The following is a 43,795-nucleotide window of genomic DNA, read 5'->3' on the forward strand; positions in this document are numbered from 1 at the left end:
CTTATTCCTGTTTTTTAACATAAGCTATTTACATAACTTTAACCCACTTTTAAAAAAAGTTATTTATAAAAAACAGAACTCTATGAGAAAAATTTACCGTTATGAAAAATTGTCATTCTCGGCTCCAGTCGATGAAGATATTAATTTTGAAATCAAATTTATATCCGACGGTAACATAGGGCATACCGTAATCAATATACCCGGAGATAATGATTCTGAAATTGCTAATTCTGGTAAATCTTCCTTAGGAAAAATACAAACGCTCACAGCCGAAAAAACAATTTGCGTTTCGGATATTGCCAATCCTATACCTCACGAAGACACAATTGCTATTGAATACTATATCAATAAAAAACTACTTGCAAAACATTCTAATCTAAAAAGCGATACTGATCGTCCTTATGTAATTTTAACCATCAAATTTTCAGTAAAATGAAAAACTGGATTATAATTAGCACGGTTTTTTATTTCGGAACAATTCAAGCCCAAAAAAAATTAGATATCCTTACAACACCTACTTCTCCTGCGGCAGCTGTTTTAGGTATGCAACCAAGTGCTATATTACAACCCAAATCTTATCGTGCTCTAGAAACTGCTCTTTATTCAAACTTTAGTGATGAAAATGGAAATAGTATAATCCCAAATGATTTTGGTCTCGAATTTATGCCGTATTGGGCAAACGATCATGGCATGAGTCTGGAGGAATATCTTTATCCAAAAGCCAACCTTGATCAGCTTTTGCGCAACTCATCATTTTCTTTGGCTTCTACTCAAAATTTCATGCTACAAGACAGCACAAATACAAGAAGTCTTTCTTTTGGCTACCGCACCTCTATCTATTTTGGAAATAAAAGAGATAAAGAAATCATCCAAAAACACATAGAAACTTTAAGCAATAACCAACGTATTGGTTCTAAAATCTTAGCTGAACTTAGTGAACTTGCAGAGAAATTTAAATTTAAAACAAAAAGAGAATACCTAACAGCCGTACGAGATAAACTTACCAATCGGATTTACGAAGTACTCGATAAAAAATCGATGAAAGAAGCCGAAGAAATAACCAACAATATTTACGACGCTACTGATGTACTCCCTTTTGATGAAAATGATGTCGATTCGTTTTTCATTTCATTTTCTGAATTAATAGAAGACAAAACAATGGGAAGTTATGACGAATTTAAATCTTATATTCTATCGCGTCAAGGATTAAGTATAGACTTGGCTTACGCATTAGCATTAAATTTTCCGACTAATGATTTTAAATACTCCAATGTACCCAGACAATCATTTTGGATTACTCCTTCTTATAAATTCTCAGATAAAATAAGTTTTCTAAAAGCTACCGGTGTATTACGATATGAATGGTACAATAAGGAGTATTTTGAGAATTATTTTCCTGACACCAAAGTATATAAAAACAATTTCGATTACGGATTAGCATTACAAAGTCAGTTCAAGAAATTTTCATTAGAATTTGAAGCTACCGGCCGACAGAGCAGTTCTCTTTTAGTTGCTGGCACAGATGCTTCGGGAAACACATTATACACCAAAGAAAACGCATCCGATTTTCAATACATAGGAACATTTAGTTATAGACTTACAGAACAAATTGCCCTATCCTATCAAATCGGAAGTGCTTTTAAACCCGTTTTTAACCACAACGGAACATTGATTTCGATGCTGTCATTAAACTTTGGTTTTGGCGGCCCCAATATAACAGATTTAACTTCAAAATAAACCTCAAAAATCATACTCAAACCTACATCCGATGATTTTAAATCATCATAAAAAATATGGCAACTAAAATAGGAATTTATATTACCGGACTCGGACAATCTATACACAACGAAACTGTAGAGAAATATACTGAAAGACTTAGAAACGAATTGAACTTTACCACAACAGGTTTTAATTATTTTATTAAAACAGAAAAAATTTCTTATCAACCCGAGAAAAATAGCACTGTTGTAAGTCTCTTTAAAAAAGACAAAAATGACATCGAAGAATTAATTTATAAAATATATGATTTTCAGTACCACAAAATCTTAACCGAAAAATTTGAACACTACAACATCTTCATAAAAAATCTAATCCTATTTAGCTTAATAATAAAAAAGACACCCCAAATTACTTTAAGGTTTTTCAGAAAAAAAGAATTTAGCAGCCCTTATCAAACAACTTATGCTTTTTCTATTCTTCTGATAATATCATTATGTGTTCTTTTTTTAATTCCGGCTTGTATCGATTTAATGACTAATGAAAGTATTATAAAAAATATCTCAAAACTACTTTACCACATCGGTTATGACATTGACGTAGAAAGGATACATAATTACGGGAAATACGTTCTTTCGATAACGACATTAATTTTAATTTTTGCGCCTCAATCTAAAACCATTATCACATCGCTTGCAACCGAATTTTCTTGTGTTGACAGTTATATAGCCAATGGGGAACAAAGCCAAATTGTATTAGGAAATCTTGATTCGCTTGTAGAGTATATCGCCGAGAATGAACCAGATCCTGAAATTCACTTTCATTGTTACAGTTTTGGAAGCATCTTAGCAGTTGACCTTCTTTTTCCGGTAGCAGAGATTCCACCATCAGATAACGTTCAGAAATTAACCAAACTTCTTATTACAACTGGAAATCCTTATGAATTTATAAATGCTTATTATCCTTCTTTTTACAAAAGAAGAAGTCCGATAATGGAAAACACTATAAAATGGATGAATGTTTATTCTGTTTCTGATGTTTTTGCTACAAATTACAGAAAAGATGATTCTCGTGGTGAAGCCGAGTTTGGAATAAAAAATATAGCGATTCTACCAGAAAACATTAACTATGAAATCACATCCGACAAATCTGGCATAATTGCCTTTTTCTCGTTAAATAGTATTAAAATGCATAAATGTTACTGGGATCCAGCTACTATAGGTCAGAGTTGTATGAAGGTATTACTACCAAAATTAACGAGCAAAGGTTTCATATAAAAATATGTATCTCAATTAATTACCAAAATAAGTATTAATTTAGATAACAAAAAACAGCCCCATGAAACCTATCATCTTTATCCCCGGAATTCAAGCTACGAGTCTTGTTAATAGTAATACCTTCGATTTTAATTATATCTGGAATGCCTACGACACATTGGGTTCATCTATTGGTTCATCAATTTTTGGAGCTTATATTAACGAAAACCTACAATTTAATCCTTTGTACGACCAAGGAATTGAAACGATAATAGAACGCAATCATATTGCTAAATTCCCATACGAGAATTCTATTTCTAAATTAAAAAACAAACTAAACGAGACCAGAGCATACAAAAATACTCCTGTATTTTTATTTGGTTACGATTGGCGAATGTCGAATATGGAAAGCGCCAAACGTTTAAAAATTTATATCGAATACCTCAAGCACAAACTTCAGGATCAAAACATCGAAGGATTCCGGTTTATTACTCATAGCATGGGAGGATTGGTTTTAAACTGCTACCTAAGTTTATTAAAAGATGATTTTTCCGGAATCGATAAAATAATCATGAATGCTCCTCCATTTTTAGGATCTCCATATGCATTGGTACATATGGTAAAAGGAGACGGTGGTTTAAGAAGTATCCTAAACTGGGTTATAGGAAGAAATGAGGATATGCGTAAAGTTATTCGAACTTATCCTGGGGTTTATGAGTTATTACCCATTTACAAAGACGCTTTAACCTATGCAGATAATAATGAACCACTGGATCTTTTGAAAAAAGAATATTGGCAAGACAACTTATATAGAGATATCGAACCACTTTTTGATTCTAGATTAGCACTTTTAAAAGAATTTCGTTCTCCTACGGGTTTAAAAAACTTATCCGATTTACCTCAGGCTCTAAAAGACAGAATGATAATTATTGTAGGTGAAGATGATAAAACATTTACAAAGGTAAAAGTCCTAAAAAAAGGAAATAACAACATTCAAAATTTAGTCGACTTAGGCTCTCTTAATGACGGAAGAGAATCTGGCGACGGAACTGTTCCTTTTAAAAGTTCTTCTATTTATGCAAAAGACATTAAAACATTTGCTGTAAAGAAAGAAAACTTCTTTGATGAAATAAGTAACAATCTTGATTTTCATGGTTTATTCTTAAATGATAGTCGAGTACAGAATATTATACAGCGCTATTTTTTAACCGAAAGCGCCAACCCAAAACTCAGTGGGCTTAAAAATTGGTGGGACACTCCTAACGGAAGTGTTAGAAAAGTGGATTGATTAAACTATTATGAATAATCTATAAATAAAACGATTTCGAGAGGTTTTCCGTAAAATCATCTATAGAAACAATCCTCTAAATACAATATCCAAATTAAATGCATTTTTTTAATTACTTACTAAAGCCTATCTTTGCAGGCTTTATTTTTAAAAACAAAAAGCAGTAAATTATATAAAATGACAAAAAATAACGTTTTAAAAGGAGTATTTCTAGTAGCATTTGGCGCAACAAGTTATGGTATGTTGGCCACTTTTGTAAAAATGGCATACGACGAAGGATTCACAACAGCAGAAGTAACTACTTCTCAATTTATATTAGGAATCATTGGAATCCTAATCATCAATGCTTTTCAAAAAGCAAAACATAAAAATACAGTTGTTAACGCAACACCAAAAAACATTGCTCAATTAATGACGGCTGGAACTTCATTAGGAATGACAAGTTTATTCTATTACCTGGCTGTAAAATACATTCCAGTTTCTATCGGAATCGTTTTATTGATGCAAACTGTATGGATGGGAGTTTTATTAGAAATGATTTTAGAGAAGAAACTTCCTTCTAAACAAAAAATAGTTGCTGTAATTATTGTTTTAGGAGGTACTGTATTAGCTACTAATATTACTCAAAACGAGATCCAATTAGATTGGCGTGGTCTAGCGTGGGGTTGCCTAGCAGCTGCATCATTTACTACAACAATGTTTACCGCAAACCGAGTTGCTACCGAAATTTCGTCAGCACAACGTAGTTTATATATGCTTTTAGGAGGAGCTGTTATTGTCTTTTCTTTTGCAATAGCTACACAAGTAACTCCGTTTAACTTCGAAATTTTCACAAAATGGGGTATCATACTTGCACTTTTTGGTACAATTATACCTCCTATGCTTATGAACGCAGGTTTCCCTCTTACAGGAATTGGACTAGGAAGTATCGTTTCGGCACTAGAACTTCCTGTATCTGTAATGATGGCTTACGTATTGTTAAATGAGCAAGTTATATTCTTACAATGGGTTGGAATAATTTTAATCATATTAGCTATCATTATCATGAACTTAAACTTCCAAAAGGAAAAATAAGCGTTAAAAAATACTTGTTAAAAAATAATTAAGATATTGTCCTAAAATCCCAATTATTTTTATAAATTCGTAATAAAATTACTATTATGAATTTACCTTGGCATCTTTACGTAATGGCTTTGCTCTACATTCTGGCTGGGATAAATCATTTTAGAACCCCAGGAATGTACCTAAAAATCATTCCTTCTTACTTTTCAAATCCAAAATTATTAAATATTTTAAGCGGTGTCGCTGAGATTATATTAGGGTCGCTCCTATTAATCTCAGCGACATCTCATTTTGCTGCATGGGGAATTATTGCGTTATTGGTCGCAGTTTTCCCAGCTAACGTATACATGTATCAAAACAAAAAAGCAAGTTTTGGGTTACCTCGATGGGTTTTAATATTACGCATGCCTCTTCAACTCGTTTTGATTTTGTGGGCATATCAATATACTTTTTAACATTTATACATTAATTAAACACTTTTATTATGAAAAAACTTTTTGCTGAATTTTTTGGAACGTACTGGCTTGTATTTGGAGGTTGTGGAAGTGCTATTTTCGCAGCAGGAATCCCAGAATTAGGAATTGGATTTGCTGGTGTAGCACTAGCTTTTGGTTTAACCGTTTTAACGATGGCTTATGCCGTAGGACATATATCAGGAGGTCACTTTAATCCCGCAGTTTCTTTTGGTCTTTGGGCTGGTGGAAGATTCCCTGCAAAAGACCTAGTACCATACATTATTGCACAATGTGTTGGAGCAATTGCTGCTGCCGGAACTTTATATACAATTGCATCTGGTAAAGCTGGATTTGTGATTGATAATACTAAAGCCGGAGCTTTTGCATCAAATGGGTTTGGAGCTTTTTCTCCAGAAGGATATTCCTTACAATCGGCTTTTATAGCTGAATTTGTACTGACTTTGTTTTTCTTATTAATCATCCTTGGAGCAACAGATAAATTTGCTAATGGAAGATTTGCTGGAATAGCAATTGGTTTAGGGTTAACATTAATTCACTTAATAAGTATTCCTATCACAAACACATCAGTAAACCCTGCGAGATCATTATCTCAAGCAGTATTTGTTGGTGGAGAACCATTATCTCAAGTTTGGTTGTTTTGGGTTGCACCAATTCTAGGAGCAATTGTAGCAGGTTTTATATATAAATCATTGTTGCAAAATCATGATGCTGCATAAATTATCATTTTCTAAAATCGATTATTAATCCTTAAAACTTTAAAATATGGAATTTTTATATTTCTTACTTATTGGCGCGATTTCTGGTTGGCTAGCAGGTCAAATATGGAAAGGTGCAGGTTTTGGAATCCTTGGCAACATCGTTGTTGGAATAATAGGTGGTCTTGTAGGCGGATGGATTGCTGGAAAACTAGGTATTGGCGGCGGCGGTTTGCTTTGGCAAATTATAATTGCTGTTGGTGGCGCCTGGGTACTTTTATTTATTATTAGCTTGATAAAAAAAGCATAACCACTCTTATACACTTGCTATAAATTAGACAAGCAATAATCATTTTATACTAAGAGAAGAAAGAAGTTTAATAACTTTATTTCTTCTCTTTTTTTTATTAAATAGTTACATCAAAACAACATTCAATCTAAAAATCAGCCCTTTAATAAAATCATATTACTAAAATTATTAAATTTGAGTAAATACTTCTGCCATGAATGAAATTATTTCTTACTTCGGTACCATTCCATCTTTACACAGAAGTCTGATTCTTGTAGGCGGAATAACCATCTTCTGGATGATAGAAAATACTTTTCCACTTTTTAAATTCAATTATAAAAAATGGAATCACGCTGGAATTAACTTCTTTCTGACATTCACCACCATTTTAATCAATTTTGTATTAGCATTTATCCTATTACAAACTGCAGATTGGACTATTAAAAACAATTTCGGTATCCTACAGTGGATTCCAGAAATCCCTTTATGGTTATACACAGTTATTGGATTATTGTTATTAGATTTAATTGGAGCCTATCTTGCCCATTTTACCGAACATAAAGTAAAATTTTTATGGCGTTTTCATCTTATTCACCATACCGACACTTGGATCGACACAACAAGTGGCAACCGTCATCATCCTGGAGAAAGTATAATCCGGTTTATTTTTACAACTTTCGGCGTTTTAATTGTAGGAAGTCCGATGTGGATGGTTTTCTTATACCAAACACTCTCCGTAATATCTACTCAATTTACCCATGCAAATATTTCGTTACCAGACAAAGTTGATTCTTTTTTAAGCTACTTTATTGTTTCTCCAAATATGCACAAAGTACATCATCATTATATATTACCTTATACAGATAGTAATTATGGAAATATTTTTTCAATCTGGGATCGTCTTTTTGGAACTTTTATGACACTACCAAAAGAAAAAATCATCTACGGCATAGATACTCACATGAACCCAAATGAACATAACAATTTGAAAAATTTACTGCAAATTCCGTTTCAAAAACATCGTTCACCAAAAAACCGTTAAAATCCACAAAAAAAAGCGACCATAAGCGACGAAGTAATTATTTTTTTTACTAATATTGATATGTAAATTGAATATCAATATATTATTAATCATTAACCCCTATTTGAATTAATTTTCACGTGATGAAAAAGAGTAACCGTAAAGAATTGAACTGGGAACAAACAGAAAAACTTGTTACATTAGCCCTAGAAGAAAAGAATCCTTTTGAAATTATCAAAAAAGAATTTGGATTGGCTGAAAAAGAGGTTTTAGAGATAATGAAAAAGAAAATGCCCGCTGAGAAATTTGAAATGTGGAAAAAGAAAGCTATTGCTAATAAGCCTAAGCCAAAACCTGTTAAGATAGATGATTTTGATGAAGATCTAGATGGAAAATATTACATAAAGAATAAATTAGACTAATCATAAAACTCCTGAAACAGGAGTTTTTTTTTACTCCAATAAATAAAACTGGAATGTTTTTGTAACTTTTTCAGCTTATAAAGACCAATAATAAAACTAACTCAATAGAATAATGAAAAAAATAATAGTTACACTAGCATTAGCAGCTGTTTTTTTGGGATGTAAAACAGGCAGCTCTACTACTGCATCTGCAAAACCAGAAGTTGCAGTTAACATCAATCTTAACGATGTAAAAGACGACAAAGTTCTCGTTACAGTTACTGCTCCAAAAATAAATACAGATGAAGTAACCTATAGCATTCCTAAAACTGTTCCTGGAACATACTCTGAGGACAACTACGGTAAGTATATCGATGATTTAAAAGCTTATGACTCTAAAGGAGCACTCCTTACCATAAAAAAGCTAGACGACAATACTTGGTCAATAGCAAATGCAAAAACACTAAAGACGATTACTTATTTAGTAAACGATACTTTTGATACCGAAAAAGGAACAGGTTTTGGCAATGACGATGTTTTCTCACCTGCAGGAACAAATATCGATGCCGGAGTTAATTTCATGATAAACACACATGGTTTTGTTGGTTATTTTCAAGACAAACTAGACATTCCTTATAAAGTTACAATTGCGCATCCTGCAACACTTTGGGGAGCAACATCTATGACTGATGAAGATGCAAGCAATACAAGCGATGTATTTACAACATCTCACTATGCAGTTTTGGTAGAAAACCCAATTATGTACTCTAAACCAGACTACACATCATTTGATGTAAACGGAATGGAAATACAAATAGCAGTATATTCTCCAACTGGAAAATTCACAGCCGAAAGTATCACGCCAGAAATGAAAACGATAATGACTGCTCAGAAAAACTTTTTGGGTAAAATAAATTCGACTAAAAAATATACTGTTCTATTATATTTATCATCTATGAAGCCAACCGATGCTCATGGATTTGGAGCATTAGAACATCCTACAGCAACAACTGTTGTTTTACCTGAAATGATGCCAAAAGAAGAATTGGTAAAATCAATGAAAGATGTAGTATCTCACGAATTCTTTCATATCGTAACTCCATTGACAATTCACTCGAAAGAAATTCAATACTTTGACTACAATGCACCAAAAATGTCTGAACATTTATGGATGTACGAAGGTGTTACCGAATATTTTGCAAACCTTTTCCAAATTAATCAAGGTTTAATCGATGAATCTGAATTCTACTCTCGTATTGCTGAGAAAATAGAACACGCAAAAGCATTGAATGATACAATGTCATTTACAAAAATGAGCGCCAATGTATTAGAACAACCATACAAAGACCAGTACTTAAACGTATACGAAAAAGGAGCGCTTATTGGTATGTGTATCGATATTATCATTAGAGAAAAAAGCAATGGCGAAAGAGGAATTCTGGATTTAATGCATAAATTATCAGATGAATATGGTGTTACAAAACCATTTAATGATAATGAGCTTTTCGCAAAAATCACTCAATTAACTTATCCAGAAGTTGGAGCTTTCCTAAACACTTATGTTGCAGGAACAACACCAATTCCTTATGATACTTATTTAGCAAAAGTTGGTGTAACAAACGCTGCCGAAAAAGTTCCCGGAACAATTTTCTTAAAAGGTCAAACTCCATATATCACTATAAATCCTGAGACTAAGCAAATCATGGTTATACCTGAAATGGAATTGAATACTTTTTTCAAAAGCCTAGACTTAAGAGGAGGTGATTACATCCTTTCTATAAATGAAAAACCATATTCATTGGTAAACATATACGAATTGATCACAGAAAGTCAGACATGGAAAGAAGATGCACCAATAACTGTTAAGATAAAACGCGATGGTAAAGAATTAACTTTAAAAGGCGCTGTTAAACTTCCATACGAAGAAAAGAATACTTTTAAAGCGACAGACAATTCTAAACAAGCACTTAGAAATGCTTGGTTAAAAGGATAATAAGAAATTAAAACAAGAAAATCCCAATTTAGAAATAGATTGGGATTTTTTTATAAATTAAAAGTTGAGCATCGTTTTTTTAAAACTATTTTCTTTATTTTGCAGCAAAATCTATAAACAATGAAAAAAACTATTATTGCATTCGTTACACTTGTTCTTTTAGCTTCATGTAACAAAAACGAATCAAAAACCAACTTGCATATTACCGGAAATATAAAAGGATTAAAAAACGGAACCTTATACATACAAAGAGTAGTCGATACTTCTCTAGTAGCTATAGATAGTATTAAAATCGATGGTAATTCTGCTTTTGAAGCTAACATCGAATTAAAATCGCCAGAGATGCTATATCTATCTGTAGATCGTGGCGTAACCAACTCTTTAGATAATAATATATTATTTTTTGCCGAACCAGGCAACATTAACATTGATACAAATCTAGACAATTACCTTTCTAGCGCTAAAATTACAGGATCGAAAAACCAAGAATTATACGAAGATTACCGCAAAATAAATTCTCGTTTTAATGATGAAAATCTTAGCCTAATCGAATTACGATTTAAAGCAATAAAAAACAATAACCAGAAAACATTAGACAGCATAGACGAAAAACAAGAGTCTAATATTAAGAGAAAATATCTATACGCTACAAACTTTGCCATCAACAACAAAGATTACGAAATAGCTCCTTACATCGCCTTATCAGAGATATACGATATCAATATTAAATATTTAGATACAATACAAAAATCGATGACTCCAAAAGTAGCACAATCCCTTTATGGTAAAAAACTTACTGAGTATATTGCCAAAATTAAAAAACAACAATAAATAAATATAAAATTCTAAAAATCAATATTTTACAATTTAAAACAACTTTTATTGCACCTATACTAATACCTGGACGGTTAAGGATGAATGTGGTAATACTTCGGACACTTTCACGCAAGTGATTACTATCGAAGATACTACGAAACCTACTTGGACTACTCTAGCTGGAAGTCTTAATATAACTATCCAATGTAGTGATGCTGCAGGTTTAACTACTGCGCAAGCTAGTGCTCCTGTAGCAACTGATAATTGTGATAGTGAGGTGACCATCGAAAAAACTAGTGGACAATTTGTAGCTTCTGAGTCTTGTGCAAATGCAGGAACTTATACAAACAGTTGGATAGCAAAAGACAATTGTGGTAATATCACTGATACTTTCACGCAAGTGATAACTATAGAAGATACTACTAAACCAACATTTAACGGTGAGCTTCCTACTGATATCACAGTATCATGTGATAAAGTTCCTGAAGCAGCAAATATAACTGCATCTGACAACTGTAATGTTGATGTGCCTGTAGTTTATACTGAAACAAAAACTGGTATCGAGAATGAATGTAGTACCAATTATATACTAACTCGTAAATGGATAACTAGCGATTGTTCAGGAAACACAACTTCGTTTACTCAAGTAATTACTGTTAAGGATACTACTGCTCCAACTGGAACTGTTCCTGCTGATATTACTTTGGAAAACATTGCAGCTATTCCTGTTGCAGATCCTAATGCTGTAATTAATCCTACCGATAATTGTAGCCAAACTGTAAATGTAACAGTAAGTGATTCTGATAACGGTGGTACTGGTTGTGGAGGTAGTCCATACATCTTAACCAGAACCTATACTTTATCTGATTGTGCTGGTAATAAAACCATATTGGTACAAACAATTACGGTTAAAAATGATGTTATACCAACTGCAACTTTTAATAGTGAAGCTTGTAATGCGGATTCATCTACGGTTAACTTATTTAATTTATTACCTAGAAGTACAACTGCGGTTGGTACCTGGATAGATACTGATAATTCTCATGCTATAAACGGTAACATTGTTACTTCTTTTGGACTTCCTGTTGGTAACTATTTATTTGAATACCAAATACAAGATGAAGTTTGTCCTAGAAGTTTATTTGTAAACCTTTCTATCAATGATGATTGTAAAGTATTAGCATGCGGAACAATACTGGTACATAATGCATTCTCTCCTAATGGTGATAGTTTCAATAATAAATTTGTCATCGACAATATAGAAGACACAGTATGTTATCCAGATAATACTGTCGAAATATACAACCGTTGGGGAGTACTAGTATTTGAAACTAGAAATTATAACAACACAACAAATGCTTTTGACGGTATTTCAAGAGGAAGAACAACCGTAAAACAATCAGACGGTCTTCCTTCAGGAACTTACTTTTATATTCTAAATTACACTTCTGTGGATGGAAACGGTGCAATTCAGACAAATAAAAAAGATGGATTCTTATATCTAACAAAATAACAAAGAACACAACTCACTGATAATATAACAGCTCTGTTATCAGTGAAGTGTTTTAATAAAAACAAGTCTTTTTTTGATGCACGAAGGTATTACTACTTTTTTATCATTAACAAAAAAGAACCAATGCAATAATAAAATAATAAATATCTACTATGAGAACAAAATTATTTTCTTTCGTTTTGATGTTTACAGCTATAGTAAGTTACGCACAACAAGATGCTCAATTTACACAATATATGTACAACACCATAAATATCAACCCCGCTTATGCAGGGTCACGAGGAGCTCTAAGTATTTTTGGTTTATACCGTACGCAATGGGTCGGACTTGATGGCGCCCCAGAAACTAGTAGTTTTTCGGTAAATACCCCAATAAATAACAGTAATCTAGGATTAGGAGTGTCATTGGTTAATGACAAAATTGGACCTACAAATGAAAATACTTTTTCTGTAGACCTTTCCTATACTATACCTACTTCACCAAACTATAAACTATCTTTTGGTATTAAAGCCACGGGTAATTTATTCAATTTAGATGTCAATAAATTAAATCCAGCTGATCAAGGCGATCCGCAATTTCAGAATTTAGATAATGTCTTTAAACCAAATATCGGAGCCGGAATATATCTTCATTCAGATAAAGCATACATAGGTTTATCTGTACCAAACTTCATCGAAACCAACCGTTATGATGATAATGATATTGTAATATACAAGGATAAGATAAATTATTATTTGATGGCAGGATACGTATTTGATTTGGATTATTACCAAGACATTAAGTTTAAACCTGCTTTATTGACTAAAATGGTAGAAGGTGCACCATTACAAGTAGATGTTTCGGCCAATTTTATGTTTGTCAACAAATTTGTAGTTGGAGTAGCTTACAGATGGAGCGCCTCATTAAGTGCGATGGTAGGTTTTCAGGTTAGCGATGGATTATATATAGGATATGGCTATGACCGTGAAACTACCAACTTAAACAATTATAATTCTGGCTCACATGAAATATTCTTACGCTATGAATTTATCAAAAACAATGGTAAAATGACAACCCCTCGTTTCTTCTAAAAATATTTATTATGAAATCGGCAATGATTCCAAAATAGCCAATAATAAAGAAGAATGGCGATACCATGTTCCTTTAAAAAACAAATAAATAGATCAACATGAAAAATTTTACAATCCTTTACATAACAATAGTAAGTGTTTTTTCTTTAAACAGTTATTCGCAACAGAGCAAGATTGCTTTTGGAGATAAAAAATATGACAACTATGCCTATATAGATGCCATTAAAACCTATGAACGTGTAGCCGAAAAAGGATACAAATCTGAAGATATGTTCAAGAAACTAGGTAACTCCTATTATTTCAACTCCGAATTTGATAAGGCGGCAAAATGGTATGGCGAATTATTTGCCATGAACACCGAGGTAGAACCTGAGTATTATTACCGATACGCACAATCATTAAAATCTACCGGAAATATTACCAAAGCCAATCAAATGCTTGATTTATTTAATCAGAAATCAAAAAAGGATACTCGTGGTAAACTCTATGAAAGTGACAAAAATTATCTTGAACAAATTAAAGCTAACTCTGGACGCTATAACATTGAGAATGCAGGAATAAATAGTAAATACTCTGATTACGGAACTACTTTTTATCAAAACAAAATTGTTTTTGCTTCAGCAAGAGATACGGGTAATTTTAATCAACGAATACACAAATGGACTGGTGAGCATTTCACCAATCTATATCAGTCAGATGTAGATCAGGATTTTAATCCCAATGCCCCTAAAAAATTCAAGTCTAAAATAAACTCAAAATTCCACGAATCAACTCCAGTTTTTACAAAAGACGGTAAGACTGTTTATTTTACAAGAAACAATTACATAGATGGCAAAAAGGGAAAAGATGAAAATAAAATAACCTTAATAAAAATATACAAGGCCACGCTAGAAAATGATAAATGGACTAATATAATGGAAGTCCCATTTAATAGTAATAATTATAGTACGGCACATCCTGCACTTAGTCCAGATGAAAAAACATTATATTTTGCATCGGATATGCCAGGAACATACGGACAATCGGATATTTATAAAGTAAACATTAATACCAATGGAGGATTTAGTTCTCCCGTAAATTTAGGCCCTGGAATAAATACAGAAGGAAAAGAAACATTCCCATTTATAACAGACGATAATGAAATTTATTTTGCCTCAGATGGGCATCCCGGACTTGGAGGATTAGATGTTTTTGTTGGAAAAATAGCTGACGATGGCACAATAAGCAATGTTCAAAATATTGGAGCAGATATTAATTCTCCCAAAGATGATTTTGCTTATATAATTGACACCAAATCCAGGAGAGGATTTTTTACATCTAACAAAGATGGCGGACTGGGATCTGATGATATCTATAAATTTTTAGAAACAAGAAAGTTATACTGCATTCAGGAATTATACGGAGTCATAACAGATAAAGAAACAGGGGAAGTTTTACCGAATACAAAACTGACCTTATATGACGACAAATACAAAATTATAGCTACTAGTTATTCTGATCAAAATGGTAATTATACTTTTCCCGTTGAGTGTGGTATGTCATATTTTGTACGTGCCGAAAAAAACAAATATACTACTAGAGAGTTAATGGTAAATATTTTAAAAGAAAACGGAAGAACCAATTTACCAATAACATTAGAAAAATCTGAATGTATGGTAACAATTGGTGATGATCTAGGTAAATGTTTTGGCATCAAAATGATATACTTCGATTTGGATAAATCTAATATCCGTACAGAAGCCGCATTCGATTTAGAAAAAATACTAGATGTATTGAATCAATATCCAAAAATGAAACTTGATATTCGTTCTCATACCGATAGTCGTGCCACACATAAATACAATGAAGCATTGTCTGACAGAAGAGCTAAATCAACCATACAATGGCTAGTTAAAAATGGTATTGATCCAAACAGATTAACTGGAAAAGGTTATGGAGAAACCCAACTTGTAAATGGTTGTTCTGATGGTGTAAAATGTACCGAAGCTGAACATCAAATGAACAGACGAAGCGAATTTATTATTTCGGCATTATGATAAATATTTGTGAAAAAACAATTTTAGGTTCGGTTTTTGTTTTTATCAGTGCATTATTAATTTAATAAAAAATTGAAACCATGAAATCTTTAAAACTTTTATTCATAAGTATATTTTTCATTACTGTAAGTTCTTTACACGCTCAAGTATCAGTTAATGTTAATATTGGAACTCCACCTGCATGGGGTCCTGTAGGCTATACAGATGTACGCTATTATTATCTGCCTGATCTTGAAATGTATTATGATATTAATGCATCTAGTTACATTTATATCAGTAATGGAAAATGGACAAGAGCAAGAAGCCTTCCTAGAAACTATAGAAATTATGATCTTTACAATGAATATAAAGTTGTTCTTACCAATTACAGAGGCGATTCTCCATATGATAACTATAAGACTCATAAAGTAAAATATGGCAAAGGCTACAAAGGTAAACCACAAAAAACTATTGGTTTAAAACCAGGTAAAGGGAACAATAAAGAGTATAAAAATAATGGAAATGGACATGGGAATGGGAATGGGAATGGAAAAGGACATGGAAAACATTAAATTGTAAAAATTAAAGGGGTACTTAGTAAGTACCCCTTAATTTTTATAAATAAGATATTTAATCATATCCTCTAAAATTTCTTGCTCGACACAAAAACCTATTCAATTAAAAAACAGGTTTAACATAATAGTTAAATAAAGAGTCTACTTATAAAAACTGCTTATCTTTTTTTCTGCTGACCAGGTGCATAATTTTTTGCACTCTTACTTCCAGATATTTTTTTTGCCTGCCCAGGAGGAATCTTCCCAGAATTTGAAGATGAATTATGAACAGTATGAACACTGCAACTTGTTATAAAAAGTGTTAAAGAAATAGTAATGAATACGTTTCTAAAAATTCTAGCGGTTTTCATAGTTGTTTTTTTTTCAAAGTTACACCTTTTGCAATTACTATAAAAAGATTTGCTTTTTCGAATTTAGCCTATTTATAATTCCTTTAATAAATTCAAGACCACTATTACTCCTTCCTTTTCATTATATCTTCAATATCAAAATAGTATAAATACAAAAAAAAAGAATCTTACTCAAAGTAAAAGAACATTCCTGCTTATTGTTTTATGCAGCATCTTATTTTTTAGATATAGAAAATAGCTGTGGATGATGTAGTTAATGCAACAGCACTATCCCGAAGGATTTTAGAAAAAAGATTTCAGTTAATTTTAAAACGAAGTATTCTAGACGAAATCAATACGTTGCGTATTAAACAAGCCAAGCAACTTCTAAACGAAACGAATTTATCCATCACAGAAATCTCAGATGTTTGCGGATATACCGATATCAAAAACCTTTCAAGATATTTTAGTCGATATGAAGGCGTTAATCCTTTAGAATTTAGAAAATTAAAACATTCCAAATACTAAAATTTTGATATTATCTAGTAATGGATGTTTTCGAAGTCATTATACATCGGAGATCAAGCCATGAATAAAATTATGCTTTAAGAACGTGGTTTAGACAAGTTCCTGTCGTACATAATAATAGTTCCTGCCACAGCCACGTTTAAGCTTTTCTCTGATTTAAATTTTACTAAATGATGACATTTATCCATTACTTTATGAGATAAGCCATGATCTTCTGCACCTAATAAATAAACACAACGTCTTGGATGTTCAAAAGTCTCTAAATCGACAGCTTTTTCATCTAATTCAACACCAACCAATCGCGCTCCTTTGGGTAAGTTTTCAAAAAAAGCTTCAAAAGTGTCATAATGAAAATAAGGAATTGCCTTTACCGCATCGTGAGTATCACAAGCTTGTTTAGCATATCGATTACCTATGGTAAATATAAAAGTAGCACCTAAGTTTTGAGCAGACCGCCACAAAACACCCAAATTTTCAGGCGTTTTACCATTTTGTATTCCTATCCCGAAATATTCATTTATAAAGTTATCATTCATAAAGGCAAAAGTACAAACTGTAAGTACATAAGTCAATTTTTTATTGGGCTGAAAAGAACTACTTATGACTTAGTAGGAACAAAGAAATACCTTAAATCAACTTAGATGCTCAAATTATTTAAATAAAGATATTTATTATATTAGCCTAAGGCAAATACTAATTTATAATATAAGAATAATTAATTTGACCTTATTGAAGCCTTTCTTTGGCTAGTATAAATAAGTTAGTAGCCAGAACATCAATGAATTAAATTATGCCAAAATGGTAAATAGAAGTTTTACACCTTTCCCAATTTTAACAACTGAAAGACTAACTCTTAGACAATTATCGGTGGAAGACGGGTCAGCTATTTTTACTTTGCGTTCTGACACCGAAATAAACAAATATCTTAGCAGACAAGCAAGTCGAACAATTGAAGATGCAATAACTTTTATCAACAATATTAATGATAACATTAAAAGAAATGACTCGATTTATTGGGCAATAACTTTAACAAAAAGCAAGATTTTTGTTGGGACAATTTGTCTTTTTGACTTTTCAAATGAAAAAAATAAATGCGAAATCGGTTATGAACTTTTGACAAATTTTCAAGGTCAAGGAATAATGCAAGAAGCGACTACAAAAGTTATTGACTTTGCCTTTCAGACAATGCGACTTAAAAAGATAGAAGCAATTACTCATAATGACAATCAGAGTTCGATCAAACTTTTGACAAAATTAGACTTTAAAAAATCAAAAGAAGCTGACAAAGAAAACCCCGAGCGCACTATTTTCATATTAACAAATTCACTTTAAGACATTTAAACTGTTTTAGTTTTCCGCGATTGGTTCTTTCTAAAACTGTTTTTCGGGTAAAAGTGAAGTTTAAATTGGGTTCCAGATAAAGGGCTATTGCCTCTTCTATTTTCTGAATTTGGTTTTTATCGAGTTCATTATCACTAACATATTCTATTTCAAAAGAATCTAATTGCGTTTGTTTGATTATAAACTCTTTTACATTTCCATCGTCTTCGATTATACTTTTGGTAACATAATAAAAGGTCAATCCAGGCGATTTTTTCCCGCTTGGCAATACCGCAATATCGTTGGTTCTGCCTGTTAACTGTTTTAAAATAGGCTTTTGTAATGTACTTTTTTCATCCAGAATCCCCATGTCGCCAATTTCATATCTTATAAACGGATGGGCTTTATTATACAATGATGTAATTACAACTTTGCCTTCAGTCCCGTTAGGAACTGGTTGATTATTCTCGTCCAAGATTTCAACAAAAAGAGTTTCGGCATTTATTTGCCATTCCCCCTCAGGGTTTTCAAAAGCAATTAAATCAAGTTCAGATGCTCCATATTCATTAACGATTGGAATCCCAAATTGCTTCTTCAAAAGAATTTTATCACTTTCAAAAAGCATTTCGGATGTTACGATACAAACTTTTAAACTAGGGCAAATATCCTTTAATATGATGTTTTTCTTTTCTAAAAACTTAGCAAATAAAACAATTGAACTTGTATACCCGTTGAGGTAATCAAATTTTTTGGCTTTGAATTTTTTTAGAAAGCTTTCTAAAACGGCATCAGATAAATTAAAAATCGGAAACCGATAACGGTTACTCAAAAAATCTTTAAAACGTTCTTTTCTGTTTCCAATAAAATCTATCGGAATCCCATAAAAACGAGCCTGATAGGAAGTATTAAAATTTATTCCGTGCCAACCAAAGCGCATAATATTCGAAGCCCAGGTTAAGGCATGACAATATTTATCTTTGGCAAAAACAAAAGGAGTTCCGCTTGATCCAGAGGTTTTGTTGAGGTAAACGTTTTTGATAGCATAACCTTTAGACAACCTCTCAGAAAGAGGTTTTTGCAAATTCTGTTTGTTCAAAACAGGTAAGTCATTCCAATTTTTGATATTTACAGCACCAACTATCGTTGTATAAAATGGATTGTTTTGCAAATGATAAGCAACGATTTCTTCTTTTTTATGTTGAATAAATAAAGCATGTTCCTCTTCAGAAAACTGAATAATGGTATCCAATTCGGTTTTAGCTTCCTTAATCGGAAATCCATTTATAAGAAGAGAAAGATCAAAAAGTCGAAGCATTTGGAGCATAAATTTCACCAAAAATAATATTTACCAACAACTAAAGTTCAACAACCAACAACTTTTTAAAAATTAATTCTGTTTTAAGGTTAAAAGCAATTATTTTTGCACCACAACTAAATACAACTATACAATGACAATTTTACTATTGGGTTCAGGAGGAAGAGAGCATGCATTTGCATGGAAAATGATTCAAAGTCCGCTATGCGAAAAACTATTTGTTGCACCAGGAAATGCCGGAACAGCTGGTATTGCCCATAATGTAAACATTAGTCCAACTGATTTTGAAGCTATAAAAACTTTAGTAATTCAGGAAAATATAGGTATGGTTGTCGTAGGTCCCGAAGATCCATTGGTAAAAGGGATTTACGATTATTTTAAAAATGACGAAAGTTTAAAACATATTCCGGTTATCGGACCATCAAAATTAGGTGCACAACTTGAAGGAAGTAAAGAGTTTGCCAAAGAATTCTTGATGAAACACAATATCCCAACAGCTGCTTACGATAGTTTTACTGCAGAAACGGTAGAAAATGGATGTAAGTTTCTAGAAACATTGCAACCTCCTTATGTTTTAAAAGCAGATGGTTTAGCAGCAGGAAAAGGAGTTTTGATTATTCAGGATCTTGAAGAGGCTAAAACCGAATTAAGAAACATGTTAGTTCATGAAAAATTTGGTGCAGCTAGTTCAAAAGTTGTTATCGAAGAGTTTCTTGATGGTATTGAACTAAGCTGTTTTGTATTAACAGATGGAAAAAGTTATAAAATCCTACCAACTGCCAAAGATTACAAACGTATTGGCGAAGGTGATACAGGATTAAATACAGGCGGAATGGGAGCAGTTTCTCCAGTTCCTTATGTCGATGCTGTTTTAATGGAAAAAATCGAAACACGCATCGTAAAACCAACAATAGAAGGTTTTCAAAAAGACGGAATCGAGTATAAAGGTTTTGTATTTATCGGATTGATAAATGTTAAGAATGAACCAATCGTTATAGAATACAACGTAAGAATGGGTGATCCGGAAACTGAAGTTGTAGTTCCTAGATTAAAAACTGATTTGGTAGAATTGTTCTTGGCTGTAGCCAATGAAAAACTAGATACAATTTCTTTAGAGGTAGATCCAAGAAGTGCTACGACAATCATGGTAGTTTCAGGCGGTTATCCAGAGGATTTTGAAAAAGGAAAAGTAATTTCTGGATTAGAAAATATTTCAGATTCTATTGTTTTCCATGCAGGAACAAAGTTGGATAACAACAATGTGGTAAGTAATGGAGGAAGAGTTTTGGCAGTGACTTCATATGGAGACAACTTCCAGGAGGCCATAAAAAAATCTTATCAAAACATAGACAAGCTAAATTTTGATAAGATGTATTTTAGAAAAGATATTGGCTTCGACTTACTTTAAAAAAGAGTGAGCCGTAGTATCTTGATTTTCTGTTCCGGCTGCATCAAAAATGCGTAATTGTTTAATCCAATATACCATTGCAGCTGCACAGATAATCATGAAAATCCAGTTAATTGTATTAGCACCAAACCATGATACAAGTTCTAATGAACGTAAAAAATCAAGTGGAGCAAATAAAATGTTTACGAATAAGTACTGTATTCCTTCAAAAAAAGTTGTCATAATTTATAAAATTATTTTGTTATTTATTGTTTTGTAACACATTGAAGTTATAAATCCCGATAATCAGAATCTTTATTTCAACTTGTTGGTTTCCTTTTTAAACAAGTATTATATTTACAGTCACAAAAGTATAAAATATCCTTATGATAACAAGTGTTTTTAAAAAATCTACACCATTAAATTATTCATTGGTCGTAATTTTAATGCTGGTTTTCTTTTTCATCTATCAATTTCAAGAAATTTCTTGGGTAAAATCGCTTATTTCAGTTTCAGAAAAAATAAGTTTATTGATAGTTGTATTAGGATCTATGTTGATAACCAACTTTGTTGTCAAGAAAAACGGACTTAGTAAAGACAATGGTTACACGATATTCTTTTATTTATTATTATCGTTGTTTTTTCCGTCGGCACTAAATAATCCAAATGTATTGCTTGCCAATTTTTTTGTGTTATTAGCGCTTCGTCGATTGTTATCATTACAATCTCTAAAATCATCTAAAGAAAAAATATTTGATGCATCGTTATGGATACTATTGGCTTCATTGTTCCAGTTTTGGTGTATTTTATTTCTTATATTGGTATTTATATCAATAATTTTTCACGTTGCAGGCGATTATAGAAACTGGATTTTACCATTTATAGCCCTTTTTACTATAGCTACACTATTTCTATTAGTATCATTAATGTTTAATATTGATGTAATTACATTCTTTCAGAACCGTGCAGCAGTTGATTTTAGAATTAATTATTTTACCAATAATTACCAAAATGGAGCGCTATCAATTTATGTAGCAGTTGCGTTATTTTTTGTGGTTTCGCTGTTATTAACATTATCAAACAGACCATTATTATTGCATTCTTCATACAAAAAAATCGTTGCCTATTTCTTTATAGGGATAATTGTGTTTTTAATATCTCCTAATAAAAGCAACGATTTGTTATTGTTTACAGTAGCACCTTTGGCTATTATGGGATCAAGTCATATTGAGTTTTCACAAAACAAACTAAATAACGAAATCGTATATGGAGTCTTGATTTTGTGTAGTCTTTTTACCTTTTTCTCTCAATTATAGTTTATTTCCATAAGCTAAGTCACCGGCATCACCCAATCCTGGAACAATATAATTTTTCTCATTTAAGTTACTATCCAAGGCAGCAATCCATAAATGGCAAGAATCTGGCAGGTGTTTTTCTAGATAAGCAACACCTTCTGGAGCAGCAATTACAACAGCAAGATGCATTTCTTTTGGTGCACCATTTTGTATTAGTTTCTCATATACAGCAACGATCGATTGACCAGTGGCGAGCATTGGATCTATTAATAAAACGGTTTTATTATTGATACTAGATAAGGCTTGATATTCGACTAAAATGACAAATTCGGCATCATTATTAGGATGATGTCTGCATGCCGAAACAAAGCCATTTTCGGCTTCATCAAAGTAGTTCAAAAATCCAATATGTAGGGGTAATCCAGCACGTAAAATAGAACATAAAATAAGTTTGTCATCTATTTCGGTAGTGCTTTTGATACCAAGCGGTGTTTCGATTTCTACGTTTTTATAAGATAGATCTTTACTTATTTCATACGCCATAATTTCACCAATCCGCTCAATATTTCTTCGAAAACGCATACTATCGTTTTGAACTTTTATATTTCGTATCTGACCTAAAAAATGGTTTAATACGCTGTTATTTTCGGATAAATAATGAATCTGCATGATGGTATTTTTAAATTTATTTTAAAACCTAATTTGTTATAAATAGATTTATGATTTGATATTTTTTTATAAAAGTATAAAAAGTATCTTTGTATCTATAAAATTTAAAGACATGTTTTCAAAATTAGCATATTCTGTATTCGAACAAAGTATCAAAGATTATCATAAATTTGATAATGTTGATCAGCCAATAAACAATCCATATCCTAAAGATAAATTTGAACATTTATTATATTTAAAAAACTGGATTGATACCGTACAATGGCATTTTGAAGATATTATTCGTGACCCGAATATTGACCCAGTTGCTGCACTTACTTTAAAAAGAAGGATTGATGCATCTAATCAGGAACGTACTGATATGGTGGAATATATCGATAGTTATTTTTTACAAAAATACAGCAATGTAAAAGTAAAAGACGGTGCCAAAATCAATTCTGAAAGTCCAGCATGGGCATTTGATAGATTATCTATTTTGGCTTTAAAAATTTATCATATGAATGAGGAAGCTACTCGTGCAGAAGCTTCACAAGAGCATAGAGATAAATGCCAGGAAAAATTAAACGTACTTTTAGAACAAAGAAGTGACTTATCAACTGCAATTGATGATTTGTTAACTGACATTGAGAACGGTGATAAATTCATGAAAGTGTACAAACAAATGAAAATGTACAACGACGATGATTTGAATCCTGTTTTATATCAAAATAAAAAATAATTGGCAGAATTGTCCAATAAAATTAAGCATATAGCCGTCATGAGACTCTCCGCAATGGGAGATGTTGCCATGACGGTTCCTGTTTTACGCGCTTTTGTAAAACAGTATCCTGAGGTAAAATTAACGGTAATTTCGCGCCCATTCTTTAAACCATTTTTTGATGGAATTCCGAATCTGACTTTCTTTGTTTTTGATGATAAAGAACGTCATAAAGGATTTTTAGGATTAGTACGTTTATACAAAGATTTAAAAAAGCTACATATTGATGCTTTTGCCGATTTGCACAACGTTTTGCGCTCTAAAATAGTTCGTACTTTTTTCGCTTTAAGCGGAAAAAAAACTGCATTTGTTGATAAAGCCCGAGAAGAGAAAAAGGCATTGATGCGAGCTGAGAATAAAATCTTCAAGCCATTGCTTACTATGTTTGAACGACACAAAAAAGTGTTTGAAGAACTAGGATTTCCATTGGATTTATCGAATCCTGTTTTCCCTACAAAACCAATTTTAAGTCAGGAAATAGTTGATTTAATCGGAAATAAGTATGAAAGATTAATAGGAATTGCACCTTTTGCACAATACGATTCTAAGGTATATCCGCTGGATTTAATGCAGGAAGTAATAGCAAAACTAGCAGAAAATAAAAACCATACCATCTTACTTTTTGGAGGAGGAAAAAAAGAAATTGAAATTCTGGATTCACTTTCTAAACTGTATGAGAATGTTGTTAATATGGCTGGAAAAATCAAATTTCAGCAAGAATTACAACTTATTAGTAATCTAGATGTAATGCTTTCTATGGATTCAGGAAATGCACATATAGCAGCAATGCTGGGTGTAAAAGTAATTACACTTTGGGGTGCTACACATCCATACGCAGGATTCTTACCATTTAATCAGAAACTAGAAGACGCACTGACAGCAGATAGAACTAAATATCCTTTATTACCAACATCTGTTTACGGAAATAAAATGGTAGAAGGGTATGAGGATGCGATGAGAAGTATTTCTCCAAATGAAATTGTTCAAAAAATACAGTTAAGCATATAATCCATTTAAATCATGGAGAAAATACCCAATTGTTTTCTTTTTGTTCCTATCAGCAACAATTATAACAAAATGATTTTCTTTTTCTGTAGGCAGCAAAATGTGTTCAAAATCTTCGGTTGAATTTCTATAAACTTTATGCACCAATTGAGATTCTTTAATTTTGTGGGATAGTACTTTAGCACTTTTTAATTTGCTTACGTAAGGCCAAATATTAAAGATATTGTCAAAAACTGTTATTTCAGTCATTTTGCCAAGCATTGTTGAGCTATATTTTTCTTCAGTAAGTAATTTGGGACCTTTTTTATTTCGGTGTTTTTTAATTATAAAGTAAATACAAATAAGAGCTGTTATTACAAAAATTGCTACAAATGATAAACGAAGGAAGTGATGTATTGTCATAATATTTAATATTTAAACGTGTTGACAAATTTGATTTAGCTCTACAAATCATGTAAAACATGAGGTTGCGATTACTTTAATAACACCACTAAAATAATGAAAATTTGGCAATATTTTAATAAAAATTTGTTTTTATTGTAATTTCAGCTCTAGACAAAGATTTTCATCAAGACAATGATTGTAAACATAATTATAAAACAAAAAAAAAAATCCAAATCCCAATTATAAAGTTGGAGTTTGGATTTTTTTTATTTGGAATTTAATCTTTTATACGTCGTCGTAATCTACATAAATAGACTCAGAGGTAGGATGTGCCTGACAAGTAAGAATTAATCCGTCAGCGATTTCTTTATCGGTTAGGATTGAGTTCTTTTTCATCTCTGCAGTACCAGAAGTTACACGAGCAAGACAACTGCTACAAATTCCGCCTTGGCAAGAATAAGGAGCATCGATTCCTTGTTTTAATGCTGCATCAAGAATTGTTTGTTTTTGAGACATTTCAAAAGAAACTTCTTCATCGTCTACTAAAACAGTAATTTTAGAATGTCCTTCTAATGAAGTATCAATTTTATTTTCTTGTGTAGAAGAAGTAAAAAGCTCAAATTTTATAGCCGATTCTTTTACATTTTTCTCTTTTAAGATTCCCGAAACAGTGTTAATCATTTCTTCAGGACCACATAAATAGAATTTATCAAATTGTAATTCTTTGTGTTTGTTATTCAACACAAAATTTACTGCCGATTTATCGATTCTACCAAACAAAGCATTTTCAACTTTAGCTTGACTATAAACATAATGTACAAATAAGCGCCCTACATATTGCAATTGTAAATCGTGTAATTCTTGGTAAAAAATAGTGTCTTCGACAGTTTTGTTTCCATAAACCAATACAAAAGAGCTTTTTGGCTCACTTTTTAAAACCGATTTTAGGATAGAAAGTACAGGAGTTATTCCGCTTCCAGCAACAAATGCTGCATAGTTTTTTTGTTTTTCTGACTCAGGTTCAAATGTAAATTTACCTTCGGGTTTACCTACTTCTAGTACATCACCAGCTTTTAATCGTGTAGTTGCAAATTGCGAAAAAACTCCGTTTTTTACGGCTTTTACAGCAATGCGTAATTCACCACTTTCTGGAGATGAACAAATAGAATAAGCACGACGAAGCTCTTTATTATCTAGTGTTAATCGTAAATTGATATATTGTCCTGCAATAAAAGTATAGTTTGATTTTAGTTCTTCAGGAACATTAAAAAGTATCGAAACAGCTGTTGCAGTTTCACGTTTTACTTCTTTTATTATTAGTTTTAGGAATGAAGGCATGATATTATTTTTTTGCAAAAGTAGCAAACAGCTATTAAATGATTGGTATTAAACAGTAATATTTTACTTTGTTTGTAACGTTTTCCTACATTTACACACTTACGTATCAAACTAAACCAAAAAAAATGATTAAAAAATTTATTTATCTCGAATGGAAATCCTTTTCAAGGTCGGCATCATTTGGTGCCAATGTTGCATTAAAAATTGTAATAGGTTTTCTGGCAATTTATTTTTCGCTTATTTTAATTGGTGCGGGAACAGGTATTTTTTACCTGCTTAAAAAGATGAATCTTGACCCGTTATTAACCATAAATAAGTTCTTGATTTATTATTTTTTATTCGATTTAGTGATTAGGCTTTTAATGCAAGCCATTCCGGTACTTAATATCAAACCGTTATTAACATTGTCAATCCAAAAGAAAACTATTGTTCATTTTTCACTTGGCAAAACCGTCTTATCGTTTTTCAATATCATTCATGCTTTCTTTTTTATACCTTTTACAATAGTATTATTAATAGAAGGATATGATATATTGAGTGTAATCTTTTGGCATTTAGCCATAATAGCATTAATTTATATCAATAACTTCTTGAATATTTTGTTGAGTAACATCGATAAATTGTTTGTTGTTTTTCTTGGAATTATTGCTGTTTTAGGAGGACTGCAGTATTATGATTTTTTTGATATTACAAACTATGCCGTTTTGCTTTTTGATGGTTTTTGCAACATAAAAGGACTCTTTCTTATTCCAGTTTTGGTTTTGGCAGGGCTTTATTACATGACTTTTATTTATTTTAAAGATAATTTATATCTCGACGCTGGACTTTCGACTAAACATGATGTTGCTACAACCGAAAACTTAACCTGGCTTAATCAATTCGGGACATTAGGAACTTTTCTTAAAAACGATATTAAACTTATAAAGAGAAATAAAAGGTCTAAGATGACTATTATTATGAGTCTTTTCTTTTTGCTTTATGGATTACTGTTTTTTAGTGCAAGTACGCACCAGCCACCAGTAATGCAAATTTTAGCAGGTATTTTTGTATCAGGAGGTTTCCTTTTTACTTTCGGGCAATTTGTACCAAGTTGGGACAGTTCATATTACCAACTCATGATGACACAAAATATTCCGTACAAAGGATATATTACTTCTAAATGGTGGTTAATAGTTATTGCAACAATTATATCGACGATTATTGCTTCATTTTATCTTTATTTTGGATGGAAAGTGTATCTCACAATTGTTGTTGGAGCCATTTATAATATTGGTGTTAATTCACATTTAGTACTCCTGGGAGGAGCATTTACAAAAACACCAATCGACTTAACATCTACAAGCGGAGCATTTGGAGATAAAAAAGCTTTTAACGTAAATGCAATGTTACTTACGTTGCCTAAAATGCTGTTACCATTGGGATTATATTGGATTGGTCTTTGGTTTGGAAATCCAAATATAGGATTAGCATTAGTTGCTATAGCAGGAATAATCGGTTTTGCTTTTAAGGATAAAGTCTTTTTGCTTATCGAAAAAAGATATAAAATCGAAAAATATTCTACTATAAGTGCTTATAAACAAAAGAACTAGAGTAATTATAAAATGTGTCAATTTGATAATTTTTATCTGACCAATAATCAAAAAAACATCAAATTAACAATTAACCAGATTAACAATTAAACATTAAAAAATGATACAAGTAAATAAACTTTCAAAGACATATAACGGAACAACAGTTTTAAAAATCGATAATCTTGAAATTCCAAAAGGGCAAAGTTTTGGGTTAGTAGGGAATAATGGTGCGGGAAAAACTACTTTTTTTAGTTTGCTATTAGATTTAATTCATCCCTCTACAGGAAATATTACAACAAATTCTATTCAGGTAAATAATGACGAAAGTTGGAAAACTTTTACAGGTTCATTTTTAGATGAAAGCTTTTTGATAGGATATTTAACTCCCGAAGAGTATTTTTATTTTGTAGGAGATTTACGAGGACAAAATAAGGCCGATGTTGATGCATTATTACTCAAACATGAGGAATTTTTTAATGGAGAAATTCTAAAAAACAAAAAATACCTGCGAGATCTGTCTAAAGGAAATCAAAAAAAAGTAGGAATTATAGCTACACTTATTGGTAGTCCCGAAGTGATTATTTTAGACGAACCATTTGCAAATTTAGACCCAACAACAGTAAGTCGATTAAAAAAAATAATAAAAGAACTAGCTGATAATCCGAATGTTACAGTTTTAGTTTCGAGTCATGACTTACAGCACACAGTCGAAGTTTGCGACCGAATTGTTGCCTTAAATAAAGGAGAAATTGTGAAAGATATTCAAACTTCTGGAGAAACACTTCAAGAACTGGAATCGTTTTTTGCCGTTTAAATATAAATATCTCAAAAAGAAGCGTATTTTTACCAGTTATTATACTAAAAAACTTTTTTAGATGTTAAATGTTAAAAATGTTTCCCATTGAAAAACAATCGACTTAAATACATATTTCTGCTCTTATTTTTTTCCCTTTTGATAGCTTGTTCTACCAAAAGAGATACATTTTTAGCAAGAAATTCTCATGCTTTGAGTACAAAGTATAATATATTATACAACGGACAAGTAGGTTTTGATAAAGGTATGAAAGCTATAGAAGCTAATTATACAGATAATTTCTGGAAATTACTGCCTATTGAAAGAATGCAAATTAACGAAGGGAATTTGGATGAAGCAAAAACTAAAAATGCTGATTTTGAACTTGCCGAGACCAAAGCAACCAAAGCTATTCAAAAACATTCGATGAATATTGGAGGTCGGGAAAAAAATAGCCAGATAGACGAAGCATATCTTATGCTTGGTCAGGCACGTTATTATGATCAGAGGTTTTTACCAGCCCTGGATGCTTTTAATTATATTTTATATAAATATCCAACAAGTAGTAACATTAATACCGCGAGAATTTGGCGAGAGAAAACCAATATGCGTTTAGGTAATGATGAGTTGGTTATAAAAAATATCTATAAATTAATAAAAGGAGTTGCATTAAAAAAACAAGTTTATGCCGATGCAAATGCTTTATTAGCAGAAGCTTTTATCAATTTAGAACAAAAAGACAGCGCAATTACAAAACTTAAAATTGCCGAAGAGTTTACTAAAAGAAATCCTGAAAGAGCTAGATATCGTTTTATCCTTGGACAATTATATCAGGAAACACATAAAAGAGATAGTGCACTTTATTTTTATCAATCGGTAATTGATATGAACAGAAGAGCAGAGAGAAAGTATGTAATACATGCTTACTCAAAAAAAGCTCAGTTATTTGATTATCAAACAGGAGATAGTACCGTTTTTATTAAAACATATAATAAACTAATTGCCGATAGAGAAAATAGACCATTCCTGGATGTGATTTATTATGAAATGGGAGTTTTCTTTGATAAGCGTAAAAATGAAAAATCGGCATTAGAGTTTTATAATTCTTCATTAAAACGAAAATCTTTAGATCCATATTTAACAGCATCTACTTATCGAAACATTGGTAATATGTACTTTAAGAAAGCTAGTTACACAATGGCGGCAAAGTATTATGATAGTACTTTGGTAAAAATGGATCCTAAAACCAGAGAGTATGTTTATATCCAGAAAACGCGAAAAAATTTGGATGACGTAATAAAATACGAAGGTATTGCAAAACGTAATGATAGTATTATAACAGTAGTTGGACTACCAGATTCAGCCAGAGTAAAATATTTTAGAGATTATATTGCCAAGATAAAAACTGAAGACGAAGCAAAACGAATTCTCGCAGAAAAAGAAAAACAGAAACTGGCTAATATTGCGCTAAACACAGGTGGAGGTGGTTTAGAAACAGTAACGGCAACGGGTGCTGTACCTGGAACTCCTGAAAAAAGTGGTATTCCAACACCGCCAACAGGAAACGAAGTTGCCAGCAATTTTTATTTCTATAACCCATCTACAGTAGCTTACGGAAAACTACAGTTTAAAAAATTGTGGGGAAATAGAGTCTTAAATAGTAACTGGAGATTACCATCTAATAAACCAAATATGGCTTCGGATGATGATAAATCGACGGATGTGGTTGTAAATGATTCTATTAAAACAGAAGTAATAGTTGAAAAGTATACTACAGATTTTTACGAAAAACAACTTCCAAAAGATAAATCGGCAATAGATAGTATTGTTAAAGAACGCAATTTTTCTTACTATCAATTAGGCATTATTTATAAAGAGAAATTCAAAGAGTATGAATTGGCTAGCAATAAGTTAGAGCAATTGTTACAGAATAACCCTGAAGAAAAATTGATTTTACCATCGATGTATAATCTCTACAAAATTTATGAGATAACAAATCCAGCGAAAGCGGCAGCGGTAAAAAATGAGATTTCTTCACGTTATCCAAATTCACGTTATGCACAAATCATAAATAACAATGGTTTAGATGAAGAATCGGCAAGCAAAGCACCTGATAAAGAATATCAGAAATGGTATAAATTATTTCAGGAAGAAAAGTATGGCGAAGTCTTAAGTAATATTGATAATTTAATTAATCAATATTCCGGAGATGAAATCGTATCAAAATACGAGCTATTAAAAGCCAATACTTTAGGTAAAGCAAAAGGATTAGTTGCTTATAAAAAAGCTATAGAAAATGTAGCTGCTAATTATCCAAATAGTGAAGAAGGAAAAAAAGCTCAAGATATTTTAACAAATCAAATTCCGTTTTTAGAGAAGCGAGTTTTTACTACAACAGATACGAAAAATTGGAAAATCCTGTATAAAATTGGTATTCAGGATGAGAAAGCAAGAAAAACAATTGAAGATATTATTAAAAAGTTTTTTGCAGATGAAAATTTCCAAAAGCTTACTTTTTCTTTCGATAAATACGATTTAGATTCAGGATTTGTTACCGTTCATGGTTTAAGATCAGAAGTTTATGCAAATGATGTTGCTAAAGTATTAAAAGAAAATAAAAAATATAACTTGGTAGAATATCCTGCAGTAATAATATCAAGTGATAATTATAGTATAGTACAAATTAATAAAAATTTAGAAGCTTATTTAGCGCCTAAAACCCCGTAATCATGTTTAATAAAGCACCCAAATTTAGCACAGAGCACTTAGGAAAAACAAATAGAATAGTTGAAGGAACTATAATAACAGGAGATATTACATCGCTAGCCGATTTTAGATTAGATGGTGAATTAATAGGGAATTTTACTTCAAAAGGAAAAATTGTAATTGGCCCAGCAAGTAAAGTTAAAGGAGATATCATTTGTCAAAACGCTGATATCGAGGGAGAATTTACAGGAAAAATCAAAGTTGTAGACCTTTTAAACGTAAAAGCCACAGCTAAAATTACCGGTGAAGTTACCATAGGAAAATTATCGGTAGAACCAGGAGCCGATTTTAGTGCGACTTGTATAATGGCAACAGATTTTAAAACTGAAATAAATGACGGACAAGGAACCAAAAAAGGATAATCAGCCAAATAATAAATGGATCGCGCTTATTAATATTCCATTTCAGATGGGGGTAATTATATTTTTATTTTCCTATCTGGGTATTTGGTTAGATGAAAAATATTCAAACGGAGGTTCTTTATGGACAATCGTTTTGTCTTTGTTTTCGGTTTTCTTAGCACTTTATAATGTCCTGCGACAAGTTAAAAATTTAAATAAATAATGAATAGAACTGTTGATTTTCTTAAGTATTTTATCCCTTTTTCGATTGTATTGTTTGCCACACAATACTTTATTATGCAATCTCTTTCAGAGAAATTAGTTTTTTTTTACTCCGCGTGGAGTATTTATACATTTAATATTCTTGCTACTTTTTTAGTTTTCCTGTTTTTAATTTTTGTCAATAAAAATTTCCCAACTTATACAGGTTTTGCTTTCCTTGGCGCAAGTTTTTTTAGAATGATGGTAGCCGTCATTTTCTTAATTCCTTTGATAAAAGGAGATGTAAAAGACCCAATAATAGACTTGGGCACGTTTTTTATCCCTTATTTTTTATTTTTACTTTTTGAGACATATTTTGCCGTTCGCCTAATAAATAAAAGTTAACCACTTCATTATTAGATAAATTGACTAAAAAAAATGTAATTTTAAAAATTACATCTATAAATTTTCAATTTTCAATTTAAAATGTACCTTTGCAAAAAATTTTTGGAACCTAAAATTAGATAAAGATTTAATAATGATATTTTCAAATAAACCAGTTCAGTACTTATTAGTTACTTTATTAGCTTTTTCTTCGTCGATAAATTTCGCCTCTACTCCAGTTGACAGTGTTTCAGTTAAACACGAAAACGTTGCAGTAGCAGAAGGAAAAGGTCACGCAGAAAGTGTTGGTCACGAAATAGAAGAAGAATTTAATGCTAGCAAATTGATCAATTCGCACATTGGAGATGCTCATGATTTTCATATTGCCGATTGGGATGGTCATCCTATTTCTTTTAATTTGCCAGTTATTTTATGGACCAATAACGGATTGGAGATTTTTTCTTCGAAAGAGTTTCACCATGACAATACAGGAGAACATGTTGTAGATATCAACGGTCAAAAAGTAGTTCGTTATAAAGAAGTTATTTTTTATGCTGACAAATTTGAAACAATGACAACTGAAGAAAGAGATAATGGGGCATTTGCTTTTGATGCAAGACCTTTAGATTTCTCTATCACAAAGAATGTTTTTTCAATGTTGATGTCAGCGATAATTTTGTTTTTCTTATTTTTTGCAGTAGCAAGATCTTACAAGAAAAATCCAAATGCACCAAAAGGATTAGCTGGATTTTTAGAGCCACTAGTTACATACGTTAGAGATGAGATTGCAATTCCAAACATTGGACCAAAAAAATACGCAAAATACATGCCGTATCTTTTAACTATATTTTTCTTTATCTGGATTAATAACTTAATCGGATTAATTCCTTTCTTCCCATTTAGTTCAAACTTAACAGGTAATATCTATTTTACATTTGTAATGGCATTTATTACTTTCGTAGTTACAACTTTAAGCGGAAACAAAAATTACTGGGGACACATTTTTAATACACCAGGAGTTCCTGTGTGGTTGGCTCCAATTATGATTCCTGTAGAAATTATCGGAATGCTTACTAAGCCATTTGCATTGATGATTCGTTTATTTGCAAACATCACTGCTGGTCACATTATTATCTTGAGTTTAGTTTCTTTGATTTTCATTTTCAAAAGTATTGCTATCGGACCAGTTGCTGGAGCATTCGTATTGTTCATGAGCGTATTAGAAATGTTGGTTGCTGCTTTGCAAGCGTATGTATTTACATTGCTTTCAGCATTATTTATTGGTCAGGCTGTTGAAGAGCACGATCATCATTAATTAGAGTTTTATTAATTATTAACTATATAAATTTATTATTATGGTATTAGCTGGAATCGGAGCTGGATTAGCTGTAATTGGTGCAGGTCTTGGTATTGGAAAAATTGGTGGATCTGCAATGGACGCTATTGCTCGTCAACCAGAAGCTGCTGGAAAAATTCAGACTGCTATGATTATTGCTGCTGCACTTATTGAAGGTGTTGCACTTTTCGCAGTAGTTGTTGCGTTAATCGCAAAATAATTAAAATCTAAAACTTCCTGTAGCGGTTGGCTCCAGGAAGTTTTTTAAAAAAAGACAAACAATTTTTAAATATATAATGTTATGCAATTAACTTCACCAGAAAGTTTAATTTTTTGGACAACAATTATCTTTATTGTTTTCTTCATTCTTTTGGCAAAATATGCTTGGAAACCTATTTTAGGAGCGGTAAAAAGCCGTGAAGAATCTATCAATGAGGCTTTAGCATCTGCTGAAGCAGCTCGTAGAGAAATGCAAAATTTAACTGCAGATAATGAGCGTATCTTAAAAGAAGCTCGTGCAGAACGTGATGCGATGTTAAAAGAAGCTCGCGAAATGAAAGAGCAAATTATAGCTGAATCTAAAAATGAAGCTCAAGAGCAAGGTCAAAAATTGATCGCTCAAGCTAAAGCAGCTATTGAAAATGAAAAAAATGCAGCTATGGCTGAATTGAAATCTCAAGTTTCAACTTTATCATTAAGCATTGCTGAAAAATTATTGAAAGAAGAATTATCTAGCAAAGAATCTCAAACTAAATTAGTTGAGAAAATGTTAGATGACGTAAAGCTAAACTAATATTATGGCAAGTACAAGAGCAGCAATTCGTTATGCAAAAGCAATTCTAGACTTAGCAAACTCTAAAGGTGTTGCCGAAGCTGTCAATAACGACATGAAATCAATTGCTTCAACAATAGGAGCAAATGAAGAATTGAGTACCTTTATCGAAAGCCCAACTATAAAAGTTGAAGTTAAAGAGAGTGCTCTTTTAGAAGTTTTTGCAAGTGTAAATGGTGTAACTAAAGGGTTATTTCATTTATTGTTTGAAAACAAAAGATTCGAAATTCTAGGAGCAATTGCACTAGAGTACAATAAATTATTTGATGAAAGCATTGGTGTTGAAGTAGCTACGGTTACAACAGCAATTCCTATGGATGCTGCTTTAGAAGCTAAAGTATTAGCTAAAATTGCAACATTATCAGATAAAAAAATTACAATAGAAAATAATGTAGATGCTTCAATTATTGGAGGATTTATTTTAAGAATAGGCGATAAGCAATATAATGCATCTGTTGCAAACAGATTACAAGTATTAAAAAGAGAGTTAAGTAATTAGTTTTATTACACATAAAAGTGTCTAAATTATAAATTTAAGATGGCGGAAATCAAACCTGCTGAAATTTCAGCAATATTAAGAAAGCAAGTAGAAGGTTTTGAATCTGGTGCTACGCTAGAGGAAGTAGGAACGGTACTTCAAGTTGGAGATGGTATTGCTCGTATTTACGGGCTATCTAATGTACAATACGGTGAGTTAGTTGAATTTGAAAACGGACTTGAAGCTATTGTATTGAACCTTGAAGAAGACAATGTTGGTGTGGTACTTTTAGGACCATCAACAGGAATCAAAGAAGGATCAACTGCAAAAAGAACACAACGTATTGCTTCTCTTAAAGTAGGTGAGCAAATGGTAGGACGTGTAGTGAACACTCTTGGTTTTCCAATTGATGGAAAAGGACCAATCGGTGGAACATTATATGAAATGCCTTTAGAAAGAAAAGCTCCTGGAGTTATCTTCCGTCAGCCAGTAACTGAGCCATTGCAAACAGGTATTAAAGCTGTTGATGCTATGATCCCAGTTGGTCGTGGACAACGTGAGCTTGTTATTGGTGACCGTCAAACAGGTAAATCAACTGTTTGTATCGATACAATCTTAAATCAAAAAGAATTTTACGATGCAGGAAAACCTGTATTTTGTATATATGTTGCAATTGGGCAAAAAGCTTCAACTGTAGCAGGAATTGCTAAAATGTTAGAAGAAAAAGGTGCAATGGCTTATACAGTTATTGTTGCTGCAAATGCTTCTGACCCAGCTCCAATGCAAGTTTATGCTCCTTTCGCAGGTGCAGCAATTGGAGAATATTTTAGAGATTCAGGTCGTCCAGCACTTATCGTGTATGATGATTTATCTAAACAAGCTGTTGCTTACCGTGAGGTTTCTCTTTTATTAAGAAGACCACCGGGACGTGAGGCATATCCTGGAGACGTTTTCTACTTACACTCTCGTTTATTAGAGCGTGCTTGTAAAGTAATTGCAGATAATGGAATTGCTAAAAACATGAACGATTTACCAGATTCTATTAAGTCTATCGTAAAAGGTGGTGGTTCATTAACTGCTTTACCAATTATTGAGACTCAAGCTGGTGACGTTTCTGCATATATCCCAACAAACGTAATTTCGATTACAGATGGTCAGATTTTCCTTGATGGAGATTTGTTCAACTCTGGAGTTCGTCCTGCTATTAACGTAGGTATCTCAGTTTCTCGTGTTGGAGGTAATGCACAAATTAAATCAATGAAAAAAGTATCAGGTACTTTAAAATTAGACCAAGCTCAATTCCGCGAATTGGAAGCGTTTGCTAAATTTGGTTCTGACTTAGATGCTGTTACTTTAAACGTAATTGAAAAAGGAAAAAGAAACGTTGAAATCTTGAAACAAGGTTTAAATGATCCTTATACAGTTGAAAACCAAGTTGCTATTATTTACGCTGGTTCTAAAAACTTATTAAGAAACGTTCCTGTAAATAAAGTAAAAGAATTTGAAGCAGATTTCTTAGCATACCTAAACAGCAAGCATAAAGATACTCTTAATGCGCTTAAAGCAGGTAAACTAGACGATAACATTACAGATGTTATTGAAAAAGTAGCAAAAGAAATTTCAGCAAAATATAACTAATAAGATAATTGGATAATTAGATAATTAGAAAGATCAAAGTGTTTTTCTAATTATCTAATTGACTGATTTTCAAATTTTCTAATTAGAAAAGATGGCAAATTTAAAGGAAATCCGTAATAGAATTACTTCCGTTTCATCTACGATGCAGATTACATCGGCGATGAAAATGGTTTCTGCTGCAAAGCTTAAGAAAGCACAAGATGCAATCACAGCGATGCGTCCTTATGCCGAGAAATTAACGGAATTATTACAAAACCTTTCTGCAACACTTGATGGTGATGTAGGAGGAGATTTTACTACACAACGTGAAGTAAAGAAAGTATTAATTGTAGCAATAACATCTAATAGAGGTTTATGTGGTGCATTTAATACCAATGTAATAAAGGAAGCAAAAGTACGTTCTGAATTTTATGCCGGAAAACAAGTTGACATTTTTGCTATAGGTAAAAAAGGAAATGATGTTTTAAGCAAAACACATTCAGTAATAGACAATAAAAGTTCAGTTTTTGATGACTTGACTTTTGATAACGTAGCTGAAATTGCTGAAATTTTAACTCAACAATTCTTAACTGGAAAGTATGATAAAATTGAATTGATTTATAATCAATTTAAAAATGCTGCGACTCAAATTGTTCAAACTGAACAGTTTTTGCCTTTGGCTCCAATAAAATCAGATGTACCAGTTTCGACAGGAGATTATATCTTTGAACCTTCAAAAGAAGAAATCGTGTTAACTTTGATTCCTAAATCATTAAAAACACAATTATACAAAGGTATTCGTGATTCATTTGCGTCTGAGCATGGTGCACGTATGACTGCTATGCACAAAGCAACTGATAATGCAACTGAGTTAAGAAATCAATTGAAATTAACTTATAACAAAGCACGTCAAGCTGCAATTACAAACGAAATCTTAGAAATCGTTGGTGGAGCAGAGGCTTTGAAAGGATAGGAAAAATTTTAATTTTTCAAATCTTCAAAATTGCAAAGCAATGAAAGGATAAGAAAAATTTTTAAGTATATAAAAAAGAGCCAACAATTGTTGGCTCTTTTTTTATGTCTATATTTTAGAAGTTGAGAGGGATAAATTTTACTTTAAAAAAAGTTCTTCTTCAATTTTTGAAAATTCTTCTTTTTCATATTCTTTGATAGCTGTATTTTTTACCAGAAAAATTTTGTCGCAGTCTTTATATAGAATTTCCAGAATATGTGAAGAAATAAGGACTATACTTTTTTGAGATAACTCTCTAATATAATTCATCAACAGATAATTAGATTCTAAATCGAGACCATTAAAAGGTTCGTCAAAAATATAAATTGGATATTCTCTTTGGAATACGGCATTCATGTAAGCCTTTTTTTTCATTCCAGTCGAAAATGTCTTGATGAGTTTATCTTGTGAGACATCAAACAAATTGGTTTTATTTCCAGTTTTTAGATTTAGTAATTCTTTATAAAAATTTGAAAATTCTGTAGCAGTAAGTTCATCGTAAACTGGTACTTCAGTTGGGAAAAATGCTATTTCGTTATGTTTAATGGGCAAATCAATGTAGGATATTGTTCCTTCAAAATCTATTAGTGCAGTTATAATTTTAAATAATGTAGTTTTACCTTCGCCATTTTTCCCAACGACTCCATATATTCCATTTTTTGAAATTGAAAGATTTATATCCTGTAAAACAGTTTTATTTCCAAATGCTTTCTTCTTGATATTAATCTGTAACATATTTCAAATTGTTTATTGTTTTTATTGACTTATAGTATAAATAAGGTAAAATTAAAAAAGGTATTCCAATTTGGATATTTATAATAAATAAAGCGAAAAAAATCTGTTGTAATAAACTATTGCTAAAAAAAGTGTATTTAAACAAGATGCTAATTATTGGAAATAAAAAAACTAATGGTACAAACAGTAGTAAATCCCATTTTTTGAATATTAATAGACATAAAATTAAAGCTGTACTCAATAGTAAGGTGTTGTATATCGCAACTTGAATTTGCTTTAAAAGATATTTCCCAGAATCGAAAGAACTTATTTTTATATGAATTATGTTCTCTCTATTAAAGGATGGTAAACAGCCAATAAAAGAAACTAAAAATAAGCTGGCAAGATTTAGATTATCATTATTGTATTGGTCTCCCATTACATTAAGGAAAATAATCAAAGGTATAAAAAGGATAAGTTTATTTTTTCTAAAGCAAATATGCCAAAATGGATCAAATAATCTGAAGGGATACTTTATGGTTTTAAGCCCTAGTTTATTTAGTAGAATCAAGAAATACAGTATTAGAGAGTGTATTATAAGAATATCCCAACGTTGGTTTATAAGATAAATAATTATAAACGGAAAACTATATATTGTGTATTCCAGGAACAATAAAAGACGATAATTTTTATTTACCCTCAATAGCTCTATGTCCTTTCTGTTCTGATGATAAAAGGCTATTTCTAAAGTTGTTATTAAAAAGTAATAATTGTATTTTGGAAATAATTGATTTAGAAAATAAATAATAACTGAGTAAAAAGCCAAGAACAATCCTATTGCTAAATAGTCATCTTTTGGTAATATTTTTCTAAATCGGATTAGGATTAAATACTTTAATATTTTTATCATTTCTTATTTTAAAAAGCAGTCATTAAGCAAAATGTAATATTATTTTCCTGCTATAAAGGCTGCAAAATAGATAAAAAAACAAAACCGAAAATAATCAAATACAATTATTATCCTTCAAACTCTTTTTTCCAAGCTTTTAAAATACCAGAGAAATCCCATATCTTTTTTTGGTATTTTGTTACCAAAAATATTAAAACAACAACATCAAATAATAAAAACAACAATATTATGTATAAGCTCATAGCTATTAATTTAAGTAGTATTGTGTATATATTGGTAAATCTCCGAAATTCTACATATTCATAGCATAAATTATCTATTCATAAATGCATATGTAAATCTGCCCAATTCAAAACCGATGTAAGTTAATATAGCGAATATCCATAATAGCCATACTATAAAATTGTTGGTTTCCTCTTTGGCATAAAGAGCGATTTTATTCATATACTTTTTCATGTTTTTATAGTTTAATTAGTTAGTAGTTTGAAGAGTTGTTAATGGATGAAATTATAATATGCTTTTCCTATTACGTATCCTGCAAAATATAGACTAGCCCATAATATAACTGCTGATAGGACTATCTTAGCAAGAGTGTCGATATTTATAATATTGTTTTCGTTTTTCATCATTTATATATTTTTAAGATAATAATACTCTAAATATAGAATTATTTACCATAACACCATAGTGTTTGTAAATAAAATCTGTAAAAATATTAAGAGTGAGTAAATAGAAGAAAGAATAATCAATTTTATTTTTTGAGTTAGATTTAGTTTCATTACAGTAATAATTGTTTTATTCCCAGTATTCACTATAAAAATTTTTAGTTTCCATTAATTCTAAATGACTTCCTGATATGGAAACTGTTTTGTCTTCTAGAATATAAATAGTGTCGGCTATGTTTTTTAGCATATTTAAGCGATGTGAGATAAAAAAAATGGCACATTCTTTTTTAATTTTTTGCAATAGATTTATAGTAAATTGTTCTGTGTTTCGATCCATTGCAGCGGTAGCTTCATCCAGAATTAAAAATTGAGGTTTTTTGTATAAAGCTCTAGCCAAAGCTATAATCTGTTTTTGACCTCCTGATAAATTGATTCCTTCTTCACCAAGAATAGTTGTTAAGCCTTGGGGCAATTGACTAAAATAAAAATCAAAACCATATTCGGTTATAAATTTCATGAAACCTTCTGGTGTTTCCTCTTTGCCAAGTAAAATGTTATCAATAACGGTTCCTTTAAAAATGGTAATTTCCTGAGGAATCACAGCCAGTAAATCTCTGTAGTGTTTAAGACCAATTTCTTTAAGGGAGTATTTATTATTTACAATAATATTTCCGTTTTCAAAATCATAAAAGCGCTGTAATATTTGCCCTAAGGTGCTTTTCCCGCTTCCACTTTCTCCAACAACAGCTATAAACTTACCTTTTTCCATATCTATATTTACATCATGGAAAAGTTCACTTCTTCCTGCAAATCGAAAAGAAAGATTTTGAATAGAAATTTTCTCAATTTCAAAAACTTCTAAACCATCTTCAGTTTCTTTTTCTATCGATGCAAATTCATACATTCTATTAAAAGCAATTTTAGCCTCATTTATAGGAATTGATATTAGAGCTAAATTTGCAATAGAAGGGAGCAAAGCTCCTACAATGCCTAATATAGCCATCAATTCACCAATTTTAATTTCATCATTAAAAACCTGAACAGAAGTATAAATCAAAATACTGATTGAAAAAATAAGACTCGCCAATCCAGATTGCCAAGACAGGGTGATGTTGATTTTTCCTAGATTGAATTTTTTTTCTTGAAAATTAGCAAAAAGATGTTCGTTTAATTTATTAAAAAGAGGTTGTTTATTGTCAATTTTTATAGTTGAAATCCCTTGAATAGTATTGATATAATTACTTTCATTAAGAGCGTAACTCTGCATAACTTCTTTTTGAGAGTCCATTATTTTTTTATTTTTACTATAAATAATGAAAAAATATATAGGCAAACTTAATAAGGAAATTAAGCCCAGCTTCCATGAATAACCAAACAGGAATACTAACGAAATAATAGCGACTAAAACATCAATAACTAAAGTACTGGTGAGCATTTTAATTACACCTTGTACACGTTGTACATCGTTTAATCGTGCTACTAGTTCTCCTATTTGTCGAGTATCAAAAAAAGGTTTTGGCAATTGTAAAAGAGAAGAAAAAAATGAATTGTTTATTCGGTTATTAAAATCTTTGGATTGTTGTAGTAAGAAGTATTCTCTTAAAACAGCTATTCCTACTTTGGCCAAAAGCAAAATGACTAATAGAGAAATTCCTGAGATTAGCTTTTTGATATTGTGTGAAGGTAAAATATCATCTATGAGTTTTTGAGAAAATAATGCCATCGACATTCCTAAACTAGCGATAAAAATACCTAGTAAAACAGAAATCCCAATAAGTTTGTAATCTTCCTTCACTACGTCCAGAAACCATTTTATCTGAGCTTTTTTATCTGTCTTTTTAGTTATGAAATTTTCATTTGGTTCCAGGGTCAAGCAAGTTTTTGAAATCCAAATTGTTTCTAACTCTTCTACTGATAAATTGTAAAGGCCTTTTGCAGGATCTCCAATCAAGAAACCTTTGCTGTCATCATATTTATAACACACAATATAATGTTGTAGTTGGTTGTCTATAAGGACATGAAGAATAACAGGTTGTTTGTGAGTAATAAGCGTTTTTATATCTGCCTCATAACCTTCTGCCGTAAAACCTAATTTATTTGCAGCTTGGTAAAGCCCTAGTGTTGTAGTACCTTGTTTGGTTGTACCACTTATTTCTCGAAGTTTTTCGATGGACTGATTTCCGTTATATAATTTTATAATCGATAATAAACAGGCTACGCCACAATCGGATTGGTCCAATTGTAGAGTATGTGTTTTCTGAATTTGTTTTATCTTCATTATATTTTATTCGAGATTCATTTGTTTTATCAAAACTTCGATTTTAGTCTGACCTTTTATTTTCTTAATTAGGTTCTGCTCTTTATCATAAAGGACTAAACATGGCAATGACTTAATATCAAAAGTAGAAGCGAAAGTAACTTTGTTATCACATAAAAAATAAACGTTGTCATAAGTGGTTAATTGATGTTTTTGGGCAAATATTTTTATGTTTTCCGGTTTTTCAAATGAGACGAAAATTAATTGGAAATTACTCAAACGCTCCATGTTTTCTTTAATCATTTTAGCTTCTTCATGGCAAAATTCACAATCTGTATTAAAATAAATAAAAATTGTTGCAGTCTCTTTCTTTAATTTTTGATTGGTGAAAATACCTCCTGATATATCTTGGTATGAAAATTCAGGAATGTTTTTTATATTTTGTGCAACCTCTTTTTTATGGTTTATCTTAGACACAATTAAGTAACCTAAAAAAAGTAAAATGCCAATGAATGTTATAAGAAGAATGATTTTTAGAGATTTTTTCATTTTTCTGGTCCTTTATTCATAATCAGAGACATTATAAGGCAAATCATTGCAATAGTTCCCATAGCTGCTTGAAGAATATCTTCATTATAAAAGAAATACCTTACTATATGCGCAAAAAGCATGATAAAGCATGCAATAAGAAATAATTTTTTAGTGTTAGACATGTTAAGAATAATTAAGGGTGAAAAACATAACGATAGTTATCCATAATAATAAAGTGGGACCATAACTATAAGCTACAATTTTAAGCCCTTTATCCATATTGGTTTCGGTTTCTTTGCCTATAAAATAAGCAAGGATAAGCCAGTATGCCAACTCGAATAAATTGAGTGTTTGAAACGGATAAATAAACCAAGATTCTAAATCTTTGTAGCCTACTATATTTAATGCTGATAAGGGGTAGAAATATTGAATATCCTCTAAATCGTATTTGGTTTGAAAAAAATAGAACCAAATAATTTTAGCAATAGCAACTAACAAAAAAATAAACTCAGCTTTAATTGCAATAGTCCATAATGATTTGTATGCTACTTCTTTCTGGCTAAAAAAATAAGTACCCATGTATAACACAATGGCGATTACACTTGTTTTTATTGTAATGTATACAGGAATGAAAAAATAAGAAACCCACTTCCATTTATTTTGAATTTCAAAAAAGTGGTTTAGTTGTTGAGAGCTTAGATTTTCTGCCATTGAATTGTAAAGTAACTTGTCAATATTTAAAACTGATTTTATAATCTCAGTAATTAGGATTAAAGCGATAGAAAGAAACAAGCATTTAATAAAAGGATTTTTCATTTTTTTTCATTTAAAAATACGCAACAATCCTTCCTTGATTTATGCAGCATGAAGTACA

46 protein-coding genes are annotated in these 43,795 nt (G+C 31.3%); 33 read left to right on the plus strand and 13 right to left on the minus strand.

Annotated features, from left to right (window positions below):
* Positions 1–82: 82 nt before the first annotated feature.
* From B8T70_RS16140 to B8T70_RS16215, 16 genes are all read left to right on the plus strand, one after another.
* Positions 83–436 carry a hypothetical protein gene (locus tag B8T70_RS16140; RefSeq protein WP_039111641.1) on the plus strand — a complete coding sequence of 118 codons (354 nt, stop codon included), beginning with the start codon at positions 83–85 and terminating at the stop codon, positions 434–436.
* Positions 433–1,737, plus strand: coding sequence for a hypothetical protein (locus B8T70_RS16145; RefSeq protein WP_086895490.1), 1,305 nt, complete (start codon positions 433–435; stop codon positions 1,735–1,737). The genes B8T70_RS16140 and B8T70_RS16145 overlap by 4 nt, the downstream gene beginning before the upstream one ends.
* A 56-nt stretch (positions 1,738–1,793) precedes the next feature.
* Positions 1,794–2,993 (plus strand): hypothetical protein, encoded by a 1,200-nt coding sequence (locus B8T70_RS16150; protein ID WP_086895491.1) that lies wholly within the window; start codon positions 1,794–1,796, stop codon positions 2,991–2,993.
* Between the two features lie 61 nt (positions 2,994–3,054).
* Positions 3,055–4,260 carry a hypothetical protein gene (locus tag B8T70_RS16155; RefSeq protein ID WP_086895492.1) on the plus strand — a complete coding sequence of 402 codons (1,206 nt, stop codon included), beginning with the start codon at positions 3,055–3,057 and terminating at the stop codon, positions 4,258–4,260.
* A gap of 177 nt (positions 4,261–4,437) precedes the next feature.
* Positions 4,438–5,334, plus strand: coding sequence for a DMT family transporter (locus B8T70_RS16160; protein ID WP_039111902.1), 897 nt, complete (start codon positions 4,438–4,440; stop codon positions 5,332–5,334).
* An 86-nt stretch (positions 5,335–5,420) separates the two neighbouring features.
* Positions 5,421–5,777 (plus strand): hypothetical protein, encoded by a 357-nt coding sequence (locus B8T70_RS16165; protein ID WP_039111645.1) that lies wholly within the window; start codon positions 5,421–5,423, stop codon positions 5,775–5,777.
* Positions 5,778–5,806: 29 nt separating this feature from the next.
* Positions 5,807–6,514, plus strand: a complete 708-nt coding sequence (gene aqpZ / locus B8T70_RS16170) for an aquaporin Z (RefSeq protein WP_035619439.1) — start codon at positions 5,807–5,809, stop codon at positions 6,512–6,514.
* Between the two features lie 46 nt (positions 6,515–6,560).
* Positions 6,561–6,803 carry a GlsB/YeaQ/YmgE family stress response membrane protein gene (locus B8T70_RS16175; RefSeq protein ID WP_086895493.1) on the plus strand — a complete coding sequence of 81 codons (243 nt, stop codon included), beginning with the start codon at positions 6,561–6,563 and terminating at the stop codon, positions 6,801–6,803.
* 193 nt (positions 6,804–6,996) lie between these two features.
* Positions 6,997–7,824 carry a sterol desaturase family protein gene (locus B8T70_RS16180; protein ID WP_086895494.1) on the plus strand — a complete coding sequence of 276 codons (828 nt, stop codon included), beginning with the start codon at positions 6,997–6,999 and terminating at the stop codon, positions 7,822–7,824.
* A gap of 122 nt (positions 7,825–7,946) precedes the next feature.
* Positions 7,947–8,225 carry a DUF2805 domain-containing protein gene (locus B8T70_RS16185; protein ID WP_039111648.1) on the plus strand — a complete coding sequence of 93 codons (279 nt, stop codon included), beginning with the start codon at positions 7,947–7,949 and terminating at the stop codon, positions 8,223–8,225.
* A 112-nt stretch (positions 8,226–8,337) separates the two neighbouring features.
* Positions 8,338–10,197 (plus strand): peptidase M61, encoded by a 1,860-nt coding sequence (locus B8T70_RS16190; protein WP_086895495.1) that lies wholly within the window; start codon positions 8,338–8,340, stop codon positions 10,195–10,197.
* A gap of 120 nt (positions 10,198–10,317) precedes the next feature.
* The gene (locus B8T70_RS16195; RefSeq protein ID WP_039111650.1) at positions 10,318–11,028 is read left to right on the plus strand and encodes a DUF4369 domain-containing protein; all 711 of its coding nucleotides are present in this window, start codon (positions 10,318–10,320) and stop codon (positions 11,026–11,028) included.
* 118 nt (positions 11,029–11,146) lie between these two features.
* Positions 11,147–12,526, plus strand: a complete 1,380-nt coding sequence (locus B8T70_RS16200; RefSeq protein WP_086895496.1) for a gliding motility-associated C-terminal domain-containing protein — start codon at positions 11,147–11,149, stop codon at positions 12,524–12,526.
* 152 nt (positions 12,527–12,678) lie between these two features.
* Positions 12,679–13,596 carry a type IX secretion system membrane protein PorP/SprF gene (locus B8T70_RS16205; RefSeq protein WP_086895497.1) on the plus strand — a complete coding sequence of 306 codons (918 nt, stop codon included), beginning with the start codon at positions 12,679–12,681 and terminating at the stop codon, positions 13,594–13,596.
* Between the two features lie 98 nt (positions 13,597–13,694).
* Entirely contained in the window at positions 13,695–15,632 is a 1,938-nt protein-coding gene (locus B8T70_RS16210; RefSeq protein ID WP_086895498.1) for an OmpA family protein, read from the plus strand.
* Positions 15,633–15,712: 80 nt separating this feature from the next.
* The gene (locus B8T70_RS16215) at positions 15,713–16,183 is read left to right on the plus strand and encodes a hypothetical protein (protein WP_086895499.1); all 471 of its coding nucleotides are present in this window, start codon (positions 15,713–15,715) and stop codon (positions 16,181–16,183) included.
* 161 nt (positions 16,184–16,344) lie between these two features.
* Here the strand turns inward: B8T70_RS16215 and B8T70_RS16220 are convergent, their stop codons facing one another.
* The gene (locus tag B8T70_RS16220; protein ID WP_039116677.1) at positions 16,345–16,536 is read right to left on the minus strand and encodes a hypothetical protein; all 192 of its coding nucleotides are present in this window, start codon (positions 16,534–16,536) and stop codon (positions 16,345–16,347) included.
* A 240-nt stretch (positions 16,537–16,776) separates the two neighbouring features.
* Between B8T70_RS16220 and B8T70_RS16225 the strand changes: the two genes are divergently transcribed.
* Positions 16,777–17,043: a helix-turn-helix transcriptional regulator gene (locus B8T70_RS16225; protein WP_165763227.1), complete on the plus strand. Its 267-nt coding sequence runs from the start codon at positions 16,777–16,779 to the stop codon at positions 17,041–17,043.
* A gap of 77 nt (positions 17,044–17,120) precedes the next feature.
* Here B8T70_RS16225 and B8T70_RS16230 read toward each other — a convergent pair whose 3' ends face one another.
* On the minus strand, positions 17,121–17,579 hold the full coding sequence (locus B8T70_RS16230) for an RNA methyltransferase (protein ID WP_039120587.1): 459 nt from the start codon (positions 17,577–17,579) through the stop codon (positions 17,121–17,123).
* Between the two features lie 262 nt (positions 17,580–17,841).
* Between B8T70_RS16230 and B8T70_RS16235 the strand changes: the two genes are divergently transcribed.
* Entirely contained in the window at positions 17,842–18,375 is a 534-nt protein-coding gene (locus B8T70_RS16235; protein WP_086895501.1) for a GNAT family N-acetyltransferase, read from the plus strand.
* On the opposite strand, the gene B8T70_RS16240 is transcribed toward B8T70_RS16235, so the two are convergent.
* A complete protein-coding gene (locus B8T70_RS16240; protein WP_086895502.1) occupies positions 18,353–19,678 on the minus strand; it encodes a phenylacetate--CoA ligase family protein in 1,326 nt (441 codons plus the stop codon). The two genes, B8T70_RS16235 and B8T70_RS16240, sit on opposite strands and share 23 nt — an antisense overlap.
* 133 nt (positions 19,679–19,811) lie before the next feature.
* On the opposite strand from B8T70_RS16240, the gene purD reads away from it, so the two are divergent.
* On the plus strand, positions 19,812–21,086 hold the full coding sequence (purD, locus tag B8T70_RS16245) for a phosphoribosylamine--glycine ligase (protein WP_086895503.1): 1,275 nt from the start codon (positions 19,812–19,814) through the stop codon (positions 21,084–21,086).
* Here the strand turns inward: purD and B8T70_RS16250 are convergent.
* Positions 21,078–21,308, minus strand: a complete 231-nt coding sequence (locus B8T70_RS16250; protein ID WP_035620182.1) for a hypothetical protein — start codon at positions 21,306–21,308, stop codon at positions 21,078–21,080. The two genes, purD and B8T70_RS16250, sit on opposite strands and share 9 nt — an antisense overlap.
* Positions 21,309–21,451: 143 nt before the next feature.
* On the opposite strand from B8T70_RS16250, the gene B8T70_RS16255 reads away from it, so the two are divergent.
* Complete coding sequence (locus tag B8T70_RS16255; RefSeq protein ID WP_039113311.1) at positions 21,452–22,381, plus strand: DUF6427 family protein; 930 nt, start codon at positions 21,452–21,454, stop codon at positions 22,379–22,381.
* On the opposite strand, the gene upp is transcribed toward B8T70_RS16255, so the two are convergent.
* A complete protein-coding gene (gene upp / locus B8T70_RS16260; RefSeq protein WP_086895504.1) occupies positions 22,376–23,029 on the minus strand; it encodes a uracil phosphoribosyltransferase in 654 nt (217 codons plus the stop codon). The two genes, B8T70_RS16255 and upp, sit on opposite strands and share 6 nt — an antisense overlap.
* A gap of 112 nt (positions 23,030–23,141) precedes the next feature.
* Between upp and B8T70_RS16265 the strand changes: the two genes are divergently transcribed.
* Positions 23,142–23,747 carry a DUF4254 domain-containing protein gene (locus B8T70_RS16265; RefSeq protein ID WP_039113313.1) on the plus strand — a complete coding sequence of 202 codons (606 nt, stop codon included), beginning with the start codon at positions 23,142–23,144 and terminating at the stop codon, positions 23,745–23,747.
* Positions 23,748–23,786: 39 nt separating this feature from the next.
* Positions 23,787–24,794: a glycosyltransferase family 9 protein gene (locus tag B8T70_RS16270; protein ID WP_086895516.1), complete on the plus strand. Its 1,008-nt coding sequence runs from the start codon at positions 23,787–23,789 to the stop codon at positions 24,792–24,794.
* On the opposite strand, the gene B8T70_RS16275 is transcribed toward B8T70_RS16270, so the two are convergent.
* Positions 24,783–25,193 (minus strand): hypothetical protein, encoded by a 411-nt coding sequence (locus B8T70_RS16275; RefSeq protein ID WP_039113314.1) that lies wholly within the window; start codon positions 25,191–25,193, stop codon positions 24,783–24,785. The genes B8T70_RS16270 and B8T70_RS16275 overlap by 12 nt on opposite strands.
* A gap of 267 nt (positions 25,194–25,460) precedes the next feature.
* Entirely contained in the window at positions 25,461–26,513 is a 1,053-nt protein-coding gene (locus B8T70_RS16280; protein ID WP_086895505.1) for a ferredoxin--NADP reductase, read from the minus strand.
* A 125-nt stretch (positions 26,514–26,638) separates the two neighbouring features.
* On the opposite strand from B8T70_RS16280, the gene B8T70_RS16285 reads away from it, so the two are divergent.
* From B8T70_RS16285 to atpG, 11 genes are all read left to right on the plus strand, one after another.
* Positions 26,639–28,102, plus strand: coding sequence for a DUF5687 family protein (locus tag B8T70_RS16285; RefSeq protein WP_086895506.1), 1,464 nt, complete (start codon positions 26,639–26,641; stop codon positions 28,100–28,102).
* 100 nt (positions 28,103–28,202) lie between these two features.
* Positions 28,203–28,898 carry an ABC transporter ATP-binding protein gene (locus B8T70_RS16290; protein WP_086895507.1) on the plus strand — a complete coding sequence of 232 codons (696 nt, stop codon included), beginning with the start codon at positions 28,203–28,205 and terminating at the stop codon, positions 28,896–28,898.
* A 192-nt stretch (positions 28,899–29,090) separates the two neighbouring features.
* Positions 29,091–31,604 (plus strand): gliding motility protein, encoded by a 2,514-nt coding sequence (locus B8T70_RS16295; protein WP_369827404.1) that lies wholly within the window; start codon positions 29,091–29,093, stop codon positions 31,602–31,604.
* 2 nt (positions 31,605–31,606) lie between these two features.
* On the plus strand, positions 31,607–32,005 hold the full coding sequence (locus tag B8T70_RS16300; RefSeq protein ID WP_039113320.1) for a polymer-forming cytoskeletal protein: 399 nt from the start codon (positions 31,607–31,609) through the stop codon (positions 32,003–32,005).
* Positions 31,977–32,207 (plus strand): AtpZ/AtpI family protein, encoded by a 231-nt coding sequence (locus B8T70_RS16305; protein WP_052259432.1) that lies wholly within the window; start codon positions 31,977–31,979, stop codon positions 32,205–32,207. The genes B8T70_RS16300 and B8T70_RS16305 overlap by 29 nt, the downstream gene beginning before the upstream one ends.
* Before the next feature lie 516 nt (positions 32,208–32,723).
* Positions 32,724–33,884 (plus strand): F0F1 ATP synthase subunit A, encoded by a 1,161-nt coding sequence (atpB, locus tag B8T70_RS16315; protein ID WP_086895510.1) that lies wholly within the window; start codon positions 32,724–32,726, stop codon positions 33,882–33,884.
* A 40-nt stretch (positions 33,885–33,924) separates the two neighbouring features.
* Positions 33,925–34,125 (plus strand): ATP synthase F0 subunit C, encoded by a 201-nt coding sequence (gene atpE, locus B8T70_RS16320; RefSeq protein WP_031453874.1) that lies wholly within the window; start codon positions 33,925–33,927, stop codon positions 34,123–34,125.
* Positions 34,126–34,206: 81 nt separating this feature from the next.
* Complete coding sequence (locus B8T70_RS16325) at positions 34,207–34,698, plus strand: F0F1 ATP synthase subunit B (RefSeq protein ID WP_039113324.1); 492 nt, start codon at positions 34,207–34,209, stop codon at positions 34,696–34,698.
* A gap of 4 nt (positions 34,699–34,702) precedes the next feature.
* The gene (gene atpH / locus B8T70_RS16330; RefSeq protein WP_039113325.1) at positions 34,703–35,236 is read left to right on the plus strand and encodes an ATP synthase F1 subunit delta; all 534 of its coding nucleotides are present in this window, start codon (positions 34,703–34,705) and stop codon (positions 35,234–35,236) included.
* A gap of 39 nt (positions 35,237–35,275) precedes the next feature.
* Entirely contained in the window at positions 35,276–36,853 is a 1,578-nt protein-coding gene (atpA, locus tag B8T70_RS16335) for a F0F1 ATP synthase subunit alpha (protein WP_035620159.1), read from the plus strand.
* A 91-nt stretch (positions 36,854–36,944) separates the two neighbouring features.
* A complete protein-coding gene (gene atpG, locus B8T70_RS16340) occupies positions 36,945–37,805 on the plus strand; it encodes an ATP synthase F1 subunit gamma (protein WP_039113326.1) in 861 nt (286 codons plus the stop codon).
* 138 nt (positions 37,806–37,943) lie between these two features.
* Here atpG and B8T70_RS16345 read toward each other — a convergent pair whose 3' ends face one another.
* From B8T70_RS16345 to B8T70_RS16365, 6 genes are all read right to left on the minus strand, one after another.
* Positions 37,944–38,579: an ATP-binding cassette domain-containing protein gene (locus B8T70_RS16345; RefSeq protein WP_086895511.1), complete on the minus strand. Its 636-nt coding sequence runs from the start codon at positions 38,577–38,579 to the stop codon at positions 37,944–37,946.
* 996 nt (positions 38,580–39,575) lie between these two features.
* Entirely contained in the window at positions 39,576–39,710 is a 135-nt protein-coding gene (locus tag B8T70_RS24360) for a hypothetical protein (protein WP_255398715.1), read from the minus strand.
* Positions 39,711–39,962: 252 nt separating this feature from the next.
* The gene (locus tag B8T70_RS24365; RefSeq protein ID WP_255398716.1) at positions 39,963–40,094 is read right to left on the minus strand and encodes a hypothetical protein; all 132 of its coding nucleotides are present in this window, start codon (positions 40,092–40,094) and stop codon (positions 39,963–39,965) included.
* Between the two features lie 169 nt (positions 40,095–40,263).
* On the minus strand, positions 40,264–42,411 hold the full coding sequence (locus B8T70_RS16355) for a peptidase domain-containing ABC transporter (RefSeq protein ID WP_086895513.1): 2,148 nt from the start codon (positions 42,409–42,411) through the stop codon (positions 40,264–40,266).
* 6 nt (positions 42,412–42,417) lie between these two features.
* Positions 42,418–42,939: a redoxin domain-containing protein gene (locus B8T70_RS16360; RefSeq protein WP_086895514.1), complete on the minus strand. Its 522-nt coding sequence runs from the start codon at positions 42,937–42,939 to the stop codon at positions 42,418–42,420.
* 165 nt (positions 42,940–43,104) lie between these two features.
* Positions 43,105–43,737: a hypothetical protein gene (locus B8T70_RS16365; protein ID WP_086895515.1), complete on the minus strand. Its 633-nt coding sequence runs from the start codon at positions 43,735–43,737 to the stop codon at positions 43,105–43,107.
* Positions 43,738–43,795: the final 58 nt, after the last annotated feature.

Origin of the sequence: Flavobacterium sp. AJR, from assembly GCF_002156885.1 — a bacterium.
Lineage (GTDB): Bacteria > Bacteroidota > Bacteroidia > Flavobacteriales > Flavobacteriaceae > Flavobacterium.

What these genes read in the sequence shown, in the direction of transcription:
- B8T70_RS16190 (WP_086895495.1), top strand. Translation starts at nt 8,338, where the DNA reads ATGAAAAAAATAATAGTTACACTAGCATTAGCAGCTGTTTTTTTGGGA.
- B8T70_RS16145 (WP_086895490.1), top strand. Translation starts at nt 433, where the DNA reads ATGAAAAACTGGATTATAATTAGCACGGTTTTTTATTTCGGAACAATT.
- B8T70_RS16290 (WP_086895507.1), top strand. Translation starts at nt 28,203, where the DNA reads ATGATACAAGTAAATAAACTTTCAAAGACATATAACGGAACAACAGTT.
- upp (WP_086895504.1), bottom strand. Translation starts at nt 23,029, where the DNA reads ATGCAGATTCATTATTTATCCGAAAATAACAGCGTATTAAACCATTTT.
- purD (WP_086895503.1), top strand. Translation starts at nt 19,812, where the DNA reads ATGACAATTTTACTATTGGGTTCAGGAGGAAGAGAGCATGCATTTGCA.
- B8T70_RS16365 (WP_086895515.1), bottom strand. Translation starts at nt 43,737, where the DNA reads ATGAAAAATCCTTTTATTAAATGCTTGTTTCTTTCTATCGCTTTAATC.
- B8T70_RS16255 (WP_039113311.1), top strand. Translation starts at nt 21,452, where the DNA reads ATGATAACAAGTGTTTTTAAAAAATCTACACCATTAAATTATTCATTG.
- B8T70_RS16240 (WP_086895502.1), bottom strand. Translation starts at nt 19,678, where the DNA reads ATGCTTCGACTTTTTGATCTTTCTCTTCTTATAAATGGATTTCCGATT.
- B8T70_RS16210 (WP_086895498.1), top strand. Translation starts at nt 13,695, where the DNA reads ATGAAAAATTTTACAATCCTTTACATAACAATAGTAAGTGTTTTTTCT.
- B8T70_RS16205 (WP_086895497.1), top strand. Translation starts at nt 12,679, where the DNA reads ATGAGAACAAAATTATTTTCTTTCGTTTTGATGTTTACAGCTATAGTA.
- B8T70_RS16250 (WP_035620182.1), bottom strand. Translation starts at nt 21,308, where the DNA reads ATGACAACTTTTTTTGAAGGAATACAGTACTTATTCGTAAACATTTTA.
- B8T70_RS16215 (WP_086895499.1), top strand. Translation starts at nt 15,713, where the DNA reads ATGAAATCTTTAAAACTTTTATTCATAAGTATATTTTTCATTACTGTA.
- B8T70_RS24365 (WP_255398716.1), bottom strand. Translation starts at nt 40,094, where the DNA reads ATGAAAAACGAAAACAATATTATAAATATCGACACTCTTGCTAAGATA.
- B8T70_RS16155 (WP_086895492.1), top strand. Translation starts at nt 3,055, where the DNA reads ATGAAACCTATCATCTTTATCCCCGGAATTCAAGCTACGAGTCTTGTT.
- atpA (WP_035620159.1), top strand. Translation starts at nt 35,276, where the DNA reads ATGGCGGAAATCAAACCTGCTGAAATTTCAGCAATATTAAGAAAGCAA.
- B8T70_RS16285 (WP_086895506.1), top strand. Translation starts at nt 26,639, where the DNA reads ATGATTAAAAAATTTATTTATCTCGAATGGAAATCCTTTTCAAGGTCG.
- atpH (WP_039113325.1), top strand. Translation starts at nt 34,703, where the DNA reads ATGGCAAGTACAAGAGCAGCAATTCGTTATGCAAAAGCAATTCTAGAC.
- B8T70_RS16235 (WP_086895501.1), top strand. Translation starts at nt 17,842, where the DNA reads ATGGTAAATAGAAGTTTTACACCTTTCCCAATTTTAACAACTGAAAGA.
- B8T70_RS16160 (WP_039111902.1), top strand. Translation starts at nt 4,438, where the DNA reads ATGACAAAAAATAACGTTTTAAAAGGAGTATTTCTAGTAGCATTTGGC.
- atpG (WP_039113326.1), top strand. Translation starts at nt 36,945, where the DNA reads ATGGCAAATTTAAAGGAAATCCGTAATAGAATTACTTCCGTTTCATCT.
- atpE (WP_031453874.1), top strand. Translation starts at nt 33,925, where the DNA reads ATGGTATTAGCTGGAATCGGAGCTGGATTAGCTGTAATTGGTGCAGGT.
- B8T70_RS16185 (WP_039111648.1), top strand. Translation starts at nt 7,947, where the DNA reads ATGAAAAAGAGTAACCGTAAAGAATTGAACTGGGAACAAACAGAAAAA.
- B8T70_RS16220 (WP_039116677.1), bottom strand. Translation starts at nt 16,536, where the DNA reads ATGAAAACCGCTAGAATTTTTAGAAACGTATTCATTACTATTTCTTTA.
- B8T70_RS16180 (WP_086895494.1), top strand. Translation starts at nt 6,997, where the DNA reads ATGAATGAAATTATTTCTTACTTCGGTACCATTCCATCTTTACACAGA.
- B8T70_RS16280 (WP_086895505.1), bottom strand. Translation starts at nt 26,513, where the DNA reads ATGCCTTCATTCCTAAAACTAATAATAAAAGAAGTAAAACGTGAAACT.
- B8T70_RS16175 (WP_086895493.1), top strand. Translation starts at nt 6,561, where the DNA reads ATGGAATTTTTATATTTCTTACTTATTGGCGCGATTTCTGGTTGGCTA.
- B8T70_RS16165 (WP_039111645.1), top strand. Translation starts at nt 5,421, where the DNA reads ATGAATTTACCTTGGCATCTTTACGTAATGGCTTTGCTCTACATTCTG.
- B8T70_RS16195 (WP_039111650.1), top strand. Translation starts at nt 10,318, where the DNA reads ATGAAAAAAACTATTATTGCATTCGTTACACTTGTTCTTTTAGCTTCA.
- B8T70_RS16140 (WP_039111641.1), top strand. Translation starts at nt 83, where the DNA reads ATGAGAAAAATTTACCGTTATGAAAAATTGTCATTCTCGGCTCCAGTC.
- B8T70_RS16275 (WP_039113314.1), bottom strand. Translation starts at nt 25,193, where the DNA reads ATGACAATACATCACTTCCTTCGTTTATCATTTGTAGCAATTTTTGTA.
- B8T70_RS16270 (WP_086895516.1), top strand. Translation starts at nt 23,787, where the DNA reads ATGAGACTCTCCGCAATGGGAGATGTTGCCATGACGGTTCCTGTTTTA.
- B8T70_RS16345 (WP_086895511.1), bottom strand. Translation starts at nt 38,579, where the DNA reads ATGTTACAGATTAATATCAAGAAGAAAGCATTTGGAAATAAAACTGTT.
- B8T70_RS24360 (WP_255398715.1), bottom strand. Translation starts at nt 39,710, where the DNA reads ATGAGCTTATACATAATATTGTTGTTTTTATTATTTGATGTTGTTGTT.
- B8T70_RS16360 (WP_086895514.1), bottom strand. Translation starts at nt 42,939, where the DNA reads ATGAAAAAATCTCTAAAAATCATTCTTCTTATAACATTCATTGGCATT.
- B8T70_RS16230 (WP_039120587.1), bottom strand. Translation starts at nt 17,579, where the DNA reads ATGAATGATAACTTTATAAATGAATATTTCGGGATAGGAATACAAAAT.
- B8T70_RS16355 (WP_086895513.1), bottom strand. Translation starts at nt 42,411, where the DNA reads ATGAAGATAAAACAAATTCAGAAAACACATACTCTACAATTGGACCAA.
- aqpZ (WP_035619439.1), top strand. Translation starts at nt 5,807, where the DNA reads ATGAAAAAACTTTTTGCTGAATTTTTTGGAACGTACTGGCTTGTATTT.
- atpB (WP_086895510.1), top strand. Translation starts at nt 32,724, where the DNA reads ATGATATTTTCAAATAAACCAGTTCAGTACTTATTAGTTACTTTATTA.
- B8T70_RS16150 (WP_086895491.1), top strand. Translation starts at nt 1,794, where the DNA reads ATGGCAACTAAAATAGGAATTTATATTACCGGACTCGGACAATCTATA.
- B8T70_RS16325 (WP_039113324.1), top strand. Translation starts at nt 34,207, where the DNA reads ATGCAATTAACTTCACCAGAAAGTTTAATTTTTTGGACAACAATTATC.
- B8T70_RS16305 (WP_052259432.1), top strand. Translation starts at nt 31,977, where the DNA reads ATGACGGACAAGGAACCAAAAAAGGATAATCAGCCAAATAATAAATGG.
- B8T70_RS16265 (WP_039113313.1), top strand. Translation starts at nt 23,142, where the DNA reads ATGTTTTCAAAATTAGCATATTCTGTATTCGAACAAAGTATCAAAGAT.
- B8T70_RS16300 (WP_039113320.1), top strand. Translation starts at nt 31,607, where the DNA reads ATGTTTAATAAAGCACCCAAATTTAGCACAGAGCACTTAGGAAAAACA.